Raw genomic sequence first — 57,138 nt, 5'->3', positions numbered from 1 at the left:
AACCCGGCGCCGATCCTGGTGGGCTGCCACCGGGTGCTCGCCTCCAACGGCCGCATCACCGGGTTCAGCGCCGGTGAGGGCATCCCCACCAAGCAGTGGCTGCTGCGGCACGAGGGCATCGAGTACGTCGGATGAGCGCAGAAACGGCCCCGGCGACCAGGGCCTCGGTCATCCTCGGCGACGACGGTGTGGCGCGATGCGGCTGGGCCGCTCACGACGCGGAGTACCGGCGGTACCACGACGAGGAGTGGGGCCGGCCGTTGCACGACGAGCAGCGACTGTTCGAGAAGCTCTGCCTGGAGGGTTTCCAGGCCGGACTGTCCTGGATCACGATCCTGCGGCGCCGGCCGGCGTTCCGTTCTGCATTCGCCGGCTTCGACGTTCACGCCGTGGCCGCGTTCACCGAAGCGGATGTCGAGCGGCTGCTCGGTGACGAGCGCATCATCCGGCACCGGGGCAAGATCACCGCCACCATCGACAACGCCCGCACCACGCTGGCGCTGGGCGAAAGCCTGGCCGAGCTGATCTGGAGCTTCGCGCCGACGCCGCGGCCGGCTCCGCTGCGTGACCTGGCCGAGGTGCCGGCGATCACGCCGGAGTCCGCGGCGCTCAGCAAGGCGCTCCGGGCGCGCGGCTTCAAGTTTGTGGGCCCCACCACGATGTACGCGCTGATGCAGTCCAGCGGCCTCGTGAACGATCACGTGGCCGGGTGCCACCTCGCGCCGGTGTAGGCGGATTCCCGCGGACCGAGCAGCCCCAACTCGCTGACCGCGGCCCGCTCCGCCTCCAGGTCGGCGATGGACACGTCGATGCGGGCACGGGAGAAGGCGTCGATGCTCAGCCCGGGCTCGATCGCCCAGCGGCCGCCGAGGGAACGCACCGGGTAGGAGGACACCAGACCGGCCGGCACCCCGTAGGAGCCGTCTGAGACCACCCCGGCGCTGGTCCAGTCGTCACGGGTGCCGTTCACCCAGTCGTAGACGTGGTCGACGGTGGCGCTGGCGGCCGACCCCATCGACGACGCCCCGCGCACCTTGATGATCTCCGCACCGCGGTTGGCCACCCGCGGAATGAACTCGTTCACCAGCCAGGCCGCGTCGACGAGGTCCCGCACCGGGCGTCCGTCGACGGTGGCGTGCGACACGTCGGGGTATTGCAGGGCGGAGTGGTTGCCCCAGATCGCGACTCCGGTCACCGCGGTGACCGGCACCGCCAGGTGCGCGGCGATTTGGGCGACGGCGCGGTTGTGGTCCAACCGGGTGAGCGCGGTGAACCGGTCGGCGGGAACATCCGGTGCGTGGCTGGCGGCCACCAAGGCGTTCGTGTTGGCCGGGTTGCCCACGACGACCACGCGGATGTCGTCGGCGGCGCCGGCGTTGATCGCGGCGCCCTGCGGGCCGAAGATCCTGGCGTTGCCCTCGAGCAGGTCCGCGCGCTGCTGGCCGGGGCCGCGGGGCCGCGAACCCACCAGGATGGCCACGTTCGCGCCGTCGAAGGCCCGCACCGGGTCATCGGTCACGACCACGTCGCGCAGCAGCGGGAAGGCGCTGTCCTGCAGCTCGAACGCGCTGCCCTCAGCGGCCTGCAGCCCGCTGGGGATCTCCAGCAGGCGAAGCGCGACGGGCACGTCGGGCCCGAGCAGCTGGCCGGAGGCGATGCGGAACATCAGCGCGTAGCCGATATTGCCCCCGGCGCCGGTGACGGTGACGTTTACTCGTTGTCTCTGCACGAGTTCATACTAGAGGTGCCCGTCGACCACGAGCTGGAGTTCCCCGGCGGCGCCGGGACGCAGGGTCAGTCCGGCCGTCGGTGCCCACTCCAGCAGACCGTCCACGGTGTCGAAGTCCTGGCCGTTCTGCAGCAGCGCCCGGGTGAGAACACCCTTGGCTTTCTTGTTGAAGTGGTTGAGGGCTCGGACGTGCCCATCGCTGCTCTCGGTGACCACGCGCAGGAAGAACCGGTCCGGGTGCGCCGCCGCCGGCCCGAGGGACACGTAGCCCTCCGACCGCAGGTCGAGCAGCAGCCCAGGCGACGACTCGAGCGCCAGGGACACGTCAGCTGCCCAGTGCTTCTTGAGCCCCAGCCCGGGCAGCCGGGAGTCGTGCGAGAGCCTGTAGGCGGGCACGAGGTCCAGCCCGCCGACCGGGCCGAGCAGCGCGGAGTGCACCAGCAGATGCCGGCCGGCGAAGGCGCGGGCAGCCGTCGACAGCGTCTGGGCATCCAGGGCGTCGTAGAGCACGCCGGTGTACCGGTCGATGACCGGGGTCGTCGGCGACGACAGCAGCGCGGCGTTGCGGTCGATCTCGGCCAGCTGGGTGCGGCCGAGCTTGAGCGCCCGCACCGTGGCATCCTGGTCGGCGGCCAGCGCCGCGAGGGCGCCGGAGAGCACCCGACGGCGCTCGGTCAGGGCGGGGAAGGCCAGGGAGTCCAGCACCAAGGGCATGAAAACGCCGCCGGAGCGTTTCGTCTCCGACGGCGGTAACAGTACAAACAAGAGTGTCCTAAATGAGGCGGCGCCTACACGAGGGCGGCGCGACGGGCGACGACGGAAATGATGTCGTTGTCCACCGACAGGAACCCGTCGTCAGCCTCGGCGACGACCTTGGTGCCGTCGAGCAGGGTGATGCGCACCTCGCCGCTGGACAGGATGGCCAGCAACGGCTCGTGGCCGACGAGTATACCGATCTCGCCTTCCACCGTGCGCGCGACAACCATGGACGCCTCGCCGGACCAAACCTGCTGGTCCGCCGAGACGAGAGTCACGGTGAGCGAAGCCGAAGCCATGCTTAGCCGTTCTCCTTCTGGATCTGAGCCCACTTCTCTTCGACGTCGCCGATACCACCGACGTTGAAGAAGGCCTGCTCCGACACGTGGTCGAAGTCACCGTTGGCGATGGCCGTGAACGACTCGATGGTGTCCTTGAGCGACACCGTCGAACCCTCGACGCCGGTGAACTTCTTCGCCATGTAGGTGTTCTGCGACAGGAACTGCTGGATGCGCCGGGCGCGGGCCACGGTCACCTTGTCTTCTTCAGAGAGCTCGTCAACACCGAGGATCGCGATGATCTCCTGGAGTTCCTTGTTCTTCTGCAGGATCGCCTTGACACGAACGGCCGTGTTGTAGTGGTCGGCACCCAAGTAGCGGGGGTCGAGGATACGGCTGGACGAGGTCAGCGGGTCGACGGCCGGGTACAGGCCCTTCGACGCGATCTCACGGGAGAGCTCGGTGGTGGCGTCGAGGTGCGCGAAGGTGGTCGCCGGGGCCGGGTCGGTGTAGTCGTCTGCGGGCACGTAGATGGCCTGCAGCGAGGTGATCGAGTGGCCACGGGTCGACGTGATGCGCTCCTGCAGGATGCCCATCTCGTCGGCCAGGTTCGGCTGGTAACCCACGGCGGAGGGCATGCGGCCCAGCAGGGTCGACACCTCCGAACCGGCCTGGGTGAAGCGGAAGATGTTGTCGATGAAGAGCAACACGTCCTGCTTGGCGACGTCACGGAAGTACTCCGCCATGGTCAGCGCGGAGAGCGCGACACGCAGACGCGTTCCCGGCGGCTCGTCCATCTGGCCGAATACGAGGGCGGTCTTGTCGAAGACGCCGGCCTCTTCCATTTCGCCGATGAGGTCGTTGCCCTCACGGGTACGCTCGCCGACTCCGGCGAACACCGACACACCACCGTGGTCCTGCGCGACGCGCTGGATCATCTCCTGGATCAGGACGGTCTTGCCGACACCGGCACCACCGAAGAGGCCGATCTTTCCACCGAGAACATACGGCGTGAGCAGGTCGATGACCTTGATGCCCGTCTCGAACAGCTGGGTCTTGGACTCCAGCTGGTCGAAGGGCGGTGGCTTGCGGTGGATGGGCCAGCGCTCGGTGATCTCGATCTTCTCGCCGGGCTTGGCGTTGAGGACCTCCCCGATGACGTTGAAGACGCGACCCTTGGTGACGTTGCCGACCGGAACCATGATGGGCGAGCCGGTGTCCCGGACCTCCTGACCGCGGACGAGGCCGTCGGTCGGGTTCAGGGCGATGGCGCGCACCAGGTCGTCGCCGAGGTGCAGTGCGACCTCGAGGGTGATCTCGTTCGACTCGTCGCCAATGACGATGGTCGTCTTGAGCGCGTTGTACATGCCAGGGATCGAGTCGTGCGGGAACTCGATGTCCACCACGGGTCCCGTTACGCGGGCGATCCGGCCCACAGCGCCTGCCGTGTCCTCCGCGAGGACTGGCGCGATTGCGGTGTCAGTCATTGCTCTCTCTTCTCTGGGTTAGTTCTTGGCGGATGAGAGCGCGTCGGCTCCACCCACGATCTCGGAAATCTGCTGCGTGATCTCGGTCTGGCGCGCGTTGTTCGACAAGCGCGTGAAGTCCTTGATGAGCTTGTCTGCGTTGTCGCTGGCCGACTTCATGGCCTTCTGACGGCTGGCGTGCTCCGACGCCGCGGACTGCAACATGGCGTTGAAGATGCGGCTTTCGATGTACACGGGCAGCAACGCGTCGAGGACGGTCTCGGGGTCCGGCTCGAATTCGTACAGCGGCAACGTGGAGGGAACGTCGCTGGCTTCACCCTCGACGACCTCCAGCGGCAGCAGGCGAACGACCTGGGGAACCTGGGTGACCATGCTCACGAAACGGTTGTAGACGATGTGGATCTCATCGACGCCACCGTCGTCGGCTCCGCGAAGGAAGGCCGAGAGCAACGCGTCGCCGATTTCCTGGGCGGTGTCGAATTCCGGACGGTCGGTGCCGCCGGTCCAGGACTGTTCGGAAACGCGACGGCGGAAGCTGAAGTACGCCAAAGCCTTCCGTCCGACCAGGTAGTAGACGACGTCCTTGCCCTGGCTGCGCAGCAGCTCGCTGAGCTGCTCAGCCTCCCGCAGCACCTGGGAGCTGAACGCTCCCGCGAGGCCACGGTCGGAGGCGAAGATGACGACCGCGGCACGGTCGATGACCTCGGGCTCGGTGGTCAGCACGTGCTCCACGTTCGAGTAGGTGGCGACCGCCGAGACCGCCTGCGTGATCGCACGCGAATACGGGGTGGAAGCCGCAACCCGCGCCTGCGCCTTCTGGATGCGCGAAGCGGAGATCAGCTCCATGGCCCGAGTGATCTTCTTGGTCGTCTGGGCAGACTTGATCTTCTGCCGGTAGACCCGAAGTTGCGCTCCCATGTGTCTCCTGTGCTTGCTTAGATATTGTGTCGATGAGTGTCAAGAACCTCAGGTTCGCGCTGCCTGGGCGCCGCGAACCTGAGAGCGCGGTCAGCGCTTGTGCTTGACGATCTTTTCCTGGTTGACGTCTTCTTCCTTCGTCGCGACGAACTCTTCGCGACCGACGGAGGCGAGGGGCTTGCCCTCACCGGTCTGGAATTCATGCTTGAAGGTGTCGATCGCGCCGGTCAGCTCGGCGACAGTATCGTCGCTGAGCACGTTGGTCTCCCGCAGCGTGGTGAGGATGCCGGTGGTACGTCCCAGGAAGTCGAGCAGTTCGCGCTCAAAACGCAGGATGTCTTCGAGGGGAACCTCGTCGAGCTTGCCGTTGGTGCCGGCCCAGATCGAGACGACCTGGTCTTCGACCGGGTACGGCGAGTATTGCGGCTGCTTGAGCAGCTCGGTCAGGCGGGCACCACGAGCAAGCTGGCGACGGCTGGCCGGGTCGAGGTCCGACGCGAACATCGAGAATGCCTCGAGCGAGCGGTACTGGGCCAGTTCGAGCTTGAGGGTACCGGAGACCTTCTTGATCGACTTGACCTGGGCGTCACCGCCGACTCGGGAGACCGAGATTCCCACGTCGACCGCTGGGCGCTGGTTGGCGTTGAAGAGGTCGGACTGCAGGAAGATCTGGCCGTCGGTGATCGAGATCACGTTGGTCGGGATATACGCGGCGACGTCGTTGGCCTTGGTTTCGATGATCGGCAGTCCGGTCATCGATCCGGCGCCGAGCTCGTCGGAAAGCTTGGCACAACGCTCGAGCAGACGGGAGTGCAGGTAGAACACGTCGCCGGGGTACGCTTCGCGTCCCGGCGGGCGACGCAGCAAGAGCGACACCGCACGGTAGGCCTCGGCCTGCTTGGACAGGTCGTCGAAGACGATGAGGACGTGCTTGCCGGCGTACATCCAGTGCTGGCCGATGGCCGAGCCGGTGTACGGGGCGAGGTACTTGAAGCCGGCCGGGTCGGAGGCGGGGGCCGCGACGATGGTCGTGTACTCCATCGCTCCTGCGTCCTCGAGGGCACCCTTCACCGAAGCGATGGTGGAGCCCTTCTGGCCGATGGCGACGTAGATGCAGCGGACCTGCTTGTTGGTGTCGCCGGAATCCCAGTTGGCCTTCTGGTTGATGATGGTGTCCACCGCGATGGCGGTCTTGCCGGTCTGGCGGTCACCGATGATCAGCTGGCGCTGGCCACGGCCGATCGGGATCATGGCGTCGATGGCTTTGATGCCGGTCTGCATCGGTTCGTGCACGCTCTTGCGGTGCATGACGCCGGGCGCCTGCAGCTCGAGGGCACGACGACCGTCGGTCGCGATCTCACCAAGACCGTCGATCGGGGCGCCGAGCGGGTCGACGACGCGCCCGAGGTAGCCGTCGCCGACGGGTACGGAGAGGACCTCGCCGGTGCGGTACACCTCCATGCCTTCGACGATGCCGGCGAACTCGCCGAGGACGACAACACCGATCTCATCTTCGTCGAGGTTCAGCGCGAGGCCGAGGGTGCCGTCCGCGAACTTGATGAGCTCGTTGGCCATCACGCCGGGGAGACCCTGCACGTGGGCGATGCCATCGCCCGCGGTGCTGACGTAGCCGACCTCGGTGGTAGCGGCCTTGTTCGGCTCATAGGACTTCACGAAGTCCTGGAGAGCGTTACGGATCTCATCGGGGCTGATCGTTAGTTCTGCCATCATCTTCCCTTTTCTGTACAGCAGTACAGGCTTTGTCTTTTCGACACGTTACCGTCTCGAGGTTTGTGTGTTCTGGGCAACCCGGAGGTTACCCAGCAAGCTGCAGTCTCAGGTCCTTGAGACGGGTGGCGACGCTGCCGTCGATGACGTCGTCGCCGATCTGTACTTTCAGGCCGCCGACGACGGATGCGTCGATGACCTCGTTGAGGGCGACCTTGCGTCCGTAACGGGTCGAGAGCGTCGCCGCGAGGCGGTCCCGCTGCCCCGGCTGCAGCGCTGCCGCCACGGTGACCGTTGCGATGATGCTGTCGGCCTGATCGGCAACGATCGTCGCCGCATCCGTGAGCAGTTCGCCGATGCGGCGGCCGCGAGGCTGCTGTACCAGGTGCCGAACGATGGCGAGGGTCTGGGGCGACACCTTGCCGGACAGGAGCGCCTGGATAAGGCCGACCTTGGCTGAGGACTTACCCAGCTTGCTGGTCAACGCCAATTCGAGTTCGGCGTCCGAGGACACCGCCGCACCGAAGAGGAACAGCTCGGATCGAATCGACACGTCCGGCGCTGCCGAGTCCGCGCTCACGCGCAACGCGAGCTCCTCGATGGCGGCCAGCAGGTCCTGCTGGCTTGACCACCGGCCGGCCGCGACCGACAGCAGCAGCTCGAGAGCGGCGGGCGTGAGCGTGGCACCGAAGATCGCACGAACGAGCGCAACCTTCTGGGACGTTTCCGCGGACGCGTCGCCGAGTGCGGCGAGCAACTGCGAAGAGTCACCGATGACTCGGCCTGCGTCGAACAGGTTCTCACCCGTCGCCAGATCAGCCCAGTCAGCGTGGGCGGCGAGGGCCGCCCGCGACGTGGCCAAGGCTTCTCTGGTGGCGCTTCCCATGTGTCTTAGTTCTTTCCGGCCGAAGGGGCCGTGTTCTCGGTGGCTTCGATGTCTGCGAGGAACCGCTCAACCATGGCGCTTGCACGCGCATCGTCGTTCAGGCTCTCGCCGATGACACCGGAGGCGAGGTCGATGGCCAGGCTGCCCACTTCGCTGCGGAGCGACAGAACGGCGGCCTGACGTTCGGCCTCGATCTGCGCCTTAGCGGCTGCCGTGATGCGGTTGGCCTCAGAAGTGGCCTGTTCCCGCAGCTCGGCGAGGATGCGCTGACCGTCGGCACGTGCCTGCTCGCGGATCTGGCCGGCTTCGACGCGAGCGACAGCCAGCTGGGCGGTGTACTGCTCGAGAGCAGCTTCGGCCTTGCGCTGGGCGTCGTCTGCCTTGGCGATGTTCCCTTCGATGGCCTCCGCACGGTCGTCAAGGATCTGACGGAAACGCGGGATCGCGAAGCGTACAAAGAAGACCATGACAACCAGGAGGACGACAAGCGACCAGGTGATGTCGTAGATTTCCGGAAGGAACGGGTTAGAGTTCCCTTCCGCTGCGAGAACAAGCTCAGGCATTGTGCTAATCCCTAGACGAAGATGAAGAATACGGCAACACCGATGAACGCGAGGAGCTCGGTGAACGCGATGCCGAGGAACATGGTGACCTGGAGACGGCCGGCGAGCTCAGGCTGGCGAGCCATGGCTTCAACGGTCTTTCCGGCGACGATACCGATGCCGATGCCGGGACCGATCGCGGCGAGTCCGTAACCGACTGTCGCAATGTTGCCGGTGATCTCGGCGAGGATGGTGGGTTCCACTAGGTGTTTCCTTTCAATCGAAAAACGACGTCGGTCGACGTAGCCAGTTCAGTTGTGTCAGTGCTCTTCAGCCACGGCTTGTTGCACGTACACGGCGGTCAGGAGGGTGAAGATGTACGCCTGGAGGATGTAGACGGCGAATTCAACGAAGGTGAAGATGAACCCGAACGCGAGTGTGCCCACGCCGAAGAGTCCGGCCCATCCACCGGCGGTGAAGAAGAAGAAGTTCGTGGCGCTGAAGCACAGCACGAGCAAGAGGTGCCCGACCATCATGTTGAGCAGGAGTCGCAGGGCCAGCGAGAGCGGCCGCACGATGAAGATGTTGATGAACTCGATCGGCGCGAGCAGGATGTAGATCGGCCACGGCACACCGGCGGGGAAGAGCGAGTTCTTGAAGAACTTGCCCGGGCCCAGGGCCTTGATGCCCGCGTAGATGAACACGACGTAGGCGACGAGGCCGAGAAGCAGCGGCATCGCGATGATCGATGTTCCCGAGATGTTCATGAACGGCACCACACCGGTGATGTTCATGGCCAGGATGCCGAAGAACAGTCCGGCGAGCAGCGGCAGGTAGCGCCGGCCCATTTCCTTGCCCAGGATCTGGTCGGCGATCTGCACCTGCACGAAACCGAGCGCCAGTTCGGCGATGCTCTGGTTACGGCCGGGAACCCGGGACGGCTTCCGAAGGGCGATCCAGAAGAGGAGCAGCATGAGGCCGATGGCCACCAGGCGCACCAGGATGATGCGGTTGATCTCGAACGGGGTGCCTTCGAAGAACAGCGCGGGGAGCCCAAGGAACTCTCCGATTCCAGGAGCGGTGAACTCGCCGTCGGAAGCCATCGGAATCAGCAAGTTCGCAGCGGTAAGCAACAGCGCTATCTCCTGTTTCTGTGCGGACGCACAAAGGCGACAGTGGGGGAATATCGGTCAGGGGCTCGGGGGCGCACACTGCCACCTGAGAGTGTTTTCACTTTATCAACAATCGTTCGCTGTGACTAATCGAGGTCACCGCGCCGTCTGGGCGTGGTGTCGTCGTTTTCGCTCGGCAGGGCGACATTACTCGCGTAACCCAAACGGGAGCGGAAAACGACGATCACGTCGATCAGCATGGTGCCCACCGCCCCGGCGATCACGGTGAGGAAGAGCACCATCGTCTGAACGAAGGGCGCATCCCGGAGCAGCGCCAGGATCACGATGAAGACCACGATCTTCAGCAGCCAGGCGCCCATCACGATTCCAAAGAACACGGCGATGTCGAAACGCATGGCGCCGATGATGCTGCCCGCCGTGATCGAGGCGAACAGCACGGCCAGGATTGTTCCGATGAGTGCGCTGATGAGGCCGTTCGTGCCGGCTAACAGGTAGCCGAGGCCGCCGCCGATGACGGCGATCCCGATCGCGAGCAGGCCGGTGTACTTGAGAACCTCGGTGAGGATCTTCTTGGCGTCCACGGGGACGATCCGGGGGCCGGCCGTGGGCAGATCGGGGGATACAGGTGCGGGGGTCATACGGGCTCCTTGGCGTCAGACGCCTCGTCGAGGGGATCAAGCCGGGCAATGGTCGGGACGCCGATGGCGCCGGTCGCCGGGGCGAGCTGGCTGGCGGCCTCGATGGCCTTGCGGCGGCTCAGCGGGGCGAGGGTCACCACTGTGCAGATGACCAGGGCGCTCACCAGGAAGACCGTGGCCCACCAGGTGGGCAGTCCGAAGAACACCGGCAGCACGTAATAGAGGAGGCAGCCCACCGAGGCGGCGGCGGTCCAGCCGTAGAAGATCAGCACGGCGTGCAGGTGGGAGTGCCCCATGTCCAGCAGCCGGTGATGCAGATGTTTGCGGTCGGCGCTGAACGGCGATTTTCCGGCTCGCACCCGCCGGAACACCGCCAGGCCGAAGTCGAGCAGCGGGATGATCAGGATCGCCACCGGCAGGATCAACGGGATGAAGGCCGGGAACAGCTGGGACCGGTTGATCGCCGTCGGGTCGACCTGACCGGTGATCGCGATGGCCGACGTGGCCATCAGGAGGCCGACCAGGAGGGCGCCGGCGTCGCCCATGAACATCTTGGCCGGGTGCCAGTTCACCGGAAGGAAGCCCACGCAGGCGCCGACGAGGATCGCGGCGATGAGGGAGGCCAGGTTGAAGTAGTTGGTGGGTGAGGTGTCGCGCACCAACAGGTAGCTGTAGATGAAGAACACACCGTTGGCGATCAGGGCGACCCCGGCCACCAGGCCGTCCAGGCCGTCGATGAAGTTGATCATGTTCATCACGATGACGATGGCCATGACCGTGATCACGATGGACATCCAGGACGATCCCACCGTGAGGCCGCCGATGGGCAGCGAGAAGACCTGCACGCCCTGCCAGGCCACCAGGCCCGCGGCAATGAACTGGCCCAGCAGTTTGGTCATCCAGTCGAGGTCCCAGATGTCGTCGGCCACACCGAGAAGCACGATCAGCAGGGCGGCGCCGAGAATGGCCATGATCTGGTGCGGGTCGGCGAAGATCAACCGCAGGGGTGCGAACTGGGAGGCCACCAGATAGGAGACCCCGAAGGCGACCAGGATGCCGAGGAACATGGCGATACCGCCCAGCCGGGGCGTCGGGCGGGTGTGCACGTCGCGTTCGCGGATCTTGGGGTACAGCCGGTACTTATGGGTCAGCTTGAGCACCACGATCGACATGAGGAAGGTCACGACCGCCGACACGAGCGCCAAGAGGACGAAAAGAGTCATTACTCGGCCACCGGTGCAAGGGCGTCGCCGATGACGGCCTCGATGGCTGCCCGGGAGATCACACCGTTCCGCACGATCACGAGTTTGCCGCCGTTGGTGGCGAACCCGGTCGCATCCACGATTGTGGAGGAGGTGTCGCCGGCGCGGTCGCCGATCGGTTCGTAGTCCAGGCCGGCCACTCCCCCGTCGAGATAGACCGCGACGCTCACGCCGAGCATCTCTTCGGCGCCGATGACGTCGATGGCCGAGGGCTGGCCGCTGGTGTTGGCGCTGGAGACGGCGAGCGGGCCGGTCTCGGCCAGCAGGTCAAGGGCCACCTGGTTGCGGGGCATCCGCAGCGCGACCGTGCCGCGGGTGTCGCCGAGGTCCCAGACCAGGGACGGCTGCGCGATGAGCACCACGGTGAGTCCGCCGGGCCAGAATTCGGCGACCAGGGCGCGCACGGGCTCCGGCACATCCTGGGCGAGCGCGTCGAGGGTGGGGATCCCCGGGATGAGCACGGGAGGCGGCGAGGTGCGGTCGCGGCCCTTGGCATCCAGCAGCCGCTGCACGGCCTCGGCGTTGAACGCGTCCGCGGCCACGCCGTAGACGGTGTCGGTGGGGATGACAACGAGCGCGCCGCGGCCGATCGCCGAGCGTGCCAGTCGCATGCCGGTCGAGCGTTCCTCGTCGACCGAGCAATCATAGATACGTGTCATCGGGCACGATTCTAGTGCAGCCCGCCTGTGAGGCCCCGGCGACCCACGGCACGCGAACTGTGAGCTAAGCCCCTGAAAACGCGCGTTTTCGGTGCTTTTCTCTCAGTTCGCGGAAGGGGCGAGGGTTTTCTCCATCACGATCTTGGTGGGCTCGTAGTCGAGGGATGTATACAGGGCGCGGGCCACGGCGTTGCGGGCGAAGACGTTCAGGGTGAGTTTGGCGGCGCCCAGTCGGGCGGCTTCGGCCTCGGCGAGCAACATCGCCAGGCGGCCGTGACCGCGGCCCCTGAACTGTTCGAACACCACGATGTCGAGGATCCACCAGTTGGTGAGGTCGTCGGCCGGGCCAGCGGAGAGCCAGAGCACACCGACATGCTCGTCGGCGACCCTGATCGAATAGACGCGCTGCCCGGGGGCGGGCCGGCCGTGCGGGAACTCGCGCCGAGTGGCTTCGGCGGCCTTGTTCTCGGCGGCGGCCCGGCTGAGCCCGGCGGCCTCGAGGTCGTCGGTGTAGTCGGCGACGCTGGACACCAGCCACGCGGCGAGTTCGGTCTCTCCGAGCGGGCGGAGTCCGGCGGTCACGGGCGCAGCGCCGTTGTGGTGCGGTCGCGGGTGGTCAGGTCGCGGTGGGTGGCGGTGGCCCGCCAGCCATCGGCGTCCAGCAGCGCGCGGATCTCGGCGCCCTGCAGTTCGCCGTGCTCGATCGCGAGCACTCCCCCGGCACGCAGCAGGCGGAGGCCCGTCTGTGAGACCAGGCGAACCACGTCGAGGCCGTCCGGTCCGCCGTACAGGGCGTGGGCGGGGTCGAACAGGCGCACTTCCGGGTCGCGCGGGATGGCGGCGGCCGGGATGTAGGGCGGGTTCGAGACCACCACGGCCACCGTGCCGTCGAGTTCGGGGAAGGCGTCGGCCAGGTCGGCGAACACCAGGGTGGCGTTCTCGGCGCCAACCTCGGCGAAGTTGCGGCTGGTCCAGGGGAAGGCGTCCGGGGAGTTCTCGCAGGCGAACACCCTGGCGTGCGGCACCTCGGTGGCCAGGGCCAGGGCGATGGCGCCGCTGCCGGTGCCGAGGTCCACGCCGACGGGTTCGGGCTCGGCCATCGAGCGCAGGGCGTCGATGGCGATCTGGGCGACGCCTTCGGTCTCAGGGCGCGGCACGAAGACGCCGGGGCCGACGTTCAGCTCCAGGGACCGGAACGGCGCCCGGCCGGTGATGTGCTGCAGGGGTTCACGCTTGGCGCGGCGTTCGACGAGGGTGGCGATGGCGGCCGCGTCGGTCTCGGTCAGTGGGGTGCCCAGGATCGCGGCGGCCTGCACCTGGCCCCGGCTCTGACGGAGGATGTGCCCGATCAGGAGGTCGGCATCCACCTCGGCGTCGTCGATGCCGGCCCGGCCAAGGGTGGCGGCCGCGTGGGCGCGAGCCCGGTCGACTGTGGTCGGGGTTGGAGAAGGCGGAGCTGGGTTGTTGCTGGGAGCTGTCACAAAGTGAAATCTTACGCACCTCCCTGAGCATCGTCGGGGCTCTAGGCTGAACAAGGCCAGCTGTCGAGCACCCCGTTACGGCGTCACCCACCCCGGCGGCTCCTCCGCAGAAACACAAAGCTCCCTGGTGAGCCCTCAGGAAAGGTCTACCGATGTCCGCACGGATCTACTCAGACATTACCGAAACCGTCGGCGGTACCCCGATGGTGAGACTGAACCGGCTGCCCGGCACCTCCACCGCGACGGTGCTCGCCAAGCTCGAGTTCTACAACCCGTCCAGCAGCGTCAAGGACCGCATCGGCATCGCCATCGTGGATGCCGCCGAGGCGTCGGGCGAGCTCAAGCCCGGCGGCACCATCGTTGAAGGCACCAGCGGCAACACCGGCATCGCCCTGGCCATGGTCGGCGCCGCCCGCGGCTACAAGGTGATCCTGGCGATGCCGGAGACCATGAGCAAGGAGCGCAAGATCCTGCTGCGCGCGTACGGCGCGGAGCTCGTGCTGACGCCGGGTGCCGCCGGCATGCGCGGCGCGGTCGAAACGGCTCAGGAAATCGTCGCGGCCACGCCGGGCGCGATCTGGGCCCGCCAGTTCGACAACCCGGCCAACCCCGCCATCCACAAGGCCACCACGGGAGTGGAGATCTGGGACGACACCGACGGCGCAGTTGACCTGCTCGTGGCCGGTATCGGCACCGGCGGTACCCTCACCGGCACCGGCCAGTTGCTCAAGGAGCGGAAGCCGTCCGTGCGCGTCATCGGCGTCGAGCCCAAGGACTCCCCCATCCTCAACGGCGGTGCGCCAGGCCCGCACAAGATCCAGGGCATCGGCGCCAACTTCGTGCCGAGCGTGCTGGACACCCACGTCTACGACGAGGTCACCGATGTGACCCTCGCCGACTCGGTCGCCACCGCCCGCGCACTCGCCACCGACGAGGGCATCCTCGCCGGAATCTCCGGCGGCGCCGCGGTCTGGGCTGCCCTGGAGCAGGCCAAGCTGCCCGAGAACGCCGGCAAGACCATCGTCGTGATCGTGCCCGGCTTCGGCGAACGGTACATCAGCACTGTGCTTTACGAAGATCTCGTCTAGGGTGCCCGGCATGGGAGTGTTCGCACGCGTTCGCGAGGACATCGCGATGGCGCAGAGGCACGACCCCGCCGCGCACAGCAAGGCGGAGGTCGTGCTCGCCTACAGCGGTGTGCACGCCGTGTGGGCCTACCGCGTCACTCACCGGCTGTGGTTGGCAGACCTCCGCCTGCCGGCCCGTCTGCTCTCGCAGTTCACCAGGTTCCTCACCGGCGTGGAGATCCACCCCGGTGCCATCATCGGCCGGCGCCTGTTCATCGACCACGGCATGGGGGTGGTGATCGGCGAGACCGCCGTTGTCGGCGACGACGTGATGCTCTATCACGGGGTCACTCTGGGCGGGAAGAGCCGGCACGGCAACGTGCCCGGCACCCGGCGCCACCCCCACCTGCTCGACGGCGTCACCGTGGGCGCCGGCGCCAAGATCCTCGGCCCCATCACGCTGGGCGAGTGGAGCACCGTGGGCGCCAACGCCGTCGTCACCAAGGACGCCCCGGCCCGGTCGATCCTGCTCGGAATCCCCGCTCGCGCGCAGCCGGGCACCGCCGAGGAGATCAAGGCGGCACGCTGCCTGCTCAAATCCGACGCTTGAACTCGCTTCAACCGCTTTTCCTGCGAGGCGGCCGCGCCCAACGGCCGTCGTCGCGCAGAATCTTCGAGCCCGGCAATCAGCTGTAACACCCGGTCGGTTTGTGTCGGTTGTTGGCAGAATAGTTGTCATGACAACTTCAGCCGCCGCCCCCACCGCCGCTCTCTCCCTGCCGATCCTCGACCTCTCAAGGCTCGACGCAGGCCCGGAGGAAGCCGCGGCGTTCCGTGCGGAGCTGCGCGAAGTGACCCACGAATACGGGTTCTTCTACCTCACCGGCCATGGCGTTCCGGCCGGGCTGATCAAACGTGTCATGACCACCTCCCGGGCATTCTTCAACCTGCCCGAAGACGACAAAATGGCCATCGAGAACCTCAAGAGCCCGCATTTTCGCGGCTACACCCGGGTGGGCGGCGAACTCACCCAGGGCAAGGTGGACTGGCGCGAGCAGATCGACATCGGCGCGGAGCGCCCGGCGCTCGAGCTCACGACGGATGACGCCGACTACCTGCGCCTCGAGGGCCCCAACCAGTGGCCGGAGAACCTGCCAGCCCTCAAGGAGGTCATGGCCCAGTGGCGCGACGAGCTCAATGACGTCGCCCTCCGGCTGATGCAGGCGTGGGCGCTCTCCCTCGGCGCCCCGCAGGATGTTTTCGACGCTGCCTTCGCCGAGAAGCCGTCGACCCTGATCAAGATCGTTCGCTACCCCGGCAAGTCAGACCCCACACCCAAGCAGGGCGTCGGCGCACACAAGGACTCCGGTGTGCTCACGCTGCTGTTCGTCGAGCCCGGCAAGGGCGGCCTGCAGGTGGAGAAGGACGGCGAGTGGATCGACGCTCCCCCGCTCGACGGCGCCTTCGTGGTGAACATCGGCGAACTGCTCGAGGTGGCCACGGATGGCTACCTCAAGGCCACCGTGCACCGGGTGATCTCCCCGCTGATCGGCACCGACCGCATCTCGATCCCGTTCTTCTACAGCCCGGCGCTGGATGCCACCATCCCGGTGCTCACGCTTCCGGAGGAACTGCACGCCCCCGGCATCACCGTGGACCCGGAGAACCCGATCTTCACCACCTACGGCGAGAACGTGCTCAAGAGCCGGATGCGCGCGCACCCCGACGTCGCGGCGATCCACCACCCCGACCTGGTCAAGTAGGCACTCAGGCTCCGGGGCCGGTCGCGTCGAGCGCGAGCCTGACGCCCACCACGCCCAACTCCTTCGCGAACCAGTGCTCGGCATAGGGTTCGGTGTTGAACGGGGCGACCTCGGCGAAGCCGGATCGGGCGTAGAGCCGGCGGGCCTCGACGAGATCGCTGCGCACCGTCAGACGCAGCGTGCCGAGCCCAGCAACCGTGGCGAGGCCGTCCAGGTAGGCCAGCAGCCCGGCCCCGGCGCCGGCGCCCCTGGCCTCGGCCGCCACGTAGACGCGAGTCAGCTCGCCGATGCGCGCGTCGACGAAACGCACCCCGCCGCAGGCGACAGGCACGCCGTCCAGCATCCCGAGCACGAGCACGCCGGAGTCGCCCTGCAGGTCCTCGCTCGGCTCATCCGCCATCGCGGAATCGACCTCAGCGGGCAACGCGACTCGGCCCCAGTACCGGCCGACGATGTCGTTGTAATAGGCCCTGAGCATCCCGGCTGCGGCGGGCGAGCCCGGGTCTGTGGTGACGAAGCTGAGCCCGGGCATGGTTGAAATCCTAGTTGGGCGCCACTTCTCACCGGTCGCGAGTCGACCCCGGAACCGCACCAGACGCTGGTCGAGCCCGTCGAGACCCGCCAGCCGGTCCACGGAACGCCGCCACGGCATCCGCAGGCCGGCCCACCAGGTTTCGACAAGCTCAACCAACGATCGGGCGCGCCCCGCAGGGATGCCGCCAGCCGGTCTCGGGAACACAAGCACACGCTGGTCGAGCCCGTCGAGACCCCGCGAGCCGGTCTCGGGAACACAAGCACACGCTGGTCGAGCCCGTCGAGACCCCGCGAGCCGGTCCACGGAACGCTGCCACGACATCCGCAGGCCGGGTCACCAGGTTTCGACAAGCTCAACCAACGATCGGGCGCGCCCCGCAGGGATGCCGCCAGCCGGTCTCGGGAACACAGGCAGACGCTGGTCGAGCCCGTCGAGACCCCGCGAGCCGGTCCACGGAACGCTGCCACGACATCCGCAGGCCGGGTCACCAGGTTTCGACAAGCTCAACCAGCGATCGGGCGCGCCCCGCAGGGATGCCGCCAGCCGGTCCACGGAACGCTGCCACGACATCCGCAGTCCGGGTCACCGGGTTTCGACAAGCTCAACCAACGATCGGGCGGGGAATGAGAAAGGGCGCCCCGGCCGAAGCCTGAGCGCCCTTTCTGGTGGAGCAGGAGCTAGTCGTGGTCACCGATCTCAGCGAGGCGGGTGGCCTCGTCGGCGGTGATGCACGAGTCGATGACGGCATCCAGGGCTCCGTTCATCACGGTGTCCAGGTTGTACGCCTTGTAGCCGGTGCGGTGGTCCGCGATCCGGTTCTCCGGGAAGTTGTACGTGCGGATGCGCTCCGACCGGTCCATGGTGCGGATCTGGCCCTTGCGCACCAGCGAGGCGGCCTCGTCGATCTCTTCCTGCTGCCGGGCAAGGACGCGGGCGCGGAGGACCCGCATACCCGCTTCCTTGTTCTGCAGCTGGCTCTTCTCGTTCTGCATGGCCACCACGATCCCGGTGGGGAGGTGGGTGATGCGCACGGCGGAGTCGGTGGTGTTGACCGACTGGCCACCGGGGCCGCTGGAGCGGTACACGTCGATCTTGAGGTCGTTCGGGTGCAGCTCGACCTCTTCGGGCTCATCGACCTCGGGGAAAACGAGAACGCCAGCCGCCGAGGTGTGGATGCGTCCCTGCGACTCGGTGGCCGGCACCCGCTGGACGCGGTGCACACCACCCTCGTACTTGAGGTGCGCCCAGACGCCTTCGGCGGGGTCGGCCGAGTTGCCCTTGATGGCCAGCTGGATGTCTTTGATGCCGCCGAGGTCGCTCGTGGTCTGCTCGATGATCTCGGTCTTCCAGCGCTTGGACTCCGCGTAGTGCAGGTACATGCGCAGGAGGTCCGCGGCGAACAGTGCGGATTCCGCACCGCCCTCCCCCATCTTGATCTCCATGATCACGTCGCGGGCGTCCAGCGGGTCACGCGGGATCAGCAGGCGCCGCAGCTTTTCGGCTGCGGCCTCCAGCTGGTCCACGAGCCCCGGGATCTCTTCCGCGAACGAGTCGTCCTCGTCGGCGAGTTCCCGAGCTGCTTCGAGGTTGTCGCCAATCTCTTTCCACTCGACCCACGCTGCGATGATGCGGCTGAGCTCGGCGTAACGGCGGTTGACCTTCTTGGAACGGGCGGGGTTGGCGTGCAACTCCGGGTCCGCCAGCTGGGACTGCAGCTCGTCGTGCTCAGCCTGCAGAGTCAGGACAGACTCGAACATCAGTGATCCTTGTCTGACCCGTTCGGGGTCGGCATCGACTTCTGAACCTGCATCAGGAACTCGACGTTGGACGACGTCTCCTTCAGGCGGCCCAGGATGACCTCGAGCGCCTGCTGCTGCTCGAGTCCGGCGAGGGCGCGGCGCAGCTTCCAGGTGATCTTGACCTCATCGGCGCTCATCAGCATTTCTTCGCGGCGGGTGCCGGATGCGTTGACGTCGACGGCCGGGAAGATCCGCTTGTCAGCCAGGTGGCGCGACAGGCGCAGCTCCATGTTGCCGGTGCCCTTGAACTCCTCGAAGATCACCTCGTCCATCTTGGACCCGGTCTCCACCAGTGCGGAGGCGAGGATGGTGAGCGAGCCACCGTTCTCGATGTTGCGGGCAGCACCGAAGAACCGCTTGGGCGGGTACAGCGCGGAGGCGTCGACACCACCGGAGAGGATCCGGCCGCTCGGCGGGGCGGTCAGGTTGTAGGCGCGGCCCAGGCGGGTGATCGAGTCGAGCAGCACGACGACGTCGTGGCCCAGCTCCACCAGGCGCTTGGCGCGCTCGATGGCCAGCTCGGCGACCGTGGTGTGGTCCTCGGCGGGGCGGTCGAAGGTGGAGGCGATGACCTCACCCTTCACCGTGCGCTGCATGTCGGTGACCTCTTCGGGGCGCTCGTCAACCAGGACGACCATGAGGTGGACCTCGGGGTTGTTCGTGGCGATGGCGTTGGCGATCTGCTGCATGACGATGGTCTTGCCGGCCTTGGGCGGTGCGACGATCAGGCCGCGCTGGCCCTTGCCGATCGGGGCGACGAGGTCGATGATGCGCTGGGTCAGCTTGCCCGGCTCGGTCTCGAGGCGCAGGCGCTCCTGCGGGTAGAGCGGCGTGAGCTTCTGGAATTCGACGCGGGTGGCGGCTTCCTCGACGGTCAGACCGTTGATGGAGTCGACCTTGACGATCGCGTTGTACTTCTGGCGGCCGCTCTGGTCACCCTCGTGCGGCTGACGGATCGAGCCGACGACGGCGTCACCCTTGCGCAGGTTGTACTTCTTGACCTGGCCGAGCGAGACGTAGACGTCGCTGGCGCCGGGCAGGTAGCCGGAGGTGCGCACGAACGCGTAGTTGTCGAGAACGTCCAGGATGCCGGCGACCGGGATGAGCACGTCATCGTCGGTCAGCTCGGGCTCGAAGTCGTCGTTGGTGGTGGCGCCGCGACGCTTGCGGTCACGGAAACGGCTGCGGTTGTTGCGGCCGTTCAGCTCGTCCTCGGGACCGGAGTTGCGGTCAAGGCCCTGGTTGCGGTCCTGGCCCTGACGCTCCTGCTGGGCGCGGTCGCTCTGCGCACGGTCGTTCTGGCGGTCCTGCTGGCGGTCCTGGCCCTGGCCGCGGTTGCCGGCCTGGCGCTGGTTGGCCTGACGGTCGTCGCCGCGCTCGGCGCCACGGTCATCCGCCTGCGGAGCACGGTCACCCTGGGCACGGTCGCCCTGGTTGCGGTCGCCCTGCTGGTTCTGGTTGCGGTCGCCGCCGCGGCTGCGGTTGCGGCTGCGTCCCTGACGGGGTTGGTCCGACTGCTCGGACTGCTCGTCGGTCTGCTCGGTGGAGCTGGTGTCGGCCTGCTCGGTCGCTTCGACCTGTTCGGCCGGCTCAACCTGCTCGGTCTGTTCGGTCTGCTCGGTGCGCTCGGCACGGCCACCGCGCTGGTTGCGCTGGCGTCCGCCGCGCTCGGAGCGCTCGGCACGAACCACGCCCTCCGGACGCTGGATGCGCGACTCGGTGCTCTCGGCGCTGACGGCCTCAGCGGACTCGGCCTCTGCGGGTGCGGCGTCGGTCGTGTCGGCCGGGGCCTCGTAGCCGTCTTCGGCGTTCTGGGCGTCGATCAGGCTGCGCGCGTCGAAGGCGTTGCGGGCGGTGGCAGCGTTGTTGTTGCGGTTGTTGCCGCCGTTGCGGCCACCGTTGTTGCGCGACTCGGTGCGGCTCTCCGTGCGCGAGTCGGTGCGGTTCTCGGTGCGGCCGTTGCCGCGACGGTTGCGGCCGTTTCCGGTCTGCTCCGTGACGTGCTCGGCGACCGGGGCAGCAGCGTCGGCGACCGGGGCGGCAGCCTCCGCGGCGTTCGCGGTGGCGACGGCCTCGGCGATGGCGGCCTCGGTGATCGTGGCGGTGCTGGCGCGCTTGCGCGCCTGGCGAACCGGCTTCTCAACGACAAGGGCGTCAGCAACGATGTTGTCGGTGGCGCCGGCGTAGGTGGTGGGGGCCGTGGTCTTGCGAGTCTTCGCGGCCTCCGGGATGATCAGGCCGAGGCCCAGGTCGCCGTCGGCGTTGACGTGGGCGACGGCGGGTGCCGACGTCGCCGTCGAGACCCGGCGGGAGACCCGCTTCTTGGGTGCGGCCTCGGCCGGCGCCTCGACAGGTGCCTCGGTGACACTTGCGGGGGCGGCATCGACGGGGGCAGCCTCTACGGGTGCGTCGGCGGGTGCCGCAGCCTCGGTCGTGTGGGACTGGTTCGCGGTGATTGCGTCCACGAGCTCTCCTTTACGAAGTTTGGATGCGCCCTGGATACCCAGTTCGCCCGCCAGAGCCTGAAGCTCGGCGACTCGAAGGGTGGTCAGGCGTGAGATGTCCACGCCGTTGGCGTGGAGGTTGACGTTGGTCACGGAGTCTTGTCCTTTCCCCTGGCTCTTACGAATTGGCCAGAGAAGATGTTGCAGCGCAGGTAGCTGCGGGTGATCCAGTCCCACGCAGAGGCGGATTGGAGTGAACACACACAGCCACGCAGGAATACGCGATAGCAGTGAGTTACAGGAATACACCAGAGAACAGATCCACGCTGAGGTGGTTTCTATCGGGTGCGCAACCACTCTAGCAGGTTCGCCCGGCAACGCACATTCGCCGACACGCAGAAAGAGCCCCGCCCCGCTCGACGGGAGAAGGGCTCCACTGCGAATGAAGAGTCAGGCGTCGGTACGGATGACGGTGGCGCCCTTGAAATCGACGGCCAGCATCAGCGTCTGCCAGGGCGTCTCGCTGATCTGGGCCACCAGCTCGGCGGCCACCAGGCGCTGCCCGGGGTCGCTGGCGAGCACCAGGATCGAGGGGCCTGCACCGGAGACCACGGCCGCCAAGCCGTGCTCGCGCAGCAGGGTGATCAGCCGGTTGGTCTCCGGCATGGCCGCGGCGCGGTAGCTCTGATGCAGCTTGTCCTCGGTGGCGGCGAGCAGCAGCTCCGGGCTCTGGATGAGCGCGGCGATCAGCAGTGCGGAGCGGGACAGGTTGAAGACGGCGTCCTCGTGCGGCACCGATTCGGGCTGCAGGCTGCGGGCCAGGGCCGTGGACATGGCGTGCACGGGCACGAAGACCAGCGGAGAGACGCCGCGGTGCACCATCAGCTTCTTGTGCTTGGGCCCCTCCGGGGTCATCCACGCGATGGTCAGGCCGCCGAACAGGGCTGGCGCCACGTTGTCCGGGTGCCCCTCCATCTCGGTGGCGAGCACCAGAAGCGCATCGGAGTCGATCTCGACGATTCCCTCAAGCAGGCCCTTTGCGGCCATGATGCCCGAGACGATCGCGGCACCGGATGAGCCCATGCCGCGGCCGTGCGGGATCACGTTCTCTGCGACCAGCTTGAGCCCCGGCAACAGGATTCCGTAGGCGGCGAAGGTGTGCGCGATGGCGCGCACCACGAGGTTGGTCTCGTCCGTGGGCACCTCGCCGGCGCCGATGCCGTGCACCTCGACGACCACACCGGGTTCGTCCTGTACTTCCACCTGCAGGTGGTCGTAGTGCGCGAGGGCCAGCCCCAGGGTGTCGAATCCCGGGCCGAGGTTCGCCGTGGTGGCCGGAACCTTCACGACGACCGAGCGGCCGGCCAGCGCGTTGCGTCCCACTACGGGGAGCGCCGTGGTCATTTCTGGCCCAGACCCAGCAGCTCGGCGATCACGGCGGTGTCGACGGGTACGATCGTGGGCTTCACGTCGCTGCCGTCCGCGGTGCGAAGTGCCCACTGCGGGTCCTTCAGGCCGTGGCCGGTGACGGTGAGTACCACCGTGGCGCCGGCGGGGATTTCGTCGGCGTCGGCGCGTTCGAGCAGGCCGGCGACACTGATCGCGGAGGCGGGCTCCACGAAGATGCCCACCTCGGCGGAGAGGATGCGGTAGGCCTCGAGGATCTTCTCGTCGCTGATAGCGCCGAAGTAACCGTCGCTCACCTCACGGGCGTTCAGCGCGAGGTCCCAGGAGGCCGGGTTGCCGATGCGGATGGCGCTGGCGATGGTCTCCGGGTTCTCCACCCGGTGACCGAGCACGATCGGGGCGCTGCCGGCGGCCTGGAAGCCGAACATCCGGGGCAGTTTCGTGGTGGCGCCGCGAGCGAGTTCTTCGCTGTAGCCGCGGAAGTACGCGGTGTAGTTTCCCGCGTTGCCGACCGGGACGATGTGGAAGTCCGGCGCATCTTCGAGCACCTCGACGACCTCGAACGCGGCCGTCTTCTGGCCCTCGATACGGTCGGGGTTGACCGAGTTGACCAGGTGCACCGGGTAGTTCTTGGCGAGGTCCCGGGCGATGTCGAGGCAGTCGTCGAAGTTGCCCTGCACCTGCAGCAGCTGCGCGTTGTGCGCGATGGCCTGGCTGAGCTTGCCCATGGCGATCTTGCCCTCAGGCACCAGCACGACGGCCTTGATGCCGGCATGGGTGGCGTAGGCGGCGGCGGATGCGGAAGTGTTGCCGGTGGAGGCGCAGATGACGGCCTTGGCGCCGTCTTCGACGGCCTTGGAGATCGCCATCGTCATGCCGCGGTCCTTGAACGACCCGGTGGGGTTCATGCCCTCGTACTTGACCCAGACCTTGGCGCCGGTGCGCGCGGACAGCGCGGCGGCGGGGATCAACGGCGTGCCGCCCTCGCCGAGGGTGATGATCGGGGTGGCGTCTGTGATGTTCAGCCGGTCGGCGTACTCGCGCAGCACACCGCGCCACTGACGGGACTGGGTCTTGACCAACTGCTGCTGACCGGTCTCTTCGCTGGACATCAGACTCCTTCAACTCTCAAAACGGATGCGACATTGGTGACGACACTGTTGGCGGCAAGGTCGCTCACGGTCGCGGCAAGCGCAGCCTCCGTGGCCTCGTGCGTTCCAATGACTAGGGTAGCTGTGCCCGACACGGGCTCGTGACTGGTGGTTCCGGGCGTTTCGAGCGTCATGGACTGTTCGACCTGCGCGAGCGAAACCTTGTTTTTGCTGAACACTCCGGCGATCGTGGCCAGCACGCCCGGCTCATCCGTCACCTCGAGCGTCACGGCGTAGCGAGTGGTGACCTTGCCGATGTCGAGCACCGGCAGGTCGGCGTGGCTGGAGGCCGCGTAGCCGGGCCCGCCCATGACGTGCCGGCGGGCCACCGAAACCAGGTCGCCGAGTACGGCGGAGGCGGTCTGCACTCCCCCGGCTCCGGCGCCGTAGAACATCAGCGGTCCGGCGGCCTCGGCCTCGACGAAGACGGCGTTGTTTGCACCGTGCACGGCGGCGAGCGGGTGTCCGCGGTGCACCATGGCCGGGTAGACCCGGGCCGACACGCCCTGTTCGCCCGTCTCGGGGTCGGTGAGGCGTTCGCAGATGGCGAGCAGCTTGACGACGTAACCGGCCTTACGCGCAGACTCGATCTGCTGCGAGGTGACCTGGGTGATGCCCTCCCGGTGCACCTTCTCGAGCGGAACGTTGGTGTGGAACGCCAGGCTGGCCAGCAGGGCGGCCTTCTGCGCGGCGTCGTAGCCTTCGATGTCGGCGGTGGGGTCGGCTTCGGCGTAACCGAGCGCGGTGGCGGTGGCGAGGGCCTCTTCGAGGGTATCGCCGGCGGTGTCCATCCGGTCGAGGATGAAGTTGGTGGTGCCGTTGACGATGCCGAGGATGCGGTTGACGGTGTCACCGGCGAGGCTGTCGCGCAGGGGGCGCACGATGGGGATCGCGCCGGCCACGGCGGCCTCGTAGTTGAGCTGGGCGCCCACCTGGTCGGCGGCTTCGAACAGCTCGGCGCCGTGCTGGGCGAGCAGCGCCTTGTTGGCGGTCACGACGTCGGCGCCCGAGTTGATCGCTGTGAGGATGTAGCTGCGGGCCGGCTCGATGCCGCCCATCAGTTCGATGACGATGTCGGCGCCGAGGATCAACGAGTCGGCGTCGGTGGTGAGCAGCTCGCGGGGCAGGTCGACGGTACGCGGGGCGTCGAGGTCGCGCACCAGAATGCCGACGAGCTCGAGGCTCGCGCCCACCCGGTTGGCGAGCTCGTCGCTGTGCTCGAGCAGCAGGCGGGCCACCTGGGCACCGACCGAACCACCGCCGAGCAGGGCGACTCGCAGATTGCGGTATTCGATCATCGGGTTGTTTCCTTCATTTCGTCGGTCGATCTTGTCGAGACCCCCACGTCCCTTGCCAGCAAATCGTCGATCGTCTCCCCGCGCACGATGACCCTGGCTTCGCCGTCGACGACCGCCACAACAGCGGGCCGTCCTAGATAGTTGTAGTTGCTGGCCAACGACCAGCAGTAGGCGCCGGTGGCCGGCACCATCACGAGGTCGCCCGGGGCCACATCGCCGGGCAGGTAGTCGGCGTCCACGACGATGTCACCGCTTTCGCAGTGCTTGCCGGCGATGCGCACCAGGGCGGGCGCGGCATCCGTGACCCTGTCGGCCAGGCGCACCGAGAACTCGGCGCCGTAGAGCGCGGGCCGGGCGTTGTCGCTCATGCCGCCGTCGATGCTCACGTAGAGCCGGGTGTTCTCGCCGATCCGCACGGGCTTGATGGTGCCCACTTCATAGAGCGTCACGCCGGCCGGTCCGATGATGACCCGGCCCGGTTCGATGGCGATCACGGGCAGCGGGATGCCGCGGCGCGCGCACTCCGCGGCGACGATGTCGGCCAGGCCGGCGGCCAGGTCGGTGATCGGGCTGGGGTCGTCGGCGCTGGTGTAGGCGATGCCGAAGCCGCCGCCGAGGTTGAGTTCGGGCACCGGGCCGTCGGTGAGCAGCTCGGCGTGCAGGCTGAGCAGGCGCGAGGCCGATTCGGCGAAACCGTCAACGCCGAAGATCTGCGAGCCGATGTGGCAGTGCAGGCCGAGGAAGTTGAGGCTGGGTTCTGCGCGGATCGCGGCGACCAGGGCCGGGGCGTCCTCGAAGACCACCCCGAACTTCTGGTCTTCGTGCGAGGTGGCCAGGAACTCGTGGGTGTGCGCGTGCACACCGCTGTTCACCCGCAGGCGCACGTTCTGCACGACGCCGTTGCGCGTGGCCGCTTCGGCGACGCGCACGATCTCGATCGGGCTGTCGAGGATGATCGTGCCGACGCCGACCCGGGTGGCGTCGTCGATCTCGGTGAGCGACTTGTTGTTGCCGTGAAAGCCGATCCGCGCGGGAGCGACTCCGGCGGCCAGGGCCACGGCGAGTTCGCCGCCGCTGCAGACATCGACGTTCAGGCCGGCGTCGACCATCCAGCGGGCGACCTCGGTGGAGAGGAAGGCCTTGGCGGCGTAGTACACCTTGACGGTGGTGCCGATGCGGGCGAACTCGGTGTCGAACGCGGCGCGGAGCTCGGCGGCGCGGGTGCGGGCATCCGTCTCGTCGATGACGTAGAGCGGGGTGCCGAATCGCGCCGCGAGGTCGGGGGCGCTGACGCCGCCGATGGTGATCGCGCCGGTGTCGGAGCGCTGCGCCGAGGACGGCCAGAGTTGGGCGTCGAGCGTGTTGGCATCAGCTGGGGAGCTGAGCCACTCGGGGGCGAGTGGGTTATGGGCCACGGGTGAAAACCTCACAGGAGTCAAGTGGGTGTCTCACGAAGTGGCGAGCGAACCCGGATTGGTCCCTGAAGCCAGCGAAGAGACGCGCCGAAAGAGGCGCGGGAATCTACCGAAATTCTAGCGACCGCGAGTTGCGCGCGCCGAATCAGGCGGTCGAACAGCTGCCCAGGGTGGTAAGCGACTGTTCGGTGAGCGTCAAGGTGCTCGACTCCAGCTTAATACGTGCGCGCTCCGGTGTGGTCTGCACATCGCTGAGTGTGACGCCCCGCGGCAGGTATTTGGCCACGCACAGGCTGATCGGCTCGGTGCCGAGCACCAGGTCGACCAGTCCGCTCACATCGAAGCTGCCGGCACCCGAGGTGACTTGCGCGTCGGCGGGGGTGAGCACCAGAGAATCGGCAGTGACGCTGGGGGTCGCGGTGGCCTGGTAGCCGATCGGCAGCCCGAAGGCGTTCACCTCGCCGGTGAAGATGATCTGATCGGTCCCGAGTTCGAGTTCGGCATCGCGCGCGGCCGGGTTGGCATCCGCGTCGGCCAGCGCGGTCTGCAGCGACGCGTTGAGGGCGGCCTGGTCGAGGTCGATGGTGCCGCCGACGAATTCGATGGGCTGGGTCGTGTCAGTGGGCACACCGGTGGCGACGATCGCGACGGACGCCGGCACATCGTTCACGGAGAGCGCCGGCGCGGCAAGCTCCACCCGCTCGAAACTGCCGGTGAGGTACTGCACGATCACCGACGCGCCGCCGATGGCCACGTCGACGTCGCCGGCGACCCCAGCGGGCAGGCCAGCATCGATCTCGCTAGCGATTCGGTTCTGCGCGTAGCCGCGCAGGCCAGCGTCGATGGCGAAGAAAACGCCCACCAGCGCGAGCAGCGCGATCAGCGCGACCAGCCGGCGAGCGGGTCGGCGGCGTTTCGGCGGTGTCAAGATCGTCACAGTGAGTGCTCCTGCCTACATGCGCTCGGGCGCGGACACGCCGAGCAGTCCAAGACCGTTGCGGATGACCTGGCCGGTGGCGTCGTTCAGCCACAGTCGGGTGCGGTGCAGGTCGGTGACCGGCTCCACGCCGAGCGGGATGACCCGGCAGTTGTCGTACCAGCGGTGGTAGTAGCCGGCGACCTCTTCGATATAGCGGGCGATGCGGTGGGGTTCGCGCAGTTCGGCGGCCTGGGCCACCACTCGCGGGTACTCCTGCAGCACACCCAGCAGGGCGGATTCGCTGTCGTGGGTGAGCAGTTCGGGGGCGAAGGCGCTGCGGTCCACACCGGAGTCGACGGCGTTGCGGCCGACCGAGCAGGTGCGGGCGTGCGCGTACTGCACGTAGAACACCGGGTTCTCGTTGGTGCGCTTGCCGAGCAGGTCGAGGTCGATGTCCAGCTGTGAGTCGCTCGAGGAGCGCACCAGGGAGTACCGGCCGGCGTCCACGCCCACGGCGTCGACCAGGTCGTCGAGGGTCACGATGGTGCCGTTGCGCTTGGACATCCGCACGGGCTCGCCGTCCTTGAGCAGGTTGACCATCTGGCCGATCAGGATCTGCAGGTTCACGCCGGGTACGTCACCGAACGCCTCGACCATGGCCATCATGCGGCCGATGTAACCGTGGTGGTCTGCGCCGAGCATGATCAGGTTCTGGTCGAAGCCGCGCTCGCGCTTGTTCAGGTAGTAGCCCAGGTCGCCGGAGATGTACGCCGGTTCGCCGTTGGAGCGGATGATGACGCGGTCGCGGTCGTCACCGAAGGTGGAGGTGCGCAGCCAGATGGCGCCATCCGCTTCGAAGATGTGGCCGAGCTCGCGCAGACGCGCGATGGCCCGGACGACGGCGCCGGATTCGTGCAGGGAGTCTTCGTGGAAGAACACGTCGAAGTCGACGCCGAAGCCGTGCAGCTTCTCCTTGATCTCGGTGAACATGAGGTCGACGCCGATGGAGCGGAAGATCTCCTGCTGTTCGTCGCGGGGCAGGCTGGCGATGTCGCCGTCGTGGATCTCGACAACCTTGTTGGCGATCTCACCGATGTATGCTCCGCCGTAGCCGTCCTCGGGGGTGGGCTCGCCCAGGTAGGCGGCCAGCACACTGCGGGCGAACCGGTCGATCTGCGAACCGTGGTCGTTGAAGTAGTACTCGCGCGTCACATCCGCGCCTTCAGCCTTGAGTACGCGGGCGAGACTGTCGCCCACGGCGGCCCAGCGCACGCCACCCATGTGAATGGGGCCGGTGGGGTTGGCCGAGACGAACTCGAGGTTGATCTTGATGCCGTCGTACATGTGGCCGGTGCCGTAAACCGGGCCGGCGTTCACGATGGTCTGTGCGAGGGCGCCGGCGGCGGATGCTTCGAGGCGGATGTTGATGAAGCCGGGGCCGGCGATCTCCACGGAGGAGATCTCGGGCATGGCCTCGAGGCCCGTTGCGAGCTCGGCGGCGACGGCGCGCGGGTTGGTGCCCAGCGGCTTGGCGATCTTCATGGCGACGCTCGAAGCCCAGTCGCCGTGGTCACGGTTGCGCGGACGCTCCAGCGACATATCGACCACGCTCAGACCGAGATCGGCGATCTCCGCGCCCTCTCCACGTCGGCGCTCGACCAAAGAGTTGACGAGGTCGAGCAGGGACTGGGAGAGTTCGGCAGGGGTCACGGCGACCAAGCCTACCCGGCGTCCCAGTTCGTGGCATCCCAGTTGGTGGCGTCCCAGTTGGTAAGGTCAACGCGTGACCCACTCCCGCTCGTCCTCGTTCGCTACCGGCCGCCGACTGCGCGCCGCACTCGCCGTCACCGGCGCTTCGCTCGCTCTGATCGCCCTGACTGGATGCGCACCCGCAGGCGACGCCGAGCCCACCGCCACGGCCACTGCTAAGCCCTCCGGCACGGCCACGTCTGAGCCCTCCGCCACGGCAGAGCCCTCAGCCACGGCCACGGCCACGCCCGCGCCGGCCGCCGAGGGCACTGCTGTGGACAAGAGCTGCGACCAGGTCCTGACGGCCGACGACGTGTACGACCTCAATCCCAACGTCAGCCTGGACGGCGACTACGCGGCGACGAGCGATACCGCCGTGACCGCGACCGAATACAACGGCATCTCCTGCGGCTGGCGCAACCAATCCAGCGGCGAGGTCATCGAGGTGTCGTTGGCGATGCCGAACGACACCCTCGCCAACACTCTGAAGGATGCGGCCCTGGCCGGCGGCGACATCGTGCCGACCTACGGCAGCGTTCCCGATGTGGAGGGCTATTTCAGTGCCACCACCGGGACCGCCCAGGTCTTCACCGGCGGTTACTGGGTGGCCGTCACGTCACCCACCATGATCGAGCCCCGCGATGCCGAGCGCATCATGGGCACGGTTCTCGGCAACCTGTAGGGGCACTCGGTAGGGCGCGCCCCTCCTCCACAGGCGAGTCTCCAAGCACCTTCCCACAGCTTTCTTTTCGGGCCGGGGAGTGTCGGTGGTGGGTGATTCACTGTCCCTATGGCCACCTCAGATGCCACACCCGGAGACACCCCAGACAGCGCAGACTTCGCAGACTTCGCAGACGGTGCCGCGAACCCCGCGGCCGCCGAGGTCGCGAAGGCCGCGGCAGAGACAGTGGCGGTCCCGGCTGCTGACCCGGCTGCTGTGCCGACAGATGAACCGGCTGCAGACCCGGCTGCTGACTCGACGGTCGACCCGATAGCGGCGGCGATCAGAGCGGTGATCGACCCGCTGATCGCCAACGAGAAGGTGATCGCTGCCGGCTACGCGGAACGCACCCGGCTGCTGGCCGAGCTGGACCGGCTCGGCCACGACCCGCGCATCATCGCGGGCCTGTGCGGAGACCCGGTCGAGTCCGGCCGGAACGACCCCGACACCGGTGCTCACGGCCCGGCCTGGGACGACGAAGAACTGGCCCGCCGGTGCATGGCCGCCGAGGCTGCGGGGGCGTTGCGGTTGAAGGCGAGCACGGCGGGGATGATGGTGTTCAACGCCGTCCGCCTCACCGACCAGCTGCCCCAGTTCCACCAGGCGCTTCGCCGGGGCAGCATCACCTGGGGTCACGCGCTGAAAATGCTCGATCTCACCGACGGGGTGCCCGAAGAGATCCTGCCCGCGTTCGAAGCCAAAGTGCTGCCCGCAGCGGAGAAACTCACCTCCACCCAGTTCGTCCGGGTCGCCGGCCGAATCCTGGAGCGGATGCACCCGGTACCGCTGCAGACCCGCGCCGACGCCGGCTTCATCACACGCCGGCTGGTGTTGCGGCCCGACGCCGACGGCATGGCCTGGCTGAACGCCTACCTCAAAGCCGAAGACGCCCAGGCGATCTACGACCGGCTCAGCCGCATCGCCGTCACCCTCGACACCGACGCCACGCCAGCACCCGGCGCTGACCCGGCCAGCACCGGCCCGACCAGCACCGGCCCGACCGGCTGCGGCCCGACCGGCAGCGCCACAGCCCGCACCAAGGACCAGCGCCGCGCGGACGCGTACCGCGACCTCCTCCTCGACGGTGTCGGACCCGCCGGGCTCGGCCACGGCATCCGCGGCACCGTGCACCTGACTGTCCCCGCACTGACCCTGCTGGGCCGCAGCGACGAACCCGCCATCCTCGAGGGCTACGGCCCGATCGACCCCGAGGCCGCCCGCCGGATCGCCGGCACCGCGACCAGCTGGAGTCGCATCCTCACCCACCCCGAAACCGGCTGCCGACTCAGCATGGGCCGCGAGCAATACGCCCCACCGGCGGATATGCGCCGCTACCTCGACGCCCGCGACCAAACCTGCCAAGGCATCGGCTGCACCCGCCGCGCCACCCTCAGCGAAATCGACCACACCCGGCCCTGGAACACCGGCGGACCCACCGACGTGGATAACCTCGTGAAACTTTGTAAATCATGCCACCGCCTCAAACACCAGTCCAGCTTCACCACCAACCAAGGCCCCGGCGGCGCCCTCACCTGGACCACCCCCGCCGGCAAGACGTACACCTCCGCCCCCGCCAACACCGACCCCACCACCTACGACCCGGCACCCCACGACCCGGCCACTCTGCACCCCACCACCCACGACAGCCCGCCACCCAAGCCGATCAACTCAGCGCCCTCCGCACCGCAGCAAGGCAGCACCGACACCCCTCCCCCGTTCTGACCAACCCGGTTCGAGGCCAGCACCACCATTCGGCGCAAAGGCGTCCGCCCAGGGATGCTAACCTAGAGGTTCCTGGGCCCCCATAGCTCAGGGGATAGAGCACTGCCCTCCGGAGGCAGGGGCGGCAGTTCGAATCTGCCTGGGGGCACACTTGTCACGTGACACGCCAGTTCGGACGTCTGCCACCTAGTTCGGACAAACGGCATGCCAATTCCGGGAGTTCATCCCGCGGCAGTCCATGAAACTGTTGCGACGACTCCGTTCCATTCCCCGTCGGGTAGGAGCGGATTGCTCCTCATTGCGTCGACTCCTGTGCGGTTGACGCGGCCCCCAGCGAGTGCCACCGTTAACATATGGCTCGAACCCTTGAAGCCGACTACCTTGTGGTGGGCGCGGGTGCCATGGGGATGGCATTCACCGACACGTTAATCGACCACGCCGACGTGCGCGTCGCGATGGTCGACCGCCGTCACGGGGTCGGCGGGCACTGGCTGGAGGCGTACCCGTTCGTCAGGCTGCATCAGGCCTCGGCGTTCTACGGCGTCGCCTCGAGAATGCTGGGTGGCGGCAAGCTCCAGGTGAGCGGACCGGAGACCGGGCTTCAGGAGCGGGCGAACCAGGCCGAGATCACCGCGTACTACTGGCAGATGCTCGACCGGATGCTGGAGACGGGCAAGGTCGACTTTCTGCCCAACAGTCACTTCGACGGCGACCACACCGTCGTCTCGCACATCGCAGGGGTCCAGTTCGAGGTGCCCGAGTCGTGCCGGATCGTGAACGCCCACTACCTCGCTCCCAGCATCCCGGCCGAGACGGCACCGCCGTTCGATGTCGCCGACGCTGCTCGCGTCCTGCCCATCAATGACCTCGCGCGGCTGGAGGAGGCGCCGAGCCGGTACGTCGTCGTGGGCGCCGGCAAGACCGCTAGCGACGCCTGCATCTGGTTGCTTGCGCGTGGCGTGGACCCCGACGCGATCTGCTGGGTCCGGCCTCGCGACCCGTGGATGTTCGACCGCGCGCTCATCCAACCCGATCCCGCAATTTTCCTCAGCATGGCCGCCGACGTCATGCAGATCTCCGAGGGCGCGGCCTCGCTCGGCAGCTTGTTCCTGCAGCTCGAGGACGCCGGGATCCTTCTGCGCTTCGACCGCTCGGTCACGCCGACAATGGCCAAAACACCGACTCTCGCGTCGTGGGAGCTCGACCAGCTTCGCTCCATTTCAAACGTCGTCCGCCGCGGGCACATCGAGTCTGTGGATCGCGGCAAGCTCACCTTCGCCGACGGCGCCATGCAGGTTGCGGATGATGCCCTCGTCGTGCACGCCGCGGCGGACGGCCTGAAGTACCCACCCCTCGTCCCAGTGTGGCGACAGGAGGACATCACGCTTCAGCCGATCCGGACGGGCTTCCCGTGCTTCGGCGCCGCCCTGATCGGGTACGTCGAGGCCACCCGCACCGACGATGCCGAAAAGAACCGGCTCTGCCCGCCTTCGAACTACGGCAATTCGATGTCCCAGTGGGCGAAAGCGACCGTTCTCGGCACCCGGGCCGCGATCAGCTTCACTGCCCAGCCCGACATCAAGGCGTGGTCGGACGGGGTTGCGCTCAACCCTGCGCGAGTGCCGCCGGGATACCCGCATTCCGCCGCGTTGGACGACGCTCGCGAACGTCTTGCGATCCACACCCGTCCGGCGCTGGCGAGGCTCGTCGAGCTGATGTGAGCTCAGCCTGTGCTCGGTCGTTCTTTGAGTCGCGCCACCGCCCGAGCTGGCCGTGCGGGGCGGCGTGCTTCTGCTCACTGTGGAGTGGGGCAGGATCGCGTGTCCGATGTGCGGTGGCAAAACCATCGACCTTGCACGGAGCTGCCGCCAGCCCATTGGTGCGCACGCAGACGTTCGAGGTCGCCAATAGGCGACGACCCAGCTCTGGAACGATGTGATTGCGGACGGCGCCATCTACCCGATCGAGAGTAGATGGACGTAGATCAGAGCGGCTGGCAAGCCAGATGGCCGTCTAGTTCTCGACGGTCACACGAGACCGACTCGGATCAATGTGACGCCCCGTGTGCTTCGCGGCCTCGACGGACGCAAGGAAAAGCTCGGCATGGCGCAGAGAATGTGAAACCGCGCTTATCAGTCTGAGACCTATCGGGCTTGCGGTATCCAACACGGTACCGTCGGCCCCACATCGTCTGATACGGAGTGCGGAAAGCTTGTCGATGCACCCTCCCCGCGGAGCCGGTAGCTGACGACTTTCCGATAGTCCTCTCATGGCGCGCTCTAGAGAGCGCTCTCCAAATACGTTAGGGTCCTCATTGCAGACCGGTCGGTCGCCGCGCACATCCTCAACGGAGAGGCACCAACATGATTCCGCTTGACCACCCGCACCCCCGAACCCGTCGCCGGCGCATCGCCGCAGGCGCCACGGGCCTCGCGCTCCTCGCTGGAGCCCTCTCGGCCGCACCAGCGCAGGCCGCTCCCTCGCAGACTATTGATCCGTTGCAACCGAATTTCGGACCCAACGTGCAGATCTTCAGCCCGGCCACCCCGCTCGCCGAGATCCAGAGCACCATGGATGCGCTCGCCGATCAGCAGCGCGACGCCGAGATGAGCTCCGCTCGTAAGGCCGTCTACTTCCTTCCCGGCGACTACGGCACGGCCGAGGCGCCGCTACAGTTCGAGGTGGGGTACTACACCGAGGTGGCGGGGCTCGGGGCATCCCCCGACGACGTGTCCGTCAACGGCTCCATCGAGGTCTACAACCGCTGCCTTGAGAACGGCGGCACGAGCAACTGCATCGCGCTCAACAACTTCTGGCGTACCCTCGCGAACCTCTCCATCCAGGTGAACAAGGCGGGCCAAGACGGATGCCGCCAGAGCGCCAACTTCTGGGCGGTGTCGCAGGCGGTCTCGATGCGCCGCGTGCACGTGACGGGCGCGAACCTCTCGCTGATGGACTACTGCACCGCGGGCCCGCAGTTCGCGAGCGGCGGTTTCATCGCCAATTCCGACCTGCCCGTGACGATCAACGGCTCACAGCAGCAGTGGATCATCCGCAACAGCAAGGTCACCGAGTGGACCAACGGCGTGTGGAACCAGGTGTTCTCCGGCGTCGAGGGTGCCCCTGCCGAGACCGGCTTCCCCAACCCGCCGTACACGACGGTCGCCCAGACGCCGGTCAGCCGTGAGAAGCCGTACCTTTTCGTCGATGGCGCCGGGCGCTACAACGTGCGGGTGCCTTCTGCACACATGAACACGAGCGGAACCTCATGGGGCCAGGATGTCACGGCGGGACGCACACTCCCGATCACCGACTTCTTCATCGCGAAGCCCGGTGACTCGGTGAAAGACATCAACAACGCTCTCGCCAAGGGCAAGAACCTCATCCTCACGCCCGGTGTCTATGACATCGACCGCACAATCGAGGTGAAGCGCGCCGACACGGTCGTGCTGGGCATGGGTCAGGCGACTCTCACGTCTGCCGGTGGCGCCGTTCCGATGGAGGTGAAGAACGAGGAGGGCATCGTGATCGCGGGCGTCACCATCGACGCTGGCCCCGCGCTCTCCCCCGTGCTGTTGACGGTGGGCAAGGAGAAGAGCGGCAAGAAGCTCGACCCGCGCAACCCGATCACCCTGAGCGACGTGTACTTCCGCGTCGGCGGCCCGCACACCGGAAAGACCACGACCGCGCTCGAGGTCAACGCCAACAACGTTCTGATCGACCACATCTGGGTGTGGCGCGCCGACCACGGCATCGAGGGCTTCACCAACGGAGTGAACGGTGACACCGACCGCTGGCAGACCAACACCGGCACAAACGGCGTGATCGTCAACGGCGACAACGTGACCGCCACCGGCATGTTCGTGGAGCACTTCCAGACGTTCAACACCGTCTGGAATGGTGAGAACGGCCGCGTCATCCTGTACCAGAACGAGCTGCCGTACGACCCGCCCACGCAGGCCGACTGGACCCAGCCCGACGGAACCCTCGGCTACCCCGGCTACAAGGTGGGCCCGAATGTGAAGAAGCACCTCCTCGAGGGTGCAGGCGTCTATGTGTTCAACCAGAACAACCCGTCGATCGTCACCGCTAACGGGTTTACCGCACCGAACACCCCAGGCGTCACCCTTCGCCACATCATGACGGTGAACCTCGCCGCCGGCACCATCCAGCACGTCGTGAACGGCGTCGGCGCTCAGGTCGACAGCTCCGCACCAGGGGTGCCGTCCTACGTCGTGCAGTTCCCGGCGCCGTAAGGCCTGAATGACGGATGCCCCGGCTGTGCGTTGCGCACGGCCGGGGCATTTGCGTTGCGAGGCGACTGAACGGTTGTAATCAAGCGGATCGCCGCACGTGGTCCGTCTCCACAGTTTCGCTCGGCTACTCCGTCGCTGCGTCGGGCATGCGCGACGTGTTTTCGACGCCGTCCGGGTGCGGGGAGCCGGCCGATCCGGCGACGATCACTTCCAAGACGGGCTCGCTGTACCCGGCCATCAGGTTGGTGACACTCGGTTGAGCGGGGTGGTGCCTATGCCCGTGGATGCGTTCAGTGTTGTGGTAGTTGTGTGAGGGTCACCCTCGCTTTCCGAGGCCTCGTCACCAGATTGATCTGGCATCAATCCCAGTGCGCGGGCCCGGCGATAGAACGTGGCGCGGGACATCCCGAAGTCGCGTACAACCTGTGCCGTTGGTTCTCCGGCTTCAATGAGTTTGTTGGCGTTCCGGATCTGTCGGTTGGTGATCCTGCGTGGACGGCCACCAAGGTTCTTGCCTGCCTTACGACGTCTATCGATCGAGTCGAGCACGCGCTCACGCTTGATTTCGTGTTCCATCTGCCCAAGTGCAGCCATAACCGTAAACAGCATGGATCCCGTCGGCGTCGAAGTATCGGTATCGCCGCCGCCCAGATCGAGAACGCGAAGCGCAACGCCGCGGCTGCTGAGCTTCTGGGCGAACGCGAGCACGTTCTGCGTCGCCATGCCCAGCCGATCCAAGGTAGCGATCACGAATGTGTCGCCAGGCTCAAGCGCAGTGACTGCGACGTCAAGCTGAGGCCGGGCTGCGCGAGCGCCGGAACTCCCCTGATCGACATATAGGTCGTCACGTCGCACACCCGCCGACAAGAGCTCAGCCTGCTGCCCGTCCGCGTCTTGCTGCCGAGTCGAAATTCGCGCGTAGCCGATCAGCTTGATCACAGCACTCCTCCGTTGTCTCACAACTAACGATGCGCACTGTAATTCAAGAAAGACGTTATGCGACGTAGTTATGCGATTCGCTGGCTCCGGGAAAATTCCGGAGATCTGAGAAACTGGAGGTCACGGTCGAGAGACGTCTCATATCTGTAGGGTTTCGAGACACGCGGATCATCTGGTGATGCGACGATCGTGGGTGAGGGGTCACGAGTTCCCAACTGCCACGACCTGGTCAATAGCGGACGCCACTGGCGTGAAGCCATGGCTACAGCCGGATCCACCCTGATGCACATCCGCCACCGACCTACCTGGGGCGCATGAAGAGTGGGAGCACTGCCAGCGCGAGCGTTGGAATGTAAATCAAGACCAAGGTGGTGGTGGGGATAAGGAACAGCGTGAGCGGGAAGGAGAAGCTACCCAGGGCGAGAGTCAGCGCTCCGGCCGTCACGAGGAACGCGGTGAGTGTCGAGGCGCTGACCACTGATATGAGCAGCCAGTGCTTCCCGCGCGTGAGCAAGGGCAGAAGTGTGAGCACCAGCGGCGGGACTGACGAAAGTAGAACCTGAACCGTGAGCCCCTGTTGCAACGAAACGAACGCACCCAAGAGAACGACCAGAAGCGCCAGGGCGAACGAGCATACCTGCAGCTTGCGGCCCAGCTGCGAGTAGGCCGGCCGTGCAGAGCGACCCGTTTCCTCGTCATAATCGTCCACAGCTTGGCCCGCAACGGCCTGGGGTGTGCCCAGGTGCTCAAGGACTGTGACGATGTCGAGGCCATCCTGCTCGAGCGCGTCATTGATGTGAAGCCGAATGCCGTCGAGGACATCCTCCCGGTACCGCTTGGGCAGGCTGGAAAGCTCTTTCGAGAGTTGAGTCAGGTATCGGTTGACCTGCGGTGCGGTTGACAGAGTTGGTGAATTCATGGCTTAGCCTCCAAGATTGCGTCGACGGTGGTTCGGAAAGGGCCCCAGACTTCCGAGAACGCACGCAAATTCTCTCGGCCGAGATCGGTGAGCGTGTAGTACCGGCGTGGGCGGCCAGCGTCAGATTCGCTCCATTCGGTGGCAACCAGGCCAGCTCGGCGGAGACGGGAAAGCAGCGGGTAGACCGTCCCTTCCCCCGCCAGAAGACCCTGCTCGCTCAGGCGGCGGGCAATGTCGAGCCCATACCATTCACCGTCTTGCAGCAACGCGAGTAAGCAGAATTCCAGCACACCCTTTCGGAGATTTGTAAGGACCTTGTTCCCTGAGTTGTCCATGCATAGCAAGATACCTGGTTATGCAAGGCGTAGCGAACACTATTTGCTGGAACACTCGGCAAAGTCGCCAGCGCGCTTTGTGTCTCGAAACTCTCAGCGCCTCGTAACCCATGGGATATGAGACCTAAGCCTCGATCCACCGGTCAGGGTCGGGGTTTGACGGCGCGTTAAACCGAGAATGCCTTTCAGATCAGGAAAAATGGAACTTACTTAGGGTTCATTTTTCACGATAGGAAAGGCATCTCGTAGATGCAAGTTTTCCATAGATCCACAGCTCTGTCCGCGACCTTCGACGACACGAATCTCGTGTCGCTCGCCGGCCTCGTTCCCGCGATGCTGCTGGCGGCCTCGACGGGTCTGGGCGAGCTCGCGAACAGGTGGTTGACGTTGCCCGGCTACTTCGGCGCGAACGCCGGCTTGAAAGTCACCGCTTTGGTCGCGGGGATGCTCGCCGGCGCCGATTCCATCGATGACATGGCGTTGCTCCGGCACGGCGGGATGAAGAAACTCTTCGTCGGCACCTACGCCCCGTCAACGTTGGGTTCGTTCCTGCGCGCGTTCACCTTCGGCCACGTTCGCCAACTCGACGCGGTCGCGTGGCGGTGGCTGGTCCACGTCGCCCAGGTCTCGCCGATCGTGACCGGGATTGATGACTATGCCCTGGTCGATATCGACGACACCATCAAGGAAGTCCACGGTTACCAGAAACAAGGTTCCGGCTACGGGTACTCCGGGGTCCGCGGCTTGAACGCGTTGATCGGCATCGTGTCCACCACGGTGTCCGCGCCAATCATCATCGGCGCCCGACTCCGCAAAGGCGCCGCCGGGTCCCCGCGCGGCGCGGGCAAGTTCGTCGGCGACATCCTCGCCACCGTCCGCCGGCTCCGATCAAAGACCGCGTCCGGGCTCGTACTCCTCCGCGCCGACAGTGCCTTCTACGGCCACGCCGTCGTCGCGGCCGCACACCGCGCCGGCGCGAAAGTATCGATCACGGCCCGAATGGACCCGGCCGTGAAACGCGCCATCGCGGCCATCGGCGATGACGCGTGGACGACGATTGAATACACCGACGCGATCCGGGACGAGGCGACCGGGAAATGGATTTCTTCCGCCGAAGTCGCCGAGATTCCCTTCACCGCGTTCAGTTCGAGGAGGCTCAGCGAACGCATCGAGGGGCGCCTAGTCGTCCGTCGGATCCCGGAGCTGAATCCGTTCGAGGGCACCGGGCAGGCGACCTTGTTCGACACGCACCGGTTCCACGCGTTCTTCACGACCAGCACCCTGGACACCGTCACGGCCGATAAAACCCACCGCCAGCACGCGATCATCGAGCAGATCAACGCCGACCTGAAAGACAGTGCGCTCGCGCACCTGCCGTCGGGGAGGTTCAACGCGAACGCGGCCTGGCTGGTGCTGGCCACGATCGCGTTCAACCTGTCCCGTGCCGTCGGGACTCTCACCGGCACCGACCTGAGCAAGGCCCGGAGCGGCACCATCCGCCGCAAACTGATTCAGATTCCGGCCCGCATCTCGACCTCGGCCCGGAAGATCATCCTGCACCTCCCGGCCAGCTGGCCTTGGGAAACCGGGTGGACAGCTTTGTTCGCGGCGGCCTGCGGCCCGCCGCGAACCGCGCCCATCTGACCACCCAGCCCCACGGCGCAACCGGAACCAGGAACACCACCGGCAGCAAGGCCGGACGCACCGCCATGTCCGCCAGCCGAAACCTCAAATCAAACGATGCCGAGCCGACTCAACTCAGCTGACCGGTGGATCGAGGCTAAGGGATCGGCTGTCACATGACGAGCGGCTACCTGATTTGTCTCGCATCCTCACATGTCTCGTATCGGTAGGGTTACGAGACAACAGGATGCCGTGCCCGACGTCCTGCGTCTGATTCCCAAGATACTGCCGTTGCTGGCGGCATTTTGAGATGGTTGCCGGCGGAACCAGAGGCAGTACGACGAAGCGCAGCCGAGCCTGCCCAGTTAGACGGCTACCTCATCGCTGTTGACTACTCCAAAGGCGCAGTCGTTCTCACCGACGAATTTGGGCTACCAGACTTCGGGGAAGCCTATTCGATGCTCCACGATTGCCATCTTGGACAGCGCTAACCAGGGCGGTGGTGGCCTGCGAATGAGGGGCCTGAGAACTATCCGTTGGATGAAGACAATCAGATTCACATCAAACCACCCCAGACAAGCCCCCAATGTGGCCCTGGTTTTCCAGAACAACACGACCCATGCAATGCAGGCAACTGGAACGACAATCCAAAGAAGCACCATTCGTATCACCACAATCAGAACTTGCACTGCTGTGTTCGGTCTACTCACTAGAAGCCGCACAGCCAATCCGTCCGATGGTCGCCCCCAGGGAGCCACACCGAAGAAGACGCCGCATTGCTATGATCCCCGCGAGTAGGCCCTAGGAGGCCGCTGAACAACTTTGGGTGCGGGTGTCGCTTATTTAAGGCGCGCCTGCGGCGGGTCGGCTCTTGGTCGTTAAGACTGGGGTGATGCAGGGTTGTGATGATGGTCAGCGTGAGATTTACGATGTCGATGCCGTAGCGGGGCACTTGCTTCCGCCTGGATCGGTGTTCGCTTTCCTCGCAGCGCACCGTCGGGAGCTGTTTCCCGATGATGCGTTTGCGGACTTGTTTTCCTCGCAGAACGGCCGCCCGTCAATACCGGCGAACGTGATCGCGTCGGTGATGGTGTTGCAAACACTGCACAACCTTTCCGACAGGGAAGCGGCCGAGGCGTTGACGTATGACCTGCGGTGGAAAGCCGCCTGCGGGTTCGCGCTGACTGAAACCTCTTTCCACCCGACCGTGCTGGTCTATTGGCGCAAACGCTTGGCTGCCAGTGACCGGCCGCACCGCATTTTTGAGGCCGTGACCGCGGTCATTGCCCAGTCCGGAGCATTGTCGGGGCGCAAACGCCGGGCGTTGGACTCAACAATTTTGGAGGATGCGGTTGCCCGGCAGGACACCGTCACGCAGCTGGTCGGACAGATCCGCCGTGTTGGCCGGGAGATCCCCGGCGCGGACGTGAGCGTCGCCGGCTTGACCGGCCATGATTACTCCCAGCCGGGCAAGCCCGACATTGCGTGGGACGACCGCGACGCCCGCGACGAGCTCGTCTCCCGCCTGGTCACCGATGCTCTCGCTCTGCTGGGCAGCATCAACGTCCATATCCTCAACAAGAAGCAGCAGGAAACCGTCGCGCTGCTTGCCTTGGTCGCCGGCCAAGACGTGGAACCCGCCGACGGGTCCGACGGGACCGACGGGCGGTGGCGGATCGCCCGCCGGGTCGCTCCCGACCGGGTGATTTCCACCGTCGATCCTGATGCCCGCCATGCGCACAAGAGCCGCCAGAAAAAGATCGACGGCTATAAAGCCCACGTCAACGCGGAGCCCGACACCGGGTTGGTGACGGCGGCAATGCTCACGAAAGCCTCTGGTTCGCAAAACAGCGACGCGGCTCGCGGCGGCGAGCTGCTCGCGGCCGACGTCAGCATCGGTGAGCAAAACATTGACGTGCTGGGTGATTCGGCCTATGGCAGCGGCGGGCTCCTGACCGAGATTCATGCCGCTGGGCACCGGCCGATCATCAAGCCGATGCCGCTGGGCCGAGCCGTTCCGGGCGGATTCACCATCGATGACTTCACCGTGGATGAAACCCTGCAGACCGTGACCTGCCCGGCCGGGAACGTCCGGTCGCTCAGCCCGAAACGACGGGCCAGTTTTAGTAGTTCGTGCCAGGCCTGCCCGCTGATGGCGCAGTGCACCACCGCGAAGTCCGGCAAGAAGATGCAGATTCATCCGCTGGATCAGGTTCGCCGGGAGCACCGCGTCACCGCTCAGGACCCGGACTTTCAAGCCGTTTATCGCCAGCACCGTCCAATGATTGAACGGACGCTGGCGTGGATGACGCGCGGGGCCCGGCGGGTCCGCTACCGCGGCGTTGCCAAGAACAATGCGGGGTGGGTGATCCGTGCTGCCGCGATCAATCTCAAACGGCTCCTCAACCTCGGTTTGACCAGCCAGAACGGGGTTTGGGCCCTTGGATAACACCCCGACGCACGAGGACCACCTCGGCGCACGGTCCCAGGCGGCAGAGCCGCCCACTACGGCCCCATCGATCAGCCCCGACGCGAGATCCCACCATCGTGGCCGATCGCTCAGTCGACCGCACAAAGCCCCACAGCGGAGCAAAAAAACACTCTAAGAACTCGCCGAGGCAACTGGACCCCTAATATTCAGCGCCCTCCTAGTGGCTGGAATCCAGAGCAGGACCACCGCTGTGAGTGCAATCGCGGAGATGACGTACTGCACTGGGTCGATGTTGAGGAAAGCCATCAGGAATTGAGCGACGAAGAAAAGAACTGCCCAGACCGCCGCAAATGCGGATCGCTGCAATACTGCAATGCCCGTCCAGACGGGCAGTACGACGAGAAATATGGCCGTCAGCGACAGCGCTACCAGCAGCACCACGGTGGTCGACTCGTCGAAATCGGAAAGGAGCATAAAGACTCCTGTCATAAACGTGACCAGGTTGAATGCTCCGGCTACGAGCAGTGCCGAAGCTCCGAGCCAGAGGGGCAACGGTCGTCGGCTCATTTTTCTCGAGGGCACATCGAGTCTTGGCGCCCGCGACGGCTTCATGAAACCTTGTCCATTGAACATGTTGTCCTTCGATTCCATCATGTGCAGCCTTCCAGCCGCGAGGCGCCGGGCCGGCCACCGACGGGCAAAACCATTGACACTGGCCAACCTACCGGTGCCGGACCAGGGCAGGCCCGGCGCATCAGTCGGATCCGTCCTTTGAACGGTGAGTCGGCGCGGGAACGGGTCATCACTGTCTGGGTGTCGGGCAAGTCTGTCTCGAAACCGAAGTGCCTCGAATCCCATGGGATACGAGACACACCAGATCGCTCCTGTGCACGCCATGAGAACCAGGTGGCTTGTCTCGTATCCTGACCTGTCTCGCATCCGTAGGGATACGAGACTGGGACACACGTCAGAGTCCGTAATCCACCAAGTGGCGATCGCGAGAATACCGCCAGCCGTTTCTTTCACCGGTGGGAGCTGCGCGTGCCAGGGCTTACGAGCCAGCCGCAGGCAGCCATCACAAGCGGTGTGGCCACCACGAGGGTAGTCAGCGCCCACCATGGCGCGGAGAACACGCTCCCGGATCCAGGTAGATTCATCGAAAATGCCGTGAGCACGCCGATCACCGCACCAGCCCAAGTGCCGGTGGCCACCACGGTCGTTCCTTGCCATGCTGCTGTCGCGCGCAGCGTTTTGGTCGATGCGCCAACCGCGTGCAGGGTCAAAGCGTCACGTTTCCCTTCTGTCCGCGAGAGCGTCAGCGCGACGATGGACGCCGCCAAGACGATGCTTCCGCTCAGTGCGAGGGTCAGCCACCCCATTGCCGGATCGGCGGTCGGACCCGTCTCGAGGTGAACCAACAGCCCGCGGGTTCCCGCGAGGTCAGCGAGCTTACGATCAATCGCAGCCAGTTCGAGTTCCGTGGGTTCGCGAGTTGTCATGGCCACAACCTGGCTGGACTCTGTTTGCAGCCCTAGGCGGGATGCCGTCTCGTGGGTGACGATGACGCCGAACGGGAGGACCTCCGCAGCTTTTTCGACAACCGCCTTGATGTGCACCGTCGTTGACTCGCCAGAAGCGGAGGGGTTCAGGTTCAGCTCGACCGTGCCGGTGGCATCGACGAACTGCGAGTGCAGCGAAACCGCCTCGCCATTGGCCAAGGCTGTCTGGGCGGCCTGACTGGGTTCGGCATCGAGGATGGTGGCGAGTGTCAACGCGTCACCGATGATGACGGGAGCCGGTATGGCACCCAAATCGGCTCCCTCCGTGTACCAATCACGGCAAAGCGGGTCGGGCGCCAAGGGCGTGAAGCGGTCATTTCCGGGGAGGTTGCTGACGCAGCGGTTGGCTTCCGGTGTGACCACCGGCGACGCTGGTGTCGTTGTGTTCCCGGTGGTCGCGAGGACCTGGGGAGTCTCGATGATCGACAGCCGGTCTATCGGCAGCCCGTCCGTGAACACCGCTGCGACTGACTCCGCCAGCGCCTCGCGATCCGTACCCGGGTCGATCGTGGGGCCAAGCGTGGTGCCTTGGTCGCCCGGGTACGAGATCAACGCTGTCTGGACGCCACCGGGCATCATCAGGTAGGGATATGTCATCCGGCTGGTGGTGTCGGATGAGCTTTGGGAACACATCACTAAGACGGCCAGGAAGGTCGTGCCCATGATCGCGGCGATCACGGGTAGGTGGCGAGTGCGGTTGCGGTCGGCATCTCGCGCCGCAAGTTGTGCTGCAAGGCCCCACGCGCGGGCGCCTCGTGCCCAGCGCCTGAGCAGGAACGGGGTTGAGATGATCGCACCAGCGAGCATCATTGACGCAGCGAAGAATGGAGTCGGTGCAACCAGGGCGCTCAGCCACGGAAATGAGCCCGACGCTGACTGGCGTGCGACGACGTCGAGAATCCGTGGTCCGAAGGCGAGGGCAATACCGGTCACCAGACAGCCGACACCGAGCGGCAGACGCCTCGGCCGCGGGGCGGGCAAGGTGCTGCCCTGGATAGCAAGCACAACGTCAGCCCGGGACGCTGCGATGGCCGGTGGGAGAGCAGCAATCCAACCGAGAACCACCGCGAAGACGACCAAAGCAAGCATCAGCGACCCGGAGACATACACGGATGCAGCGCCAGACATCGACGCAAGGACGAAGCCGAGCCCCGCTCCTAGGAGCACGCCGACTCCGCCGCCAACCCCTCCGATGAGTGGACCAGTGAGACTTGAAATCGCAACGAGTACCGCTCGGCTCGTTCCGAGGCTGGCGATGACAGCGAGCGAGCGCTGTTGTGCCTTCGCCGCCACCAGGAATGCGGAGCCGGTCAGCAAACAGACGAGAGCGCCGACGAACGCGAGTATCAGAACGACGACTCCACCCTCGGCGCCGGCAGTGACTCCGCGGTCCGCGATGATGGGCGCCGAGGGACTTTGGAGAAAGACGATACCGGCCGCCAGCCCTGCGACAGGGATGGCGATCAGAGCTGCGATGAGCCCGCTTCGCCGCGCCTCACCCCTCACTTCTCGGGCGGCAAGCCGCAGTACCAACCGGGCGACGCTCACCGGTTGCCTAAAGGAAGAAGGGACTCAGGCAGATCACGACTGGTCTCGTGGGCGATGCGCCCGTCTCGTAGCTCTACGATTCGATCTGCCCATGCGGCCTGCTTCGCGTCGTGGGTCACGATAATCCCGGCCGCGCCTGCATCGATCCTCTGGCGAAGCATTCGCATCACGTTCTCACTTGAGCGCGAGTCCAAAGCGCCGGTGGGCTCGTCGGCGAGGATGAGTCGGCGGTCGCCGACCACTGCTCGTGCGATCGCTACCCGTTGGCGTTGTCCACCGGAAAGCTCGTCGGGGAACGATGCCTCCAGCCCGGCGAGGTCGACCGAAGCTAGCGCCGCAATACCGACGTGGCGTGCGCGCTTAGTGCTCCACCCGTCGAGCTCGAGCGGAAGCATCGCGTTCTCCAGCGCGGTCAGGGAGGGCAGCAGGTTGTAGTCCTGAAATATGTAACCGATGGATCGCCGCCTGAGAGCCGCCAAGGCATTCGGATTCAGTTCGTCTAGCGGTGTGCCTGCCACAGCCGCCGAGCCGCTTGTGGGAGCCATGAGCCCGCCTGCGATGAGCAGGAGGCTCGACTTTCCTGAGCCCGATGCGCCCATGACAGCGACGAGCTCGTGGGCGGCGACGATCAGGTTGACGCCCCTGAGCGCGTCGACAGCGTTCTCACCCTGCCCATAGGTCTTTGTGATGTCGGTGAGCTGGAGAAGCACCTCGGTCATGATGGTTGTCCAGACCGCGAATTCGCGGGGCGGCCCCGACCCGGTGTCGTCGAGGTGACTGGCAGTGCGGTCATAAATCCGCCAGCCGTTGCTTCGCTCAAGCGTTGCTCGGCGAGATCAAGCCACCGAATCTCGGCCGCAGCGTGTTCAATGGCTGAATCCGCAATCATCAAAAACGCCACATCCTCGGGGGAGGTTGGGCGCAGCACGTGCTCGCGAGATCTGGTCGCGTTCTGCAGGGCAGTCAGGCTCGCACCACGTTGGGCGCTAATGACCTCGGATACGTCGACGCCCGGAAGCGTTGACGCGACAGCAAGCTTCATCACCAGCTCGTTGCGCTCAAACTGCGGCTTCACCGATGGGATGCTCAGCCAGTCGTTGACGACGTCCCGGCCGGCGTCAAGGATCGAGAAATACGCCCGCCCCAGGCTGTCAGTGTTGCCCTTCTGCACGAGACCATCGCGTTCAAGGCGGTCCAACGTGGTGTGAATTTGGCCGATGTTTATCGGCCACACCCCGCCCGTGCGACGAACGAACTCTGCTCTCAACTGATGGCCGTAACAAGGCTCCAACGAGAGGATGGAAAGAAGCGTCTGGCGCACGGTCATCGAAACCCCCGGAAATATTCGTTACCGGGTAATCATATGCACCTGAGACAGGTGCTCAACTCAATGAAGCATCGATCCACCGGCTCTGTATCGCCTGAGCTGTCGGTGCGATCGTTCCGCCGTCCCGCTCGTCGTCGGCAGGTGATGTGTCACATAACCGATGTGTATCAGAAGCCATGGGATACGAGACAAAGGAGACCGTCTGTGCGATGACGAGCAGCAGGCCATTTGTCTCCCATCTGGACCTGTCTCGTATCGGTAGGGTTGCGAGACAGCAGGATGACGAGCTCGAGTTCCTGCGCATGGCGCCCCGTCACCGGCTTAATGTCGGGCAGGGCAACCGCGACAACGTCGCAATCCAGCGCGGTCAGAACCGCCAGCTTCGACGAGCGGCTAGCTGATTTGTCTCGCATCCTCACCTGTCTCGTATCGGTACGGTTTCGAGACAGGAGGAGCCTGCCCAATGCGTGGCACCGAAACTCCCGGTGTAGCCAAGCCGCCTAGGGGCGTGGTGTCACGCTCGAGTTTGGAAGGCGAGAGTGATGTACGGAAGGTAGTCGCGCGCCACCACCGCAGTCACTATCCGATCGCCGAGATCTGCTCCTACCGAGTAGACGTGTGGATCGGAGTCGATGCGCAGGCCGGGTGCGTTGACGCCGTCTAGCGGAACGCTCACGCGCTCGACGTGGCGCTCGGTCACGGGCGAATCTAGATTCCCGGGGAACCCGCCCGCGACCCGTTGCTCGCGGAAGGTGTTCATCAGAATGTGGTTAGTGTGCGCGACTAGAACTGCCTCGGGTGTTTGCCATTCAGTGTCGAAGATTCTCGTCGTCATCACCGCCTCCCATAGGGATGGGTACCGCGCCAGGTTTCGGAATTCCAGCATCCATTCCGGCAGCGGCTTGCTCGGCTCCTGCTCGAGTGAGTGCTCCTCTCCAAGGTCCGCAAGGTTGGCGGGATCGTCACGATCTATGGGGTTCTTCCACAAGGTGTAGCTGATAGCCACCGATTCCGGGGTAGATGCGCCTCCGTTTGTGGAGGAGCCGACAGTACCCACGCCAAGTTCGGAAAGGGAGGGTTGGGCAACAAAGCCGATCACCGGCGCCCCAAACATCTCGGCTGCGGTGTCGACGGTCGGCGGCGGAGGAATGTCCATCGGTTCACGGTCTGCGAAGTGCATGGGACCAACCTAGTCAAGGCGTCCTCCCACGACGCCGATTCTGCTGCAAATCGCTCCGCGAACGACACGGGTCTATCTTGGGCGTGGAGTCTCACAACCCAAGAGCCTCATAACCCATGCGATCCGAGACAGAGGAGACCGTCTGTGCGGCGACGAACTGCAGGTCATTTGTCTCGCATCTGGACCTGTCTCGCATCGGTAGGGTTTCGAGACAGGTACGGAACATCGGGACGGCTTACGCAGGATTTGCCTACTCTGTGGGACATTCGTCTCGGTGATTTGTTTGTCTCGTGCACTTGACACAAACTCTCTCCTCTTTGTATCGTGTTCACAATACAAAGGAGAAGTAATGGGAAGTTTCGGAATAGCAGAGCTCAGCTTGTGCTTCATTGCAGCAATGGCGATTCTCACGATCGCAGGCGGGCTGGTCGCTGCATTTCTTATTCCGGCGCGTCCGGAGGCTCTTCTTTATGCCCGGCGAATGAGCGTGCTGCGGACGACCACTGCAACAGTGTCGGGCCTGATCGTGTTCGCGACTGCCGTGATCGTGCACATCCTCAATCCTCTTTTCGAGGGTGTTCCGTTTGTCGTCGGTCCACTTGCTGCAACAGCTGCCGGGCTGGGTGTGTTCGCGGCGATGCCAACTCCGACCATCGATGGCGCTGTGCGGCGGCGGGGCGCTGATCTGGAGCAACGGCGGTTGAACAGCTACTCGTCGGCTGGACAGCGTCGAATGTTTGTTGCACTTTTCAGCGTTACTGTTGCGGTCGTGCTCGCTTCCGGGCTCACCTCCAAGGCCGGACCAGACGGTCGCTCACTGTGCACGTCGCTCTTCCCAGTCGAGTGCATCGGAGGCGGCCCCTACCTGTACCCGGGGTGGTTGTTCGCCGCGCCAACGCTAATCTTGATCGCTGCTCTGTTGGCGACGATTGTGCCGGCACTGCGCCGCATCATCACGGCTCCCGCTGCAGCGTGGTCAGAACTCGTCGACGCTGACACCGCAATTCGGGTCGCAGCCGTGCGTCTCGTTCTCCGGATCGCCAGCACACCCATGGTTCTCACCTTGGGAGTTTTCCTCGGAGCAGCCGGGCTTCCCCTTCTGAACGCCGAAGTTCTCGAAACGGGGCTCAACCCAAACGGTGAGGCAATCGCGCATACGTTCGGAATCATCTTGGTTGGAACGAGCGCACCCGTTATTGCTTGCGGGCTCGTGCTCGCATTTCTCTCCATCGTCGGCGCGACTCGCCTTCCCCGCGCGGCCGCCGACAGCTCACGGAAATCCACAGGCGTATGATTCACGTCGACGCCGACGACCCCACCCCTCCGTTCGAACAGATCCGGGCCGGACTGGCCGCCGAAATCCAATCCGGCAGACTCCCCGGCGGGCGCCGGTTGCCCACCGTCCGCCAACTGGCAGGAGACCTGCACGTCGCAGTTGGGACAGTCGCTCGCGCCTATCGAGAGCTCGAAGAAGCCGGGCTCGTCAGTACCCACCGCTCACAAGGCACAGTGGTCCGTGACGGGCAAACAACTCGCATTGACCTAACCCACGCCGCCGCGGACTTCGTTCGAAATATCCGGCGCCAGGACACCGATCTCGAGGAACTTATCACTGCGATCAAGATCGCTTGGAACTCGGAGAACTGACCGCGTCAGCAACTCGCACATCACCCCTCGTGAGCCAGCCGGATTACCCGGCCGAGCACCTCAGACTTCATGAATGTGTCGCAAAACCGATGTGGTTCAAAACCCATGGGATATGAGACGTAAGGGATCACCTGTCACACGACGAGCGGCTAGCTGATTTGTCTCGCATCCTCACCTGTCTCGTATCGGTAGGGTTTCGAGACGCCGAGATAGCCAAGTACCGTGCTCGAGTTCATGTGTATGACGCCTGGCCATAGGGCCTGATGTCAGGCAACCTAACCGGCGATCCTCCGAACAGTAATCAACAAAATCCCTGCGTAAGCGGGAATGTGCTCGATGGCTGTCCCACTCGCGGGCAGTGCTTGCAGCGACAAGCGCGCAACTGGTGACGGGAACCTTCAAGCTCAAGGAGCTATTCGTCCAACGGGGTTAAAACTGCAATTCTCCACCCGTATTTCGAATCGACCAGTTGGTACATCATCCGTTCGGTGGTGTCGTTGTCGTGATGCCAAGTGACGTCACCCCACACACACTGTGTCGAGTCTGAGCGACCACGTTGATGTCGGTGGCGGTGTGTTTGATTCCGTCGTACTGTTCCCACGCTTGGAGGAAGAACTCGGCGGTTTGGCTGGGTTCGGAAACCGCGATGGACTGCCCCGGAAATAGAATCAGGGCGGGTGTGGCGTACAGCCTGCTCACTGCGTTGGCGTCGCGGGCGACGAGGGCGCGTGCATACGTGTCGAAGAAGTCGTGAGCAACCGTGTCAGCGTTCATGAGGCTAGGCTAGCAATCAACCAGGACAAGCCGTTGTCGTATTTTCAGAGAGGTTTCGTATCGCTAGTGTGATTGCTTCAGCTGCCTCGCGCGACAACCATCTGGTGTTGCGTCGTGTGGAGCGACATCAGCAACTCGTCGAGATGTTGCACCGCCGTGGCGAGCGTGTCTCGTTTCGGGAGCTCGGTGATTGGTTCGGCGTCTCCCACCGCACGATCGCGCGTGATGTTGAACGACTTCGTCATTCGGGTGTTCCTATCGACGTGCGAGCTGGTCGACGCGGAGGCGCACGCCTCCCCAGCCTGATCCGTCGAGCGGATCTCTCGTTCGATATTGCGGAGGTGGCAGCTCTAATGTCGAGCCTTGCCGCTCTCGGCCCAACTGCGTCAGAATCCGCCGCGTCCGCCATGCACAAGCTTGTGGCGGCCCTCAACCCTGACCGCGGAGATGCAGCCGAATAATCACGATGGCATTCATTGGATGTGCCTTCTACAATCGAGGGATGGCCACTGCACACTGGGAAGAGTTCACCGACGGACTCGACGACGCCGATCTCGCCAAGATCCAGGCCTTTCGTGACTTCTGCCAGAGGGTTCCCGATGTCGAGGAACGGATTCATTCGGCCGATGTCACCTATGCACGCAAGCGGTCTTTCACCTCCGCATACATCAAAAGCCACTACCTCGAGATCGGTATCGAACTACAGCGCACCGTCACCAATCCCAAGCCGAGGACATCTTTCTCAACCTCGAAGAAAGTCACCATGCATCGATACAGCCTTCGCCACCTCGAAGACTTCGACGACTCGATCCGAGACCTCATCATCGAAGCCGCGGAAACTGTGGGTCCAGGAACGCGGTAGACCTTCTGCTTGGGGGCGATACTGGCGTCGGCCGACTTGACTTGGGGCCTGCCAGTGTCTCGTAACCGAAGTGTCGCAAAACCCATGCGATACGAGACAAAGGAGACCGTCTGTGCGGTGACGAGATGCAAGCCATTTGTCTCGCATCTGAACCTGTCTCGCATCGGTAGGGTTACGAGACAGCTCACGCACTCTCAGCGAGCATGCGCAGGACGGCGGCGCTGGCGGCCAGGAGACCAAGCCTCGGCGCGGCCTCAACGTTTTCGCGGGCGAGAAAGGCCCCAGGCCAGCGCAGCGATGTAGGTAAGGCACGTTATGGCCGGCAACGAATTTCGTCCGCACTGCGCGAGGAGCTGCCTCTGAGTCAGGGGCTCCGCTGCTTCAACCTGGAGGAAACTGAGCGTGAGGTATCCGAAGAGCACTAGAAATATCGACAGGCCGCTGATCGCAGTCATCATTCCCCATCGGGCGCAAATCCGCCGTCGGCTTTCGTTGAACCGAACGGAGGTCAGTCCAGCTAGGACTGCTCCCACCGCGACCGTAAAGACTACGTAGATCAGCGCCTCCTGAACTATGACGGTTTCATCGGCCCCCAGGATGGCATTCGCCAGAAGCGACGAGGCCTGCCCTGCTGCCAAAACTGAGGGCAGGACCGCAACAACAACCGCGGCCGCAGTGAGGTGCGAAACGACGAGCTCCCCGCGTCTGTTCACAATGTAGGGTTCGTGTCGGCCTGGTTGAGGAGAATCTCGGCACAACGCCTCTCCCGTGTTTTCGTCATTCTCCCGTGATGAAGGTACCGGAGAAGGAAAAAGTAGTGTCCGGCCCGACGTCGATCTTGAAGGTGTATTCCTCAGATTCCGTGGGTAGGGTCATCTGATAGCCGCCGTTGCCACCGTCACTACCACTCATGAAAATGGTGGGATCTTCGACAAGCTCCACGCTTCCTTCTCCTTCCGTCCATTGGAATTGCGCCATGAGATACGCCGCATCCGGAGAGGGATTCTGTACCGTGATTGTCGTAGGACCTACCCCTGACTCGTCGACCTTTGGCCAGTTCACCGGAGCCGGCGTGGAGTCCGTGGGGGTTGGTGTGGACTGCCGGGTGCTGGGCGACTGTGCAGTTGACGAGGGCATGGCTGCGCATCCGGTCAGAGAACAGCCCGCCGACACAATAGCCATCGCGATGAGAAGGGTCCGGCGTGGGTCGCTCATGAAGTTTTCACTTTCGCAGTCGATGTCTTTGATGTGGGGGCGGCGGTGTTGGAGAGGGCTGCCTTCAGCGTTATCTTTGCCCGTTGGTACCGGCCGCGTGCGGTGGACACAGTTGTCTTCAGCAGCTGGGCTGCAGCGGGAATGGTGAAGCCGTCCCAGTGCACCAGCATGATCAGTTCGCGTTGGTTGCGCGGAAGCGCCGAGACTGCCTGCCTGACGTCGAGCGCCTGGTCGTTGGCCACAGGCAGTGCGACCGTGGCCAGATGCTCTCGCAGGTCGTAACTCAGTGCATTTCTGCGGCGCTGGCCTCGGCTCCAGTTCGCGAGTACTCGCCGGGCGGTGGCGAACATCCACATCCGCGCGCCTTCGTCGTCGGCCGGCACCCGGTCCAACCGCCGCCAGGTGACCATCAGAGTTTCAGACAGTAAGTCCGCAGCGTCCTCCCGTGGCTCCACCCTCCGAGCGAAGTAGCCAAGAAGATCCGCTCCAATCTGATCATGGAGCTGCTGTAGTCGCTGCGCGTCCTCGGCGCGACTCACTGGGCGATGCCATCGTCGCAACGGCCAAAGCCCGAAAGAGTGACCCCGACACCAAGCTGGTTGTGACGTTGGAACTCGGCCACGACCTCGTCATGAACCATCATCGCCAGCATGGTCCCTTCGGACAGCCCCTGCCTCTCCTGGGTTTTCCGGTCATATGCTGACAGGTCATCGAGGTCTACTGAGATGTACGACCAATCGTTGTCCTGGAGAAACGCCCGCGCCTGAGCGACGTTCCGGTCAACGTTCTCGTCAGCCGTTTCATAATCCGGGTCAACCCGCATCACCTCGACGCACTTCGCATTCCCGCCCCCACTAGCAACTGAGAATTCGCGTTCGATCATAATGTCCGGCTCCCAGGGAGCCCATTCGAGGATTGTCGGGATGGCCGAAGCCCCAGTGCCTGCGACGAGCACGACGCCCAAGCTAAAACCGATGGCAACATTTCGGCGCCGCCGACGCTGCCGGGCCGGATGGTCCACGGCCGCGATCGATACCGCGAGACGCTGGGTGAATTGCTTCACATCAGAGTCGGGATCGCTCGGAAAAGGGTTCGCCCGATCCAGTGCTTCGTCTACGTCGTGTTCCATCTGTCCCCTACCGTGCATGAGTACTACGCCCTACTTGTACATGTCCGGTCCCTCCCGAATCTTAACGACAACAGAGAAAGTGATCGCGTTGCACGGCAATATCTCGAGACGAGGAGGGGACTTTAGGGTGGATGGAAATCCAGGGTTCAGTCGATGCGTCATGTGATCGAAGGAGGTTACGTCCCCGTGAGTGGTGTGGTTTCCCGCTCTTGAGTGTTGCTTCGTCAACGTGAAGAGCCACCGTGGGATGGTCAGTGAGAACCGATCAAAGCTACTCACAGAAAGACACAAACCACGATGGCTCTAGACCAGTCTGCCCTGCTCGACCTGCTGGGAGAACTCAAACTCACCGATGTCACCGATCGCATCCGATCCGCGACCGAAAAGCTCTACCAGGAACTGATCGATGCGGAAGCGACCGCGTTCATCGGCGCCGCCCCGTTCGAGCGCTCCGGCGACCGCACCACCCACCGCAACGGCACCCGATCCAGGACGTTGACGACCACCGCCGGCGACCTCGACCTGAAGATCCCGAAGCTCCGTGCCGGGTCGTTCTTCCCTGCCCTGCTCGAGCGGCGCCGACGGGTCGACCAGGCGTTGTTCGCGGTCGTGATGGAGGCCTACGTCCACGGCGTCTCAACCCGCAAAGTCGACGACCTGGTCAAGGCCCTCGGCGCGGACACCGGGATCTCCAAGTCCGAGGTGTCTCGGATTTGCGCGGGCCTGGACGCGGAGGTGGCCGAGTTCCGCGACCGCACCTTGGCCGCCCAGGACTTCCCCTACGTGTTCCTCGATGCCACCTACTGCAAAGCCCGGGTCGGCCACCGGATCGTGTCCCAAGCCATCGTCGTCGCGGTCGGGGTCGCCGCCGACGGCCGCCGGGAAGTACTGGGCTTCGACGTGGGTGACAGCGAGAATGAGGGCTTCTGGACGTCGTTTCTACGGTCGCTCAAGACCCGCGGTCTCGACGGGGTCAAGCTGGTCATGTCTGACGCCCACACCGGGCTCAAGAAGGCCATCAGCACCGTGTTCCAAGGCGCCGGGTGGCAGAGATGCCGAGTCCATTTCATGCGCAACGTCCTCGCCGTGATCCCGAAAGGATCCCAGGACATGGTGGCCTCGATCATCCGCACCATCTTCGCCCAACCCGACCGTGAGCACATCGAGAAGCAGTTCCGCGAGGTCACCACGATGCTCAGTCGGTCGCACCCGAAGGTCGCCGCGATGCTCGTCGACGCGCAACCCGACCTGCTCGCCTTCGCCGCGTTCCCGCGGCGGCACTGGCGCCAGATCTGGTCCACTAATCCGTTGGAACGGGTGAACAAGGAGATCAAACGCCGCACCGACGTCGTCGGCGTGTTCCCCAACGCCGCCGCGCTGCTGCGCTTGGCGGGGTCGGTGTTGATCGAGCAGCACGACGAGTGGGAAGCCGGCGAAAGACGCTACTTCTCCGAGGCCTCGATGCTCGAGCTGGCCACCATGAACAATCCCATCGAGGTCATCGACGAGGCGGTGATCCTCCCAGAACTCGCCGCCGCCTAGACTAGAACCACTGACCCGCACGGTGTTGAGAAATTCCACCACTCAGCGGGACGTGACCTCGAAGGATTCCGCCGAGAGGGAGCGTCGAACACCGCAGCCTGCTGTGCATGTGTCTCGTAACGTAAGCGCCTCATAACCCATGGGATACGAGACATCGGGTATCGCCGTGGATGCGACGAGGGATCGATGACTTGTCCTGACTTGTCTCACATCCTGAGCTGTCTCGCATCCTTAGGGATACGAGACAGATGTGAGTGGAGAGCGCAGGGATTGGAAGTTTTCTCCATTCATGAGTTCTGGGGCGAAGAAGCTCGGGTGGAATGCCATCATCTTGACCTGACTCGTTTCCGTAGGCTTCTGAGACGGTCGGGTCCTAACCCTGCAGATGAAATACCTCCAGCTTAGGAATCCGTAAGGACAGCGCTTCTGTCGGACGTTTCACGTATCAGCGGACATGTAGAGATTAAGAGAGTCACTGATGGGAGCCGCACATGGACGACGAAACGCTTTTCGAACGGCTGAACGCTTCAGCGCCTTCGACTATCCCTCGAGGTGACCAGCTCAACGTTGCTCTCGAAGAGGTGATCTCTGCAGCGCGCCCCGGGCGCCAGCGTCACAAGCGGTGGCTGGTCGGAGGAACAGTTCTATCCGTTGTACTTCTCGGAGGGACAACCGCGGCTTTTGCGTCTGAGCCGCTGCTCGAATGGTTAGGGTTCACACCGGACCAGTCTCTCCAACACACCAACGCTAACGGCGACACCTGTGTTGCAGGGGTGGTTGTGCTTCCCGAGGAGGGGGTGGCGGACGACGACCCGTCCTTCCTGGCCGCAAAGAACGTTCTCCTCGGGATTGACTTTGACACGTTGGAGATCCCCGACAACATCCGAAACGGTTACGCCTATTCGCCTGAGGCAGAAGCGGCTAAGGCAGCATCGATTGCTGAATACAATGCCGTACATCCAGAGGCAACACTTCAACCGGCAGCGTCCGATCCGGAATCGTCCATGCTCATCGATGCCGCGTACGACGTGATCGTAACCTCCGTTGAGTCGGAAGGACTCGATAGCGGTCAGTTCTCGCTAAGAGCCGGCGGAAAATGTGACGAGGCCACCCGGTGAAGATGGACCAGGAGATCCGCCTAGAGGCACTCATCCGCGCGAATGCTTCTGACCTCCTTGCATTCTTGGAACGGCGAACGGATCCGCGCGCGGATGCCGCCGATGTCCTCAGCGAGACCTTTATCGTCGCGTGGAAGAAGGCGAACAAGGCACCAACCGACGCCGTCGGCGCCCGCATGTGGCTTTTTGCAATCGCCCGGAACCTGCTCCTAAACACTCACCGGTCAACCCGTCGGCGTCAGGCCGTTGGTAATCGACTCCGTCAAGAACTGGAGCAACCGCCCGCGGATACAGACGACCTTGACGCGTTGGCCGTTCGCGAAGCTGTCAGACAACTGCCCGCAGGACTTCGCGAGTTGACTGAACTTGTCCATTGGGAGGGATTCAGCCTCGTGGAGGCGGCCCAAATCACAGGTGTGTCGTCCTCCACGGCGCGGTCGCGGTACGCGGCAGCAAAGCAGCGGCTACGCGTAGCGCTCGTCGTTGAACCCCAGGACTCTTTGAGCTAGATGCCGTCCCGGGCAACACGGATCTGACGATCCGGCCAGCCCGAATGCTCCGTACCGCCACGACGGTTAGCGTCACAGCTGCTCGCCCAGATCACGATCCGAATCTCCTACAGCCGAAAATTGGACACCAAATGTTGAACGAAATTTCCAGACCGGTCCGCATCGCCACAATTGACCCCGCCGCAATCGAATTGCCGCCCACGCAGCCGTTGGACATTACAGCGTGGCTGAGAACAGGACCTTACGACGAATCAGAATGAGTCGTGAACTCTGGGTCGCTGTCTCAAAACCTGTCCGTCGCGAAACCCATGGGATTCGAGACAAACTAGTTCCGAGACACTGTCGATTGTGAACTCGATTCGTCGCCGGAACGGTCTCCCGACAAGTGAGACTCAAAGTGCTGTAGTAGGGACCAGAATTCTCTGTCGCTTACCGGTCTGAGCCGGAGCCAACCGCGCTTGTAAGGGGTCAAGGGGATGCTGACTCTTTGCCCTTCCTTCTGGAAGCCGACCACTATCGCCCTGTCGATGGTGACGGCGTGACGTACTTCGTCCTGTTCGTATGAGTCGATCCTCGACCACGGGATCCTCGCCACACATTGCGGACGTTTCCAGTACCACCGCCACAACTCAAACTTCTCGCCGGTATCCACGAAAGCAAGGAATGCGCCATCTCGCGACAAATACGACTTCAGGCGCACGCCACTGAGGTCTTGCAGCGCCTCCTTGAGAGAATCTG

53 protein-coding genes, 1 tRNA gene and 1 pseudogene (1 of these 55 running past the window's edge) are annotated in these 57,138 nt (G+C 65.0%); 19 read left to right on the top strand and 36 right to left on the bottom strand.

From position 1 onward, the window contains the following. On the top strand, positions 1-135 hold the 3' portion of the coding sequence (locus BJQ95_RS04020; RefSeq protein WP_130177873.1) for a methylated-DNA--[protein]-cysteine S-methyltransferase. Its footprint begins 390 nt before the window's first position; the window shows 135 of its 525 coding nt (coding positions 391-525); its start codon lies beyond the left edge, outside the window; the stop codon is at positions 133-135. Then, complete coding sequence (locus BJQ95_RS04015; RefSeq protein WP_130177872.1) at positions 132-731, top strand: DNA-3-methyladenine glycosylase I; 600 nt, start codon at positions 132-134, stop codon at positions 729-731. The genes BJQ95_RS04020 and BJQ95_RS04015 overlap by 4 nt, the downstream gene beginning before the upstream one ends. Here BJQ95_RS04015 and BJQ95_RS04010 read toward each other — a convergent pair. The 15 genes from BJQ95_RS04010 to prmC all read right to left on the bottom strand — a co-directional run bounded on the left by BJQ95_RS04010 (position 698) and on the right by prmC (position 13,497). Next, complete coding sequence (locus tag BJQ95_RS04010; protein WP_240694759.1) at positions 698-1,666, bottom strand: malate dehydrogenase; 969 nt, start codon at positions 1,664-1,666, stop codon at positions 698-700. The two genes, BJQ95_RS04015 and BJQ95_RS04010, sit on opposite strands and share 34 nt — an antisense overlap. A gap of 72 nt (positions 1,667-1,738) precedes the next feature. Continuing rightward, positions 1,739-2,443: a YaaA family protein gene (locus tag BJQ95_RS04005; RefSeq protein WP_370688367.1), complete on the bottom strand. Its 705-nt coding sequence runs from the start codon at positions 2,441-2,443 to the stop codon at positions 1,739-1,741. Between the two features lie 74 nt (positions 2,444-2,517). Next, positions 2,518-2,784: a F0F1 ATP synthase subunit epsilon gene (locus tag BJQ95_RS04000; RefSeq protein WP_103431195.1), complete on the bottom strand. Its 267-nt coding sequence runs from the start codon at positions 2,782-2,784 to the stop codon at positions 2,518-2,520. 2 nt (positions 2,785-2,786) lie between these two features. Then, entirely contained in the window at positions 2,787-4,250 is a 1,464-nt protein-coding gene (gene atpD, locus BJQ95_RS03995) for a F0F1 ATP synthase subunit beta (protein WP_130177869.1), read from the bottom strand. 18 nt (positions 4,251-4,268) lie between these two features. Further along, a complete protein-coding gene (locus BJQ95_RS03990) occupies positions 4,269-5,168 on the bottom strand; it encodes a F0F1 ATP synthase subunit gamma (RefSeq protein ID WP_130177868.1) in 900 nt (299 codons plus the stop codon). Positions 5,169-5,258: 90 nt separating this feature from the next. Next, on the bottom strand, positions 5,259-6,896 hold the full coding sequence (gene atpA / locus BJQ95_RS03985) for a F0F1 ATP synthase subunit alpha (protein WP_130177884.1): 1,638 nt from the start codon (positions 6,894-6,896) through the stop codon (positions 5,259-5,261). A gap of 88 nt (positions 6,897-6,984) precedes the next feature. Then, positions 6,985-7,782 (bottom strand): F0F1 ATP synthase subunit delta, encoded by a 798-nt coding sequence (locus BJQ95_RS03980; protein WP_130177867.1) that lies wholly within the window; start codon positions 7,780-7,782, stop codon positions 6,985-6,987. A gap of 5 nt (positions 7,783-7,787) precedes the next feature. Next, positions 7,788-8,345: a F0F1 ATP synthase subunit B gene (locus tag BJQ95_RS03975; RefSeq protein ID WP_130177866.1), complete on the bottom strand. Its 558-nt coding sequence runs from the start codon at positions 8,343-8,345 to the stop codon at positions 7,788-7,790. Between the two features lie 11 nt (positions 8,346-8,356). Further along, entirely contained in the window at positions 8,357-8,587 is a 231-nt protein-coding gene (gene atpE, locus BJQ95_RS03970) for an ATP synthase F0 subunit C (protein WP_088455448.1), read from the bottom strand. A gap of 57 nt (positions 8,588-8,644) precedes the next feature. Next, positions 8,645-9,427, bottom strand: coding sequence for a F0F1 ATP synthase subunit A (atpB, locus tag BJQ95_RS03965; RefSeq protein ID WP_130177865.1), 783 nt, complete (start codon positions 9,425-9,427; stop codon positions 8,645-8,647). A 155-nt stretch (positions 9,428-9,582) separates the two neighbouring features. Then, positions 9,583-10,095 carry a hypothetical protein gene (locus tag BJQ95_RS03960; RefSeq protein WP_130177864.1) on the bottom strand — a complete coding sequence of 171 codons (513 nt, stop codon included), beginning with the start codon at positions 10,093-10,095 and terminating at the stop codon, positions 9,583-9,585. Continuing rightward, complete coding sequence (locus tag BJQ95_RS03955) at positions 10,092-11,318, bottom strand: MraY family glycosyltransferase (RefSeq protein ID WP_130177863.1); 1,227 nt, start codon at positions 11,316-11,318, stop codon at positions 10,092-10,094. Before BJQ95_RS03955 ends, BJQ95_RS03960 begins: the two co-directional genes overlap by 4 nt. Continuing rightward, the gene (locus BJQ95_RS03950; protein WP_130177862.1) at positions 11,318-12,016 is read right to left on the bottom strand and encodes an L-threonylcarbamoyladenylate synthase; all 699 of its coding nucleotides are present in this window, start codon (positions 12,014-12,016) and stop codon (positions 11,318-11,320) included. Before BJQ95_RS03950 ends, BJQ95_RS03955 begins: the two co-directional genes overlap by 1 nt. A 102-nt stretch (positions 12,017-12,118) precedes the next feature. After that, on the bottom strand, positions 12,119-12,598 hold the full coding sequence (locus BJQ95_RS03945; RefSeq protein ID WP_165384936.1) for an N-acetyltransferase: 480 nt from the start codon (positions 12,596-12,598) through the stop codon (positions 12,119-12,121). Next, entirely contained in the window at positions 12,595-13,497 is a 903-nt protein-coding gene (prmC, locus tag BJQ95_RS03940; protein ID WP_130177860.1) for a peptide chain release factor N(5)-glutamine methyltransferase, read from the bottom strand. The genes BJQ95_RS03945 and prmC overlap by 4 nt, the downstream gene beginning before the upstream one ends. Positions 13,498-13,649: 152 nt before the next feature. On the opposite strand from prmC, the gene cysK reads away from it, so the two are divergent. The 3 genes from cysK to BJQ95_RS03925 all read left to right on the top strand — a co-directional run bounded on the left by cysK (position 13,650) and on the right by BJQ95_RS03925 (position 16,327). Next, on the top strand, positions 13,650-14,585 hold the full coding sequence (gene cysK / locus BJQ95_RS03935) for a cysteine synthase A (protein ID WP_130177859.1): 936 nt from the start codon (positions 13,650-13,652) through the stop codon (positions 14,583-14,585). A 10-nt stretch (positions 14,586-14,595) separates the two neighbouring features. Continuing rightward, positions 14,596-15,174, top strand: coding sequence for a serine O-acetyltransferase EpsC (gene epsC, locus BJQ95_RS03930; RefSeq protein WP_130177858.1), 579 nt, complete (start codon positions 14,596-14,598; stop codon positions 15,172-15,174). Positions 15,175-15,301: 127 nt separating this feature from the next. Then, positions 15,302-16,327: an isopenicillin N synthase family oxygenase gene (locus tag BJQ95_RS03925; RefSeq protein WP_130177857.1), complete on the top strand. Its 1,026-nt coding sequence runs from the start codon at positions 15,302-15,304 to the stop codon at positions 16,325-16,327. A 4-nt stretch (positions 16,328-16,331) separates the two neighbouring features. Here the strand turns inward: BJQ95_RS03925 and BJQ95_RS03920 are convergent, their stop codons facing one another. The 9 genes from BJQ95_RS03920 to argS form a co-directional block, all read right to left on the bottom strand. Continuing rightward, positions 16,332-16,859, bottom strand: coding sequence for a GNAT family N-acetyltransferase (locus BJQ95_RS03920; RefSeq protein ID WP_130177856.1), 528 nt, complete (start codon positions 16,857-16,859; stop codon positions 16,332-16,334). A gap of 680 nt (positions 16,860-17,539) precedes the next feature. Beyond that, positions 17,540-18,619: a peptide chain release factor 1 gene (gene prfA, locus BJQ95_RS03915; RefSeq protein WP_130179410.1), complete on the bottom strand. Its 1,080-nt coding sequence runs from the start codon at positions 18,617-18,619 to the stop codon at positions 17,540-17,542. Further along, entirely contained in the window at positions 18,619-21,258 is a 2,640-nt protein-coding gene (gene rho / locus BJQ95_RS03910) for a transcription termination factor Rho (RefSeq protein WP_130179411.1), read from the bottom strand. Before rho ends, prfA begins: the two co-directional genes overlap by 1 nt. Before the next feature lie 297 nt (positions 21,259-21,555). Beyond that, positions 21,556-22,509, bottom strand: a complete 954-nt coding sequence (gene thrB / locus BJQ95_RS03905; protein WP_130179412.1) for a homoserine kinase — start codon at positions 22,507-22,509, stop codon at positions 21,556-21,558. Then, positions 22,506-23,624: a threonine synthase gene (gene thrC, locus BJQ95_RS03900; RefSeq protein ID WP_130179413.1), complete on the bottom strand. Its 1,119-nt coding sequence runs from the start codon at positions 23,622-23,624 to the stop codon at positions 22,506-22,508. Before thrC ends, thrB begins: the two co-directional genes overlap by 4 nt. Then, the gene (locus BJQ95_RS03895) at positions 23,624-24,961 is read right to left on the bottom strand and encodes a homoserine dehydrogenase (protein WP_130179414.1); all 1,338 of its coding nucleotides are present in this window, start codon (positions 24,959-24,961) and stop codon (positions 23,624-23,626) included. The genes thrC and BJQ95_RS03895 overlap by 1 nt, the downstream gene beginning before the upstream one ends. Then, positions 24,958-26,376, bottom strand: a complete 1,419-nt coding sequence (gene lysA / locus BJQ95_RS03890) for a diaminopimelate decarboxylase (protein WP_130179415.1) — start codon at positions 26,374-26,376, stop codon at positions 24,958-24,960. The genes BJQ95_RS03895 and lysA overlap by 4 nt, the downstream gene beginning before the upstream one ends. 145 nt (positions 26,377-26,521) lie before the next feature. Then, the gene (locus BJQ95_RS03885) at positions 26,522-27,313 is read right to left on the bottom strand and encodes a DUF2993 domain-containing protein (RefSeq protein WP_130179416.1); all 792 of its coding nucleotides are present in this window, start codon (positions 27,311-27,313) and stop codon (positions 26,522-26,524) included. 15 nt (positions 27,314-27,328) lie between these two features. Further along, positions 27,329-29,005, bottom strand: a complete 1,677-nt coding sequence (gene argS / locus BJQ95_RS03880; protein WP_130179417.1) for an arginine--tRNA ligase — start codon at positions 29,003-29,005, stop codon at positions 27,329-27,331. 73 nt (positions 29,006-29,078) lie between these two features. Here argS and BJQ95_RS03875 point away from each other — a divergent pair, with 73 nt between their 5' ends. The 5 genes from BJQ95_RS03875 (at position 29,079) to BJQ95_RS03855 (ending at position 35,743) form a co-directional block, all read left to right on the top strand. Beyond that, on the top strand, positions 29,079-29,726 hold the full coding sequence (locus tag BJQ95_RS03875) for a hypothetical protein (protein WP_130179418.1): 648 nt from the start codon (positions 29,079-29,081) through the stop codon (positions 29,724-29,726). A 108-nt stretch (positions 29,727-29,834) separates the two neighbouring features. Then, complete coding sequence (locus tag BJQ95_RS03870; protein ID WP_256041517.1) at positions 29,835-31,487, top strand: HNH endonuclease signature motif containing protein; 1,653 nt, start codon at positions 29,835-29,837, stop codon at positions 31,485-31,487. Between the two features lie 76 nt (positions 31,488-31,563). Next, positions 31,564-31,635: transfer RNA gene (locus BJQ95_RS03865), tRNA-Arg, on the top strand. A 205-nt stretch (positions 31,636-31,840) separates the two neighbouring features. Further along, a complete protein-coding gene (locus BJQ95_RS03860) occupies positions 31,841-33,208 on the top strand; it encodes an NAD(P)-binding protein (protein WP_130177352.1) in 1,368 nt (455 codons plus the stop codon). 642 nt (positions 33,209-33,850) lie between these two features. Further along, on the top strand, positions 33,851-35,743 hold the full coding sequence (locus BJQ95_RS03855; RefSeq protein ID WP_130177351.1) for a glycosyl hydrolase family 28-related protein: 1,893 nt from the start codon (positions 33,851-33,853) through the stop codon (positions 35,741-35,743). Between the two features lie 366 nt (positions 35,744-36,109). Here BJQ95_RS03855 and BJQ95_RS03850 read toward each other — a convergent pair. From BJQ95_RS03850 to BJQ95_RS03840, 3 genes and pseudogenes are all read right to left on the bottom strand, one after another. Continuing rightward, positions 36,110-36,682 (bottom strand): annotated as a pseudogene (locus BJQ95_RS03850) (recombinase family protein); the annotation flags it as partial. 301 nt (positions 36,683-36,983) lie between these two features. Beyond that, positions 36,984-37,601 carry a hypothetical protein gene (locus BJQ95_RS03845; RefSeq protein WP_130177349.1) on the bottom strand — a complete coding sequence of 206 codons (618 nt, stop codon included), beginning with the start codon at positions 37,599-37,601 and terminating at the stop codon, positions 36,984-36,986. Next, entirely contained in the window at positions 37,598-37,936 is a 339-nt protein-coding gene (locus BJQ95_RS03840; protein ID WP_130177348.1) for a PadR family transcriptional regulator, read from the bottom strand. The genes BJQ95_RS03845 and BJQ95_RS03840 overlap by 4 nt, the downstream gene beginning before the upstream one ends. A 249-nt stretch (positions 37,937-38,185) precedes the next feature. On the opposite strand from BJQ95_RS03840, the gene BJQ95_RS03835 reads away from it, so the two are divergent. Next, on the top strand, positions 38,186-39,580 hold the full coding sequence (locus BJQ95_RS03835) for an IS1380 family transposase (RefSeq protein ID WP_130177347.1): 1,395 nt from the start codon (positions 38,186-38,188) through the stop codon (positions 39,578-39,580). Positions 39,581-40,451: 871 nt separating this feature from the next. Beyond that, complete coding sequence (locus BJQ95_RS03830; protein ID WP_256041516.1) at positions 40,452-42,008, top strand: IS1182 family transposase; 1,557 nt, start codon at positions 40,452-40,454, stop codon at positions 42,006-42,008. A gap of 153 nt (positions 42,009-42,161) precedes the next feature. Here the strand turns inward: BJQ95_RS03830 and BJQ95_RS03825 are convergent, their stop codons facing one another. The 5 genes from BJQ95_RS03825 to BJQ95_RS03805 form a co-directional block, all read right to left on the bottom strand. Next, entirely contained in the window at positions 42,162-42,644 is a 483-nt protein-coding gene (locus tag BJQ95_RS03825) for a hypothetical protein (protein WP_130177353.1), read from the bottom strand. Between the two features lie 368 nt (positions 42,645-43,012). Next, positions 43,013-45,097, bottom strand: a complete 2,085-nt coding sequence (locus tag BJQ95_RS03820; protein ID WP_256041515.1) for a hypothetical protein — start codon at positions 45,095-45,097, stop codon at positions 43,013-43,015. Further along, positions 45,094-45,816: an ABC transporter ATP-binding protein gene (locus BJQ95_RS03815; protein WP_130176912.1), complete on the bottom strand. Its 723-nt coding sequence runs from the start codon at positions 45,814-45,816 to the stop codon at positions 45,094-45,096. The genes BJQ95_RS03820 and BJQ95_RS03815 overlap by 4 nt, the downstream gene beginning before the upstream one ends. Then, a complete protein-coding gene (locus BJQ95_RS03810; RefSeq protein WP_130176913.1) occupies positions 45,813-46,424 on the bottom strand; it encodes a PadR family transcriptional regulator in 612 nt (203 codons plus the stop codon). Before BJQ95_RS03810 ends, BJQ95_RS03815 begins: the two co-directional genes overlap by 4 nt. A 514-nt stretch (positions 46,425-46,938) precedes the next feature. Then, a complete protein-coding gene (locus tag BJQ95_RS03805; protein WP_130176914.1) occupies positions 46,939-47,604 on the bottom strand; it encodes a hypothetical protein in 666 nt (221 codons plus the stop codon). Positions 47,605-48,001: 397 nt separating this feature from the next. Here BJQ95_RS03805 and BJQ95_RS03800 point away from each other — a divergent pair, with 397 nt between their 5' ends. Further along, the gene (locus tag BJQ95_RS03800; protein WP_130176915.1) at positions 48,002-48,898 is read left to right on the top strand and encodes a hypothetical protein; all 897 of its coding nucleotides are present in this window, start codon (positions 48,002-48,004) and stop codon (positions 48,896-48,898) included. After that, positions 48,895-49,251 (top strand): GntR family transcriptional regulator, encoded by a 357-nt coding sequence (locus tag BJQ95_RS03795; protein WP_130176916.1) that lies wholly within the window; start codon positions 48,895-48,897, stop codon positions 49,249-49,251. Before BJQ95_RS03800 ends, BJQ95_RS03795 begins: the two co-directional genes overlap by 4 nt. A gap of 477 nt (positions 49,252-49,728) precedes the next feature. On the opposite strand, the gene BJQ95_RS03790 is transcribed toward BJQ95_RS03795, so the two are convergent. Continuing rightward, positions 49,729-50,025, bottom strand: a complete 297-nt coding sequence (locus BJQ95_RS03790; protein ID WP_240694651.1) for a hypothetical protein — start codon at positions 50,023-50,025, stop codon at positions 49,729-49,731. Positions 50,026-50,168: 143 nt separating this feature from the next. On the opposite strand from BJQ95_RS03790, the gene BJQ95_RS19475 reads away from it, so the two are divergent. Together BJQ95_RS19475 and BJQ95_RS03780 are read left to right on the top strand one after the other, a co-directional pair. Next, a complete protein-coding gene (locus BJQ95_RS19475; protein ID WP_130176919.1) occupies positions 50,169-50,486 on the top strand; it encodes an HTH domain-containing protein in 318 nt (105 codons plus the stop codon). 41 nt (positions 50,487-50,527) lie between these two features. Next, positions 50,528-50,887, top strand: a complete 360-nt coding sequence (locus tag BJQ95_RS03780) for a DUF5655 domain-containing protein (RefSeq protein ID WP_130176917.1) — start codon at positions 50,528-50,530, stop codon at positions 50,885-50,887. 777 nt (positions 50,888-51,664) lie between these two features. Here the strand turns inward: BJQ95_RS03780 and BJQ95_RS03775 are convergent. The 3 genes from BJQ95_RS03775 to BJQ95_RS03765 form a co-directional block, all read right to left on the bottom strand. Further along, positions 51,665-51,829, bottom strand: a complete 165-nt coding sequence (locus tag BJQ95_RS03775) for a hypothetical protein (RefSeq protein ID WP_165384878.1) — start codon at positions 51,827-51,829, stop codon at positions 51,665-51,667. Positions 51,830-52,098: 269 nt separating this feature from the next. Continuing rightward, the gene (locus BJQ95_RS03770) at positions 52,099-52,641 is read right to left on the bottom strand and encodes an RNA polymerase sigma factor (RefSeq protein WP_205750068.1); all 543 of its coding nucleotides are present in this window, start codon (positions 52,639-52,641) and stop codon (positions 52,099-52,101) included. Beyond that, the gene (locus BJQ95_RS03765) at positions 52,638-53,231 is read right to left on the bottom strand and encodes a hypothetical protein (protein ID WP_130176918.1); all 594 of its coding nucleotides are present in this window, start codon (positions 53,229-53,231) and stop codon (positions 52,638-52,640) included. Before BJQ95_RS03765 ends, BJQ95_RS03770 begins: the two co-directional genes overlap by 4 nt. 297 nt (positions 53,232-53,528) lie before the next feature. Here BJQ95_RS03765 and BJQ95_RS03760 point away from each other — a divergent pair, with 297 nt between their 5' ends. From BJQ95_RS03760 to BJQ95_RS03750, 3 genes are all read left to right on the top strand, one after another. Then, positions 53,529-54,773 (top strand): IS256 family transposase, encoded by a 1,245-nt coding sequence (locus tag BJQ95_RS03760; RefSeq protein WP_256041350.1) that lies wholly within the window; start codon positions 53,529-53,531, stop codon positions 54,771-54,773. A 491-nt stretch (positions 54,774-55,264) separates the two neighbouring features. Beyond that, on the top strand, positions 55,265-55,891 hold the full coding sequence (locus BJQ95_RS03755) for a hypothetical protein (RefSeq protein ID WP_130177566.1): 627 nt from the start codon (positions 55,265-55,267) through the stop codon (positions 55,889-55,891). Positions 55,892-55,893: 2 nt separating this feature from the next. Then, complete coding sequence (locus BJQ95_RS03750; RefSeq protein ID WP_130177567.1) at positions 55,894-56,400, top strand: RNA polymerase sigma factor; 507 nt, start codon at positions 55,894-55,896, stop codon at positions 56,398-56,400. The last annotated feature ends 738 nt before the right edge of the window (positions 56,401-57,138 follow it).

Source organism: Cryobacterium sp. SO1 (assembly GCF_004210215.2).
In the GTDB taxonomy this organism is placed as follows: domain Bacteria; phylum Actinomycetota; class Actinomycetes; order Actinomycetales; family Microbacteriaceae; genus Cryobacterium.
Note: the sequence above shows the minus strand (reverse complement) of the source record. Positions and strands in the feature narration are given on the sequence as shown.

Coding starts and splice junctions, on each gene's coding strand:
- BJQ95_RS03750 (WP_130177567.1), top strand. CDS start 55,894: ATGGACCAGGAGATCCGCCTAGAGGCACTCATCCGCGCGAATGCTTCT.
- atpD (WP_130177869.1), bottom strand. CDS start 4,250: ATGACTGACACCGCAATCGCGCCAGTCCTCGCGGAGGACACGGCAGGC.
- BJQ95_RS04015 (WP_130177872.1), top strand. CDS start 132: ATGAGCGCAGAAACGGCCCCGGCGACCAGGGCCTCGGTCATCCTCGGC.
- thrC (WP_130179413.1), bottom strand. CDS start 23,624: ATGTCCAGCGAAGAGACCGGTCAGCAGCAGTTGGTCAAGACCCAGTCC.
- BJQ95_RS03800 (WP_130176915.1), top strand. CDS start 48,002: ATGGCGATTCTCACGATCGCAGGCGGGCTGGTCGCTGCATTTCTTATT.
- BJQ95_RS03805 (WP_130176914.1), bottom strand. CDS start 47,604: ATGCACTTCGCAGACCGTGAACCGATGGACATTCCTCCGCCGCCGACC.
- BJQ95_RS03950 (WP_130177862.1), bottom strand. CDS start 12,016: ATGACACGTATCTATGATTGCTCGGTCGACGAGGAACGCTCGACCGGC.
- BJQ95_RS03780 (WP_130176917.1), top strand. CDS start 50,528: ATGGCCACTGCACACTGGGAAGAGTTCACCGACGGACTCGACGACGCC.
- BJQ95_RS03810 (WP_130176913.1), bottom strand. CDS start 46,424: ATGACCGTGCGCCAGACGCTTCTTTCCATCCTCTCGTTGGAGCCTTGT.
- BJQ95_RS03825 (WP_130177353.1), bottom strand. CDS start 42,644: ATGATGGAATCGAAGGACAACATGTTCAATGGACAAGGTTTCATGAAG.
- BJQ95_RS03855 (WP_130177351.1), top strand. CDS start 33,851: ATGATTCCGCTTGACCACCCGCACCCCCGAACCCGTCGCCGGCGCATC.
- BJQ95_RS03960 (WP_130177864.1), bottom strand. CDS start 10,095: ATGACCCCCGCACCTGTATCCCCCGATCTGCCCACGGCCGGCCCCCGG.
- BJQ95_RS03920 (WP_130177856.1), bottom strand. CDS start 16,859: ATGCCCGGGCTCAGCTTCGTCACCACAGACCCGGGCTCGCCCGCCGCA.
- BJQ95_RS03815 (WP_130176912.1), bottom strand. CDS start 45,816: ATGACCGAGGTGCTTCTCCAGCTCACCGACATCACAAAGACCTATGGG.
- BJQ95_RS03795 (WP_130176916.1), top strand. CDS start 48,895: ATGATTCACGTCGACGCCGACGACCCCACCCCTCCGTTCGAACAGATC.
- BJQ95_RS03990 (WP_130177868.1), bottom strand. CDS start 5,168: ATGGGAGCGCAACTTCGGGTCTACCGGCAGAAGATCAAGTCTGCCCAG.
- BJQ95_RS03860 (WP_130177352.1), top strand. CDS start 31,841: ATGGCTCGAACCCTTGAAGCCGACTACCTTGTGGTGGGCGCGGGTGCC.
- BJQ95_RS03840 (WP_130177348.1), bottom strand. CDS start 37,936: ATGGACAACTCAGGGAACAAGGTCCTTACAAATCTCCGAAAGGGTGTG.
- BJQ95_RS03790 (WP_240694651.1), bottom strand. CDS start 50,025: ATGAACGCTGACACGGTTGCTCACGACTTCTTCGACACGTATGCACGC.
- BJQ95_RS03975 (WP_130177866.1), bottom strand. CDS start 8,345: ATGCCTGAGCTTGTTCTCGCAGCGGAAGGGAACTCTAACCCGTTCCTT.
- BJQ95_RS03830 (WP_256041516.1), top strand. CDS start 40,452: ATGCAGGGTTGTGATGATGGTCAGCGTGAGATTTACGATGTCGATGCC.
- BJQ95_RS03835 (WP_130177347.1), top strand. CDS start 38,186: ATGCAAGTTTTCCATAGATCCACAGCTCTGTCCGCGACCTTCGACGAC.
- atpA (WP_130177884.1), bottom strand. CDS start 6,896: ATGGCAGAACTAACGATCAGCCCCGATGAGATCCGTAACGCTCTCCAG.
- BJQ95_RS03755 (WP_130177566.1), top strand. CDS start 55,265: ATGGACGACGAAACGCTTTTCGAACGGCTGAACGCTTCAGCGCCTTCG.
- cysK (WP_130177859.1), top strand. CDS start 13,650: ATGTCCGCACGGATCTACTCAGACATTACCGAAACCGTCGGCGGTACC.
- prfA (WP_130179410.1), bottom strand. CDS start 18,619: ATGTTCGAGTCTGTCCTGACTCTGCAGGCTGAGCACGACGAGCTGCAG.
- BJQ95_RS03955 (WP_130177863.1), bottom strand. CDS start 11,318: ATGACTCTTTTCGTCCTCTTGGCGCTCGTGTCGGCGGTCGTGACCTTC.
- BJQ95_RS03895 (WP_130179414.1), bottom strand. CDS start 24,961: ATGATCGAATACCGCAATCTGCGAGTCGCCCTGCTCGGCGGTGGTTCG.
- BJQ95_RS04005 (WP_370688367.1), bottom strand. CDS start 2,443: ATGCCCTTGGTGCTGGACTCCCTGGCCTTCCCCGCCCTGACCGAGCGC.
- BJQ95_RS03870 (WP_256041517.1), top strand. CDS start 29,835: ATGGCCACCTCAGATGCCACACCCGGAGACACCCCAGACAGCGCAGAC.
- thrB (WP_130179412.1), bottom strand. CDS start 22,509: ATGACCACGGCGCTCCCCGTAGTGGGACGCAACGCGCTGGCCGGCCGC.
- BJQ95_RS04010 (WP_240694759.1), bottom strand. CDS start 1,666: ATGTTCCGCATCGCCTCCGGCCAGCTGCTCGGGCCCGACGTGCCCGTC.
- BJQ95_RS03980 (WP_130177867.1), bottom strand. CDS start 7,782: ATGGGAAGCGCCACCAGAGAAGCCTTGGCCACGTCGCGGGCGGCCCTC.
- BJQ95_RS03845 (WP_130177349.1), bottom strand. CDS start 37,601: ATGAATTCACCAACTCTGTCAACCGCACCGCAGGTCAACCGATACCTG.
- BJQ95_RS04000 (WP_103431195.1), bottom strand. CDS start 2,784: ATGGCTTCGGCTTCGCTCACCGTGACTCTCGTCTCGGCGGACCAGCAG.
- BJQ95_RS03760 (WP_256041350.1), top strand. CDS start 53,529: ATGGCTCTAGACCAGTCTGCCCTGCTCGACCTGCTGGGAGAACTCAAA.
- BJQ95_RS19475 (WP_130176919.1), top strand. CDS start 50,169: ATGTTGCACCGCCGTGGCGAGCGTGTCTCGTTTCGGGAGCTCGGTGAT.
- atpB (WP_130177865.1), bottom strand. CDS start 9,427: ATGGCTTCCGACGGCGAGTTCACCGCTCCTGGAATCGGAGAGTTCCTT.
- BJQ95_RS03765 (WP_130176918.1), bottom strand. CDS start 53,231: ATGGAACACGACGTAGACGAAGCACTGGATCGGGCGAACCCTTTTCCG.
- BJQ95_RS03925 (WP_130177857.1), top strand. CDS start 15,302: ATGACAACTTCAGCCGCCGCCCCCACCGCCGCTCTCTCCCTGCCGATC.
- epsC (WP_130177858.1), top strand. CDS start 14,596: ATGGGAGTGTTCGCACGCGTTCGCGAGGACATCGCGATGGCGCAGAGG.